A 56,807-nucleotide genomic window follows, 5' to 3' on the forward strand; every position below is an offset into this window, starting at 1 on the left:
AGGCGCGCCCCGGCCTTTTTGATGTGCAAGCGGCGCATTGGCTAAATGAGGTGAACTCCGAGCCGCCTTGCCCAACGGCAGTCTTAAAAAAGAGGAGCAAATTCAATGATTTCAAAAAAACCATCCTGCGCTCTTCCCACTAAGACATCATGCTATGAATAAAGGAGCAATATTCATGTGTTGCATGAGTCCCGGGTTGGCCGAAGGCGTTTTGCTCTGCTTCACCCTTTCACGCACACCACCTGCTTGAGCGTGTGCAGCACGTCCACCAAATCGGCCTGGGCGGCCATTACGGCGTCTATGTCCTTGTAGGCCATTGGAATTTCGTCAATCACGCCCGCGTCCTTGCGGCATTCCACGCCTTCGGTCGCCCTGATTTGGTCGGCCTCCGTGAACAGTTTTTTCGCCTGGGTGCGGCTCATGGTGCGGCCTGCGCCGTGGCTGCAACTGTTGAAGCTGTCGGGGTGCCCCTTGCCGCGCACGATGTAGCTTTTGGCGCCCATGCTGCCGGGAATGATGCCCAGCCGCCCTTTTTCGGCGCTGACCGCGCCCTTGCGCGTGACAAAAACCTCCTGGCCAAAATGCGTTTCGCGCTGCACGTAGTTATGGTGGCAATTCACCGCCTCCACATGCGTTTCAAATGGCTTGGTAATGACTTTTCGCATGGCATTGATCACGCGCGTCATCATCACTTCGCGGTTGGCGGCGGCAAATTTTTGCGCCCAGCCCACGGCTTTCACATATTCACCAAAATACCGCGCGCCTTCTTCAAAATAGGCCAGGTTTTCATCCGGCAGATTTTGCTGGTGCAATCGCGCATCTTGTTTCGCCAATTCAATGAAATGCGTGCCTATGGCATTGCCCACGCCGCGCGAGCCGGAATGCAGCATGATCCACACGGCCTGATTTTCATCCAGGCAAATTTCAATGAAATGGTTGCCCGTGCCCAGCGTGCCCAGGTGTTTGTAATTGTTCGTCTTTTCCAGGCGCGGGTGTAATTCGCACAATTGCCTGAATTCATCGGCCAAACGGGTCCAGGCCGCGTCTGTTTCAGCGGGCGGCGTTTCCCAGCCGCCTTTGTCGCGGCCATATTTCTTGGGCGTCATGCCGTGCGGCACCGCTTTTTCAATGGCGCTGCGCAGCGGCCCCAGATCGTCGGGCAAATCGCTGGCCGTCAGCGTGGTTTTGCAGGCCATCATGCCGCAGCCAATATCCACGCCCACCGCCGCCGGAATAATGGCTTTGATGGTTGGAATCACCGTGCCAATCGTGGCGCCTATGCCCAGATGCACATCCGGCATCACCGCCACGTGTTTGAATACCACGGGCAGGCTGGCGATATTTTTTAATTGCTGGCGCGCATCTTCTTCCACCGGCACGCCCTGGGTCCACATTTTGATGGGCGCAGCGCCGCCGATTTGCATTTGCAGGTAATGCCCGTTTTCGTTATTCACCTCAATGATTTCGGGCGGCATTTCTTCTGCGGCTTTTTCATTTCTGGCCCGCGCGGCCTCCAGGCGGCGTTCCAGCCGCTTTTGCGCCGCTTCTTCGGGCGCAGCGGCGTTTTGCCCATTTTTATTTATTGTTATCCCCCCACATTTCTTTGTTCGCACAATGAACTTTTCCCGCTTACTCTATTAATACTGTAAAAATGCCATACGCGCAAATAAACGGTAGAACTCAGAGCCCCATCGTATAAACATATATTATTGCCACATATATACCCCATTCACGCAACCAAAATATATCGTTAACTTTCGCAGCACTATCTTCAATTGCAATACCATACCGATCATGATCCCCCATAAATCAGGCAAGCCTGAATCAGAGTTTCGGCAACCGTGCCTCAGCTTGTTTCGCCATACAATTGGATTATTTTATCTGCCGTAGTGTGGAATGCCATCACTCTATATTCGATCTAAAAAACATCAACATACAATGGAAGCAAGTTATTGCATTTAAGCCAGAAGTATAAATTGTCATCAAATAATGGTTTATTTTGATCCGTTATATTTTGCACCTTCCTTCTTGACATGAGAAGATCTGCGACATCCCTTGGACTCATTTTCATTTCTTTTTGAAATATTAAACAAAAGAACTCATTAACAATCCCGATGGCTTTTTTCGCATCTCCAAAATGGATATGAGACACAGCTTTAGGTAAACCTATCTCATTATTTTCTCGAGGCATATGAGTGCAATCACTAGATATGCGCTCACATTTTATTTCACTCCTTTTGTTATGCACCATCTTATTTCTATACATCATAAGATGCGCAATATCACATTGCTCTAGATCAATGGCCTTGATATTTTTCTCGCTCAGGAATATTTGAAGCTTTTTCTTCCACGATAATCTTTCCTTTTCCTTATATTCGTCGTCATTATCATATAATGATTCAATACAGCAGTTAATACACGATTCCGTATATAGACAAATAAATACGATCGACGCTCTTGCCATTAACATCGAATCTTTTTCTGCGCAACTTGCCCTAAAGTCGGAAGACATTTTTGCGAATGATAATGCATCTTCCAAATAAATGGTCGCTGCTCTTTCGTAACACTTTTCTTTCATCTTATTCTCCAGGTTGTTGAATCGATATAGCTGTTATTATATCGGCTTTCTAGAAATATATTGAGACGCGCGCCACTGCCGCCGCAATTGGGCGCGGCGCTGTTTTTCCTGTTTGAAGGCTTGAACGTCAAAGGTGCGGGCGGCTTTGCGGGCCAGGCCGTCTTGCGTGCGCTGGCGCTGTTCGGCCAGCTTTTGGCGGCGGGCGATGCGGCAGGGCAGGCAGCGCGTGGCGGTGCTGTAGATGCTGCCCTGGCAGTCTTCGTACCACCACTTTTGCTGGCGGGCTGTCCATATTTCTTCCTTGCCGCAGTCCATGCAGCGGAAGGGAACGGGTTCATAAAACTGCTTGCAAGCCGCGCCGTAGCTGTTGTTGGGGACCAGGCGGCTGACGTCCGCTGCCAGCCTTTGTGTGCAGGGCTGCTTGCGCGCGGCTTTTTGTTCGGTGCGCAGTTGCTTGCGGCTTGGGGTGTTTTTCATGATGGCCAAGATGAGGGGAAGACGGGGCGGCGCGGGGCCGCCCCTGGGAGATCAATTCAATTCGCGCCTTCACCGGCCGCAAAACCCATGAAGACGCACGGCGGCAGCCCTCCATGCGATGGCAGCCGTTTCAGTCCTGCCGGAGCTTGACCAGCCCGCTGAGCACTTGATCCAGCCCGCCGACGACGGAGATTTTGTCGATGCGTTCAGCCACGCGCTCCAGCGTTTCCAGCTCTTTCATGCGCAGGGCGACGGGGTTGCCTTCCATGACCTTGGCAGTGTTGAGCAGCGAGCGGGTGGCAGCGGTTTCCTCGCGGCGGCGGATGACGTTGGCCTGGGCGGCCTTTTCGGCTTCCACCACCTGGGCGAGGATGGTTCGCATGTCGCCCGGCAGGATGATGTCTTTCACGCCCACGCTCTCCAGCGCGATGCCGCTGCCAGCCAGGCGCGGCTGCACCTGGGCGAGCACGGTGGCGTCAATGGCGGCCTTGTCTTCCAGCAGGGCGTCCAGCGTGCGCTGGCCGACGGCGGCGCGCAAGGCAAATTGCAGTTCGCGGTACACGTGATCGGCGGGCTTGGGGTGCTGGCCGAAGGCGGTTTGCGCGTCGGTGTAGCGCCAGACGGCGGTGAGGTTCAGGCGCAGCGTGACTTTGTCGCGGGTGAGGATGTCTTGCCCGGCGACTTCGGCGGTTTGCGCGCGCAAGTCCACCACGTCCACACGCACGGCGTGCCCGTGCTGCCACCAGCCATGCACGCCGGGCGGCAGGGTTTCGCGGATTTGCCCGTCCACCCACAGCAAGCCGGTGTGAAACTGCGGCACTTCGGCCATGAGCGGCGCGTAGCGGTTCATGCCCGCAGCGCGGGCGGCGCGTATGCGGGCCAGCAAGTCGGCGGGCACGCGCAAATCGGGCGGCACAGGCAGCACTTGCGCTTGCACTTCGTGCAGGCCCTTCCAGTACAGACGCCGCGTGGCGGGCGGGATGATGGCGGTCAGCACGCCATCTTCAATGAGCAGGGCCACTTCGTCCTCGCCCGTTTGCACGCGCACAAAGTGCTCGGCCACCACTTGCGGCTCGCGCGCCATCAGGTAGTCGCTCAAAGAGTGCGTGAAGGCGCTTTCTTCCAGATTGAAGGCTTGGGTGCGCAGCTCGTCGCCCCAGGCCGCGATGCGGTGCTTGCCTGGCATGAGCATGCGGTCAAAGTCGCCATTGCGCAGGAGCATGGCGCGTTCGTTTTTCTTGACCCGTATGGTTTTGAAGCCCCAGGTTTTCATGTTTTTTCTCCTATGGCGATTCGCGCAAGTCATTCACGCCGAACCGGTTTGTTTCAAAGAGGTTCAAAAAAGATTGCCGAACCCTGCCCCGGCAGCGGGCCGGCGCGTGAGCCGGGCGCAGACGGGCGGCGTGCGATGCGGGCGGCGCCCAGAGAGCCTGCTTTGAGGCCAAGGCCCTGCCAAGGCGGCCTTTTCTCTGGCGCGGCCCGCCGCTGGCCGCCCGCTGCGGCCCCGGTGCGCGCGCTGGCGCGGGGCCGCCGGGGCAGGGGCGGCGCGGCTGGCAGGCCGGGCAGGCTTGACGCCAGCCGTGGCCTTGAGGCCGCGCCGCACTCGGCGGGAGGGGCCTTGCGGCCCCGGTACTTGAGCATTCCTTGCGAAATGCGGTTTTGTTTGGCGGGACTCGAACCCGCTACCGATGCATTAACAGTGCATTGCTCTACCGAATGAGCCACAAACAATTTGCCTGGCAGGACTTGAACCTGCGACTTCACCTTAGAAAAAAGTGCGCTCTATCCATACTGAGCTACCAGCAAAACCCGAACACCATCACCAGCGGCATACGGCGCGCCTACAGGCCGCTTTGCGCTGCAAGGCGCTTCGCGAACCGGGCGCCGCACCGGGCCGCAGGGCTTGTGGCCCGATGCGGCTCCTGCAAGCTGGCGGCAGCCATTCAGGTGCTTTCTTCAGTGCAGGCGGCATGCCAGCGCCGCTTGCAGGCGGCTGGAAAAGCATGCAATCCATTGAAATAGAAAGAGAAAATTTTTTCTGAAGGCGTCTGGCCGCGCCTTTCAGGCCCGGCGGCAGGCGGGTTGATTCGATATTCAAAGCTAGACTTTGAGATATGAATATCAAACCTGTATCGGCCATTGGCTTTCTCGGCACGCAGCTCGATAGCGGCATGGGCGCGGGCCGCTGGCAAAAGTGGCGGCCCTCCGTGGCGCTGTGCCAGCAGCCTGGTCAGCCCGTGGCGCGGCTGGAGCTGATTTACACCGGCGAGCGCCACCGCCGGCTGGCCGAATGCGTGCAGGGCGACATCGCCTCCTTTTCGCCCGCCACCGACGTGCGCCTGACCCTGCTGCCCATTGCCGACCCCTGGGACTTTGGCCAGGTCTACGGCGCGCTCTATGACTGGGCGCACGGCTACGCCTGGGCGCCGGACGAGTGGCAGTACTGGGTGCACATCACCACCGGCACGCACGTGGCGCAAATCTGTTTGTTCCTGCTGGCCGAATCGCGCCACCTGCCCGGCGTGCTGGCGCAAACCTCGCCGCCGCGCCGCTGGGGCACGGGCGAGCCGGGCCAGCTCTCGCTCATTGACCTGGACCTTTCGCGCTACGACGCCATCGCCCGGCGCTTTGAGGCCGCGCAGCGCGACGCCGTGGCCTTTCTCAAAAGCGGCATCGCCACGCGCAACGCGCGCTTTAACGCGCTGATCGACGAAATCGAGCGCGTGGCCGTGCGCTCTGCCGCGCCCATCTTGCTGACCGGCCCCACAGGCGCGGGCAAATCCTTTCTGGCGCGGCGCATGGCCCAGCTCAAGCGCGAGCGCAAGCTCATCAGCGGCCAGTTCGTGGAAGTCAATTGCGCCACGCTGCACGGCGACGGGGCCATGTCCGCCCTGTTCGGCCACAAAAAAGGCGCCTTCACCGGCGCGGCCAGCGACCGCGCGGGCCTGCTCAAAAGCGCCGATGGCGGCGTGCTGTTTCTGGACGAAATCGGCGAGCTGGGGCCGGACGAGCAAGCCATGCTGCTCAAGGCCATCGAAGAAAAGCGCTTCTACCCGCTGGGCAGCGACCGCGAAGTGGGCAGCAACTTCCAGCTCATAGCCGGCACCTGCCGCGACCTGCGGCGCGAAGTGGCCGCCGGGCGCTTTCGCGAAGACCTGTTTTCGCGCATCAACCTCTGGACTTACGACCTGCCGGGCCTGGCCGCGCGGCCCGAAGACATCGAACCCAACATCGACCACCTGCTGGCCCTGCACGCCAGCGAGCAAGGCCGCATGGCGCGCTTTCACCCCGAAGCGCGCAGCGCCTTTTTGCGCTTTGCCCAAAGCGAAGAAGCCGCCTGGCGCGGCAACTTCCGCGACCTGTCCTCCAGCATCACCCGCCTGGCCACCCTGGCCGAAGGCGACCGCATCACGCAAGCGCAAGTAGAAGCCGAAACCGCCCGCCTGCGCTGGCTCTGGGCGCGGCAGGAGCCGGAAAGCGGCTCCGAAAGCGGCCCCGAAAGCAACCCCGAAAGCGCGCCAGCGGCCGCCGACTGGCCCGCCCGCCTGCTGGGGCCGGAAAAAGCCGCCGCGCTCGACCTCTTTGACCGCCTGCAACTGGCCGCCGTGCTGCCCGTTTGCGCCCAAAGCGCGAGCCTGTCCGAAGCGGGCCGGCGGCTTTTTGCCCAATCGCGCCAGCAGCGCAAGGCCGTCAATGACTCCGACCGCCTGCGCAAATACCTGCTGCGCTTTGGCCTGAGCTGGGAGCAAATCAGGCAAGGCATGGCCGGCGGCGTCAAACCCTGACAAGCGCCGCCGGACCGGAGCCGCCAGCGCCAAAACCGGCCTTGGCATTCGCATGCGGCTTTCCTCATGAAACGCTTTGCCGCCTTGCCCTCACAGCTTTCTCCCCCTTCTTTTTGCCCCTCTATTGATAGCATGGGGTCCTAGTGGAACGGGCGTTATGGCGCATTTGGGCTCCGCTAAATTTGCTTCCTTTTTTGATGCAAAACGGCTGCATGGCGGCAAAGAGAAAACGTGCGCTCTGGCCGGAAGGGCGCGGACGCCTGTCAGGTGCATCCATGACAATTGGCGCAATGACCACTTACGTTTTGACCCTCTCCTGCCCGGACCGCATGGGCATCGTGCATGCCGTCTCCGGCTTTTTGCTGGAAAACGGCGGCAACATCGAAGAAGCGGCGCAGTTCAACGATCAGGCCACGGGCCTGTTTTTCATGCGTGTGCAGTTTGTGGTGACGGACGAAAACCCCGAAGCCAAAAGCCAGGCCCTGCGTGCGGCGCTGGACGCGCTGGCGGCGCAGTTCGACATGCGCTGGCAGCTGCACGATGCAGCGCAGCCCATGCGCTGTGCCATCTTTGTCAGCCGCGAGGGGCATTGCCTCAACGATTTGCTGTTTCGATGGAAAAGCGGGCTGCTGCCGCTGGACATTCGCGCCATCGTCAGCAACCACCGCGATTTCTATCAGCTGGCGGCCAGCTACAACGTGCCTTTTCATCACATTCCCGTCACCCGCGAAACCAAGGCGCAGGCCGAGGCCAGGCAGTACGAAATCATCCAGGCCGAATCGGCGGAGCTGGTGGTGCTGGCGCGCTACATGCAAGTGCTCTCTGATGACCTGTGCCGCAAGCTGGCCGGGCGCGCCATCAACATTCACCACAGCTTTTTGCCCAGCTTCAAGGGCGCGCGGCCCTACTACCAGGCGCACGAGCGGGGCGTGAAACTCATCGGCGCCACGGCGCACTACGTGACTGCCGCTTTGGACGAAGGCCCCATCATCGAGCAGGATGTGGCCCGCGCCGACCACACGCACACCGTGGAGTCGCTCACCGCCGTGGGCCGCGATACCGAAAGCCAGGTGCTGGCCCGTGCCGTGAAGTGGCACGCCGAGCGGCGCGTGCTGCTCAACGGGCACAAAACCGTGGTCTTCCGCTGACGACCTGCGCAGCAGCCCGCTTCGTTTAAAACCTGTTCAAAAGTCGTGCGGCAAGCCTTGGGTGTTCGCATTCTTCACGCCCTGCGCATGAATGACCAAGAGCTTGCTTGAGGTGCCGCGCGCCGAGCTGATTTTTTAAGGTCTGCTCCAGCAGGCCGGCGCCTTGCACATTGAGCTCGGGCTGGATTTGGAAGCAAGCGTGCACGGTGCGCCATTTGGGAAAACCGCCAGGGACTTCCGAAACACCAGAATGGCTCCTTTAACAGGAGCAAATTCAAGCCGCCCAAAAACACGCTTCGCGCTTTCTGCACTAGGACATCATGCTATTGATAAAGTAGCGAAAAATTCTGGCCCGCCAAATGCATTGCTGCGCTACATTTTGGCGGCGGCGCCCTGGCGCGGCGCGGGCTGGGCGGCGTCTTGAAATTGCCTGGCGCGCCGCCAATTCCAGACACCTCTTTTGAACAAGGATTCCCTGCTTCATGACCACACTGACCCTGCTGCCCCCCCAACCGGTGGACATGCCGCTGATGCCCCTGCGCGACGTGGTGGTGTTTCCGCACATGGTCATCCCGCTGTTCGTGGGGCGGCCCAAGAGCATCAAGGCGCTGGAAGCGGCCGTGGGCGGAGAGCGCCGCATCGCCCTGGTGGCGCAGCGCACTTCCGGCAAGGATGAGCCGGCCATGACCGACCTGTACGCCACCGGCTGCATTTGCACTGTGCTGCAAATGCTCAAGCTGCCCGACGGCACGGTGAAAGTGCTGGTGCAGGGCCAGCAGCGCGCGGCGCTGGAGCGCGTGGAAGACGGCGAGTTTTTCACGGCCACCGTATTGCCCATGCCGCCGGAAGCGGCCGCGCCCGCCGACCCTACCGAGGCCGAGGCGCTGCGCCGCGCTGTCACGCAGCAGTTCGAGCAATACGCCAAGCTCAAGAAGATTCAGCCCGACATCCTCAATTCCATCTCCGGCATTGCCGAAGCCGAGCGCCTGGCCGACACCATCGCCGCGCACATGCCGCTGCAACTGCCCGTCAAGCAGAAGATGCTGGAAGTGGCCGACGTGCAAAAACGCTTGCAGGCGCTGCTGGAAGAAATCCAGCGCGAGGTGGACATTCTCAACGTGGACAAGCGCATTCGCGGCCGCGTCAAGCGCCAGATGGAGAAAAACCAGCGCGATTTCTATTTGAACGAGCAGGTCAAGGCCATTCAAAAAGAGCTGGGCGAAGGCGAAGACGGCGCGGACATTGAAGAAATCGAAAAGCGCATCAAGGCCGCCCGCATGCCCAAAGAGGCGCTGAAAAAGGCGGAAAACGAGCTGAAAAAGCTGCGCCTGATGTCGCCCATGTCTGCCGAAGCCAGCGTGGTGCGCAACTACGTGGACGTGCTGGCGGGCCTGCCCTGGTCGAAAAAAACGCGCATCAAACATGACCTGGCCCACGCCGAAGAAGTGCTCAACGCCGACCACTTCGGGCTGGACAAAGTCAAGGAACGCATCCTGGAGCACCTGGCCGTGCAGCAGCGCGTGGACAAAGTCAAGGCCCCCATCCTCTGCCTGGTGGGGCCGCCCGGCGTGGGCAAAACCTCGCTGGGCCAGTCCATCGCGCGCGCCACGGGCCGCAAATACGTGCGCATGGCGCTGGGCGGCATGCGCGACGAAGCCGAAATCCGGGGCCACCGCCGCACCTACATCGGCGCCATGCCCGGCAAAGTGCTGCAAAGCCTGAACAAGGCCGGCACGCGCAACCCGCTGTTTTTGCTGGATGAAATCGACAAAATGGGCATGGATTTCCGGGGCGACCCGGCCAGCGCCCTGCTCGAAGTGCTGGACCCCGAGCAAAACCACGCCTTCAGCGACCACTACGTGGAAGTGGACTTCGATTTGTCAGACGTGATGTTCGTGGCCACCAGCAACTCCATGAACATTCCGCCCGCGCTGCTGGACCGCATGGAAGTCATTCGCCTGTCGGGCTACACCGAAGACGAAAAAACCAGCATCGCCATGCGCTACCTGCTGCCCAAGCAGATGAAGACCAACGGCGTCAAAGAGGCGGAGCTGAGCGTCTCCGAAGACGCCGTGCGCGACATCGTGCGCTACTACACGCGCGAAGCGGGCGTGCGCTCGCTGGAGCGCGAAATCTCGCGCATCTGCCGCAAAGTCGTCAAGGGCCTGCAACTGGGGCAGCTGAAGCCGAAAGTGAAAGTCACGGCCAAAAACCTGGGCGACTTTCTGGGCGTGCGCAAGTTCACCTATGGCCGCGCCGAGCAGAACAACCAGATCGGCCAGGTCGTGGGCCTGGCGTGGACGGAAGTGGGCGGCGACTTGCTCACCATTGAAGCCGCCGCCATGCCCGGCAAAGGCAACATCCTGCGCACCGGCATGCTGGGCGATGTGATGAAAGAGTCCGTCGAAGCCGCCCGCACCGTCGTGCGCGCCCGCGCGCGCCGCCTGGGCATTGCCGACGACGCCTTTGAAAAGCTGGACATCCACCTGCACGTGCCCGACGGCGCCACGCCCAAGGACGGCCCCAGCGCCGGCGCGGCCATGACCACGGCCTTCGTCTCGGCGCTGACCGGCATTGCCGTGCGCGCCGACGTGGCCATGACGGGCGAAATCACCCTGCGCGGCGAAGTCACCGCCATCGGCGGCCTGAAGGAAAAGCTGCTGGCCGCGCTGCGCGGCGGCATCCGCAAGGTGCTCATCCCCGAAGAAAACGTGAAGGATTTGCAGGAAATTCCGGAAAACGTGAAAAACGGCCTGGAAATCATCCCCGTCCGCTGGATCGACCAGGTGCTCGAAACCGCCCTGGAACGCCTGCCCGCGCCGCTGCCCGACGCGCAGGCCGCTGCCGCCCCGCCGCTGCCTTCCGCCGCCGCCGTGGCGGCCGCTGCCAAAAAGCGCGCGCGCGGCGCGCGCGCGGACGCAACCCGGCACTGAGCCGCCTGTATCCCACCCGCAGCTCTGGAGCAATGAATGGAACAGCAGTCTGCGAAGCACTCAAAAACAGGAGCGGATTCAGGGGTCATCAAAACGGCTCCTGCGCTTTATGCACTAGGACATGACGCTACGGATAAAGGAGCGAAACAAGCCCGCCGCAGTCCATCTGTTTCCTGCCAGCGCCTTTTTTCGCCCCGCTTTTCTTGCCTCGCTTGGCCAGAGTTTGGCGCAGGCGTCTGCCATAGCCTTCACAGAAGCTCTAAAAAGCCCCGGCAAGAAACACGAAGCAAAGCGGTCATTTCGTAAAAACGCGTAAAAATCGCTTGATAGCCGTTCTTGTTTGTCGCTATAATCGCTGCGGTTCTCCAAGCCAGCGCGGGTGAACGTGACCACCGACTTCCCCCTGCGCGAACCTCTCTGCGCCGGACCTGCACTTTGTCAGTGCGGTCCGGCTTTTTTATGCTGCGCGGAACCTGCCCGGTATCTACCGCCAGGCCGCGCCCGCTTTCATTCAGAACCCGTGCGGAGCCTGACCGTGAGGGAGCGCGAGGCGGGGCGGGCGGCAAGGCGCTAATCGCAGATGGCTTGGCGGCCTCCATCAAGGATTCGCAAAACCCAAAAGCGCCCAAGGCCGCGCTTTTCGCACTGACAGATAAATTGCGAACAGGTTTTCAGGAGCGGTAATCCGCATTGATGCTTACATATTCGTGGCTCAGGTCGCACGTCCAGACGGTTTCGCTGGCCGCGCCGCGCCCCAGGTTCACGCGCACGGTGATTTCGGGCTGTTTCATCACGCGCTGGCCGTCTTCTTCGCGGTAGTCCGGATGCCGCCCGCCGCGAGTGGCCACATGCACGCTGTCCAGATACAGATCGATTTTTTCCGTGTCCAGATCGGCAATGCCCGCGTAGCCAATGGCCGCCAGAATGCGGCCCAGGTTCGGGTCGCTGGCGAAAAAGGCCGTTTTCACCAGCGGCGAGTGGGCGATGGCATAGGCCACCTGGCGGCACTCGGCGGCGTTTTGCCCGCCTTCCACCTGCACGGTGATGAACTTGGTCGCGCCTTCGCCGTCGCGCACGATGGCCTGCGCCAGCCAGCGCGCCACTTCCAGCAGGGCGGCAAACAGCGCCTGCCCTTCGGGCGACTGAAGCGACTGCACGGGCGCGTGCGCCGCCTTGTTCGTGGCGATGACGATGAAAGAGTCATTGGTCGAGGTGTCGCCATCGACCGTCACGCGGTTGAAGGAGCTTTCGGCCAGCGCCCGCGCCAGCTGAGGCATCAGGCCGGGGGCCACGCATGCGTCGGTTGCCACAAAGCCCAGCATCGTCGCCATGTTGGGGCGGATCATGCCCGCGCCCTTGCTGATGCCCGTGACGGTCACTGGCGCGCCGCCCACGCTGGCTTTCACGCTGCGCGCTTTGGGCACGGTGTCCGTGGTCATGATGCCTTCGGCGGCCTTGAGCCAATGGGCAGGCTGCGCATCGGCCAGCGCGGCGGGCAGGCCCGCTTGCAGGCGCTCCAGCGGCAGCGGCTCCAGGATCACGCCCGTTGAAAACGGCAGCACCTGCTGCGGCCGCACGCCCAGCTGCGCGGCCAGCGCGTCGCAGGTGCGGCGCGCCGCCGCCAGCCCCGCTGCCCCCGTGCCTGCATTGGCGCAGCCCGTGTTGATCACCAAAGCGCGGATGTCCGCCCCGGCTCCTGCCGCCAGGTGCTCGCGGCACACCTGCACGGGCGCGGCGCAAAAACGGTTTTGCGTGAACACGCCGCCCACGCTTGCGCCTTCATCGAGCAGCATCACGGTCAAGTCCTTGCGCCCGGCCTTGCGGATGCCCGCCTCGGCCACGCCGATGCGCACGCCGCTGACAGGATGCAGGCTGGCCGCGTCTGGCGGCGAAAGATGGACTGGCATGGCAAAAACTCCTTCGTTATCGGAAAACAGGGAAAAACGCGCGGCTTCCAGCCACGGCAGGCGGGCGGCGCGCTATGCAAATGATAGTTACAGGCCGGATCAGGCCAGCTGGCGCGCCAGCGCCATGGCTTCTTCCACGCGCTCGACGGCGTGAATGGTCAGGCCCTCGAAAGCCTTGTCTTTTCTTTTGGGCGCGTTGGCCTTGGGCACTACGGCCACGGAAAAGCCGAGCTTGGCCGCTTCCTTCAGGCGCTCCTGCCCGCGCGGGGCGGGGCGCACTTCGCCCGCCAGGCCCACTTCGCCAAAGGCCAGAAAGCCCTTGGGCAGCGCTTTGCCGCGCAGGCTGCTGGTGATGGCCAGCATCACCGCCAGATCGGCCGCCGGTTCGCTGATGCGCACGCCGCCCACGGCGTTCACGAACACGTCCTGATCGCCCGTGGCCACGCCCGCGTGCCGGTGCAGCACGGCCAGCAGCATGGCCAGGCGGTCGCGCTCCAGCCCGACGGAAAGCCGCCGGGGGCTGGGGCCGCCGCTGTCCACCAGCGCCTGCACTTCCACCAGCAAGGGGCGCGTGCCTTCCAGCGTGACGAGCACGCAGCTGCCGGGCACCGGGTCGGCGTGCTGGCTCAAGAAGATGGCGCTGGGGTTGCTCACGCCCTTCAGGCCCTTTTCCGTCATGGCGAACACGCCGATTTCATTGACGGCGCCAAAGCGGTTCTTGATGGCGCGTATCAGCCGGAAGCTGCTGTGCGTGTCGCCCTCGAAGTAAAGCACCGTGTCCACCATGTGCTCCAGCACGCGCGGGCCGGCCAGCTGCCCGTCCTTGGTCACGTGGCCCACCAGCACGATGGCGCAGCCTTGCGCCTTGGCCCAGCGCGTCAGGTGCGCGGCGCACTCGCGCACTTGCGCCACGCTGCCGGGGGCGCTGGTGAGCTGGTCGCTGTAAATCGTCTGAATCGAGTCAATCACCGCCACGGCGGGCTGCCGCGCGGCCAGCGTGGCCACGATTTTTTCAAGCTGGATTTCAGCCAGCACCGCCACTTGCGAGCCAGCCAGCCCCAGCCGGCGCGCGCGCAGCGCCACTTGCGCGCCGCTTTCTTCGCCCGTCACGTAAAGCGAAGGCACGCCCGCGCGCTGCAAGGCATCCAGCGCCTGGAGCAGCAGCGTGGATTTGCCGATGCCCGGATCGCCGCCCATGAGCACCACGCCGCCGGCGACGATGCCGCCGCCCAGCGCGCGATCCAGCTCGGCCTGGCCCGTGGGCGTGCGCGCCACGTCTTGCGCCTCAATGCTGGCCAGCGCCTGCACGTCTGACGCGGGGGCCAGCGCTGCGAAGGCCGCGCCCAGCCGGTTCTTGCCGCCGCCTGCGGGCGCTTGCGCCACGGTTTCCACCAGGCTGTTCCACGCCCCGCACGAGGGGCACTTGCCCAGCCAGCGCGCGCTGGCGGCCCCGCATTCGTTGCAGGCGTAGGTGGTCTTGCTGCGGCTCATGGGGCGGCGATGGTAGCGGCGCGGCAAGCGCCCCGCCGCCGTTTCAGGCGGCCGCCGTCCAGCCCGCCATGCGGAGCCAGAAGGGCCTGGGCGGGCCGCGCCTTTGAGCTGTTGAAAACGAGTGCTCCTGCCCGCCGGAGGATGACAAAAACAGGAGCAAAAGCAAGGCCCATGAAATGCCGCTCAGCGCCCTATTCACTAGGACCTCATGCTGCGAATAAAGGAGCAAAAATAAGGCCATCCGCCTGCCCTCTGTCTGCCGCGAAGCCGTGAACAGGCCCTCAGGTATTGGAGACGGTGATGGTCGGAAAGCGGCTGGAATAGTCCTTGGCCTGTTCGGCCACCTTCACGGCGATGCGGCGGGCAATGGCGCGGTAGGTGGCGGCCTCGGCGCTGTCGGGCGCGGCCACCACGGTGGGGCAGCCGCTGTCGGCCTGCTCGCGGATGGACAGCGACAGGGGCAGGCCGCCCAGGTAGTCCACCTTGTATTCCTCGGCCATGCGCTGGCCGCCGCCCGCGCCGAAGATGTGCTCTTCATGCCCGCACTGCGTGCAGCGGTGCACGGCCATGTTTTCCACCACGCCCAGAATGGGCACGCCCACTTTTTCAAACATGGCGATGCCCCGGCGCGCGTCCATCAGGGCGATGTCTTGCGGCGTGGTGACGATGACCGCGCCGGTGACGGGCGCGCGCTGGCTGATGGACAGCTGCACGTCGCCCGTGCCGGGGGGCATGTCCACGATGAGGTAGTCCACGTCGTGCCAGGCCGTCTGGCGCATGAGCTGGTCCAGCGCCTGCGTGACCATCGGGCCGCGCCAGATCATGGCCTGCCCCTGCTTGACCATCAGGCCGATGGAGTTCACCTGCACGCCGTGGCCGATGAGCGGCTGCATGACCTGGCCGTCGTGCTCGGGCGAGCCGTGCACGCCCATCATGGTGGGCTGGCTGGGGCCGTAGATGTCGGCGTCAAGCATGCCCACGCGCGCGCCTTCGGCGGCCAGCGCCAGCGCCAGATTGGCCGCCGTGGTGCTCTTGCCCACGCCGCCCTTGCCGGAAGCCACGGCGATCATGTTTTTCACGCCCGGCAGCAGCGGCACGCCGCGCTGCACGCTGTGGGCGATGATTTTGAAATCCACATTCGCCGTGGCCTGCTGCACGCCGGGCACGCTGCGGGCGGCGTCTTCCAGCATTTGGCGGATGGGGGCGATCTGGCTGCGCGCGGGGTAGCCCAGCGTCACGTCAAAGCTCACGCTGGCGCCTTGCGCGCGCAGGTTTTTCAGCAGCTTGGTGGAAACGAAATCCTTGCCCGTGTTCGGGTCGATCACGCCTTGCAGCGCGGCCATCAGGGCGGCCTGGTCCATGCTCATGGGAAGTGTCCTTGCGGGAGTTGTTTCAATGGGCGCGGCAGTCTATCCGTGAGGGGTGAAACCCTAGAATCAGTGGCTTTTCTTCAACTGTCTGCAAATACAGCCATGAACCCGCGCCGCATATTCGTCACCACCGCCTTGCCGTATGCCAATGGCACGTTTCACATCGGTCACATCATGGAATACATCCAGGCCGATATCTGGGTGCGCACGCAACGCATGCTGGGCCATCAGGTGGATTTCGTGGGCGCAGACGACGCGCACGGCGCGCCCATCATGATTGCCGCCGAAAAGGCCGGAAAAACCCCGCAGCAATTCGTGGCCGATATTGCAGCGGGCCGCAAACAGTATCTGGATGGCTTTCTCATCCGCTACGACAACTGGCACAGCACCGACAGCGCCGAAAACATTGAATTATCCCGGGCCATTTACAAGGATCTGAAAGCCGCCGGCTTGATTGAAGTGCGCGCCATCGAGCAGTTTTTCGACCCGCAAAAAGGCATGTTTCTGCCCGACCGGTATATCAAGGGCGAATGCCCCAAATGCCACGCGCCCGACCAGTATGGCGACAACTGCGAAGTCTGCGGCGCCGTTTATGCGCCCACCGACCTGGGCCATCCCTATTCGGCGCTCACCGGCGCAAAGCCCGAATTGCGCAGCAGCGAGCATTTCTTCTTCCGCCTCTCGGACGCGCGCTGCGTGCAATACCTGCAAGACTGGACGCAAAACGGCCGCCTCCAGCCCGAAGTGGCCAACAAGGCGCGCGAATGGTTTGCCGAAGACGAAAACGGCAAGCCCAAACTGGGCGACTGGGACGTCAGCCGCGACGCGCCCTATTTCGGCATTGAAATACCGGATGCGCCCGGAAAATACTTTTACGTGTGGCTGGACGCGCCCGTGGGTTATCTGGCCAGCCTGAAAAACCTGCTGGAAAAGCGCGGCGAAAGCTACGACGAATACATGAAAAACCCCGGCCTGGAGCAGGTGCATTTCATCGGGAAAGACATCATTACTTTCCACACCCTTTTCTGGCCCGCCATGCTGCATTTTTCAGGGCGCGAGGCGCCGGATAATGTATTCGTTCACGGCTTTCTCACCGTCAATAACGGCGAGAAAATGAGCAAAAGCCGTGGCACCGGGCTGGATCCGCTCAAATACCTGAACCTGGGCATGAATGCCGAATGGCTGCGCTATTACCTGGCGGCCAAGCTTTCGGCGCGCAATGAAGATATTGATTTCAATGCCGAAGATTTCATGCTGCGCGTCAATGCCGATTTGATTGGCAAATACATCAACATCGCCAGCCGCGCCGCCGGCTTCATCACCAAACGCTTTGACGGCCGGCTGGGCGAAGTCTCGGCAGATGGCGACGCCCTGCTGTGCCACCTGCAAGATGCGGCCCCGGCCATCACCGCGCTGCTGGCCGGGCGCGAATACGGCAAGGCCGTGCGCGAAATCATGGCCCTGGCCGACCGCGTGAACGAATACGTCGATCAGAACAAGCCCTGGGAGCTGGCCAAGCAGCCTGGCATGCAAGGCCGCCTGCACGACGTGTGCACCACCTGCATTCAGGCGTTTCGCCTGCTCACCATCTTGCTCGCGCCCGTGCTGCCGCGCCTGGCCGAAAGCGTGGGCCAGTGGCTGCATGCCCCCTTTGCCCGCTTTGCCGCCGCCCGCCAGCGCCTGCCCGCCGGCCACGCCATCGGCGAATACAGGCACCTCATGCAGCGCGTGGAAGCCGAGCAGCTCCAGGCGCTTTTCGCGCCCGCCGAACCGGCCCAAGAGCCGCCTGCCGAGTCCGCCCATGCGGCCAGCGCAGACGGCGGCGCGCCGGGCGGCGAGCCGGTGGCCGAAGTCATCACCATTGACGATTTCGCCAAAATCGACCTTCGCATTGCCCGCATCGTGGACTGCGAAGCCGTGCAAGGCAGCAAAAAGCTGTTGCGCCTGACGCTGGATGCGGGCGAAGGACGCACCCGCAACGTCTTCAGCGGCATCGCCAGCGCCTACAAGCCCGAAGACCTCAAGGGCAAGCTCACCGTCATGGTGGCCAACCTTGCGCCGCGCAAGATGAAATTCGGCGTGAGCGAAGGCATGGTGCTGGCCGCCAGCCACGCCGACGAAAAAGCCCATCCCGGCATCTACGTGCTCGAACCCTGGCCCGGCGCGCAGCCCGGCATGCGCGTGCGCTGAACGCGCCCTAGGCCCCTAAACGCACACCAGCCAGCATGTCCGGCCGGCTGCCGCCAGGGTGAACCACAGCCTGGCTACCCGGTGGGCGATCACTTCGTGGATGGAAACAACAAGGTGGTTTCCATTCCAGACCTTGCTCCGAGCATGTTGCGCGACGAGCAGAGCGGCTTTGACGCCGCCATCTACCGGAACACGACCAGGGGCAATATGTCGTTGCCTTCCTTGGCACGGGCCAATGTTCGGGCCGGAAGGGGCGGATATCAAAGCCAACGGCGGACAAGCCTTGGGGCTGACAACGGACCAATATCAACAAGCCATCGGTTGGCAAAGCGCGCTGTTGAAGCTTTCGGCAAAGGCAACGTGGTTTTCATGGGGCACTCCCTGGGCGGCGGCCTGGCTTCGGTTGCCATGTTGGCCACAGGCGTGCCGGGCGTGACCTTCAATGCGGCGGACCTAAGCGACAGCACCCTGCGCAGCCTGAAGCCGGGCAAGACGCCAACGCCATACGCGAGGAACTGGCTGGCAGCGGCCAGATCCGCCGCTATAACGTGGAAGGCGAGCTGCTGACGGGCTTGCAGTAGGGCGCAATGCTCGCGCCTGACGCCGTGGGGCATGAGCTGTGCCTTGCCGCGCCCAGAGGCGCTTGTTGCAACTTTGTGGAACTGCATGGCGGCAAGGGCGACGGCCAGGCTTATGTGGAAGCCCTACGCGAAGGCGCTTCGCTTTTGGGCAATGCGCGGCGCGGGCAAGGCCACGGGGCAGGAAGCCTCATTCAATCAAGCCGCCCTGCGGGTTGAGACAGCAGGCGAGCGCGCCAATGCGCTGATTGATGGCGCGAGCCATGAAGCCGCCGTGCTGACGGACAAGGCGGGCGGCGGCGTCAAACGGGCCGCCAGCGAGGCGGCGGATGACGTGAAGTGGACAAGCGACAAGCTGACGCAAGGCGTTCAGTGGCTGGCTGAAAAGACCAGGGCCGTTGGCGGCGCCATCAGCCAGGGCGCACAAAAGGCGCGCGACGCCATTGCCGAAGCGGGCCGGACGATTGCGGGCCTGTTCAACAGATAAGCTGCGCTTTCGGTCCGGTGAGAAAGACATCCGGCAGCGGGCGCTTTCCATCGCTTTCCGAGCCGCTGCTTCTCTGTTTTTTCCTTTCATCTTTCACATAACACATGATGCGCAAACGCAGGCTGCTTTTATCCGCGCTGGCCGTGCTGGCCGTCTCGGCCTGCGGTCAGCCAGACACGGACATGAGCAACGGAAAATTCGCAACGCCCAAAGACGCGGCGCTGTACCAGGCGGCGGCCAGGGGCGACTTGGCGCAGGCGCGCCAGCTGCTGGCCGAAGGCGCGAGCCTCAATAGCCGCAACGTCAGGGCCATGACGCCGCTGGACGTTGCGATGGTGGAAGGCAACCGCCGCGCCTTCGAGAGCCTGCTGGATCTGGGCACGGACCCCACATGGCTGGGGGATGCGAGAGACACCTCCATGCACTTTGCCGCCAAACTGTCCGACAGCTACTGGCTGAAAGCTCTGCTCAAGCGCGGGTTTTCCACCGAAGTGAAAAACCGGCTGGGCGAAACGCCCCTGTTTCCGGCCTTGGGTACCAGCACCCAGGCCAATGTGCAGCTGCTGCTGGATGCCGGGGCCAATGTGCATGCGCGCTCGAAGGATGGCCGGACGCTGCTGCATCAGGCTGCAATAATTGGCAGCTTTGACGACATTCCGCGCCTGCTGGACTTGGGCGTCGATCCGCGCGCGGTGAATGAGGCAGGCAATACGTTCCAGCGCTACTTCTTCATGGGTCCGCGCAATCCGGAAACAGAGAAAAACGTGCGCGCTTGGCTGAGCGCCCACGGCATTGCCGTGGAAGACTAAATGTGATTGCGGCGGGCCTGCGGGCCATGGTTTCAGACTCTTGCCTTTTGAATGGGGCCTGCCAGAGCGGCAGGCCTTTTTCTTGGGTGGTGCAGGTAGAGCCGTATTAAAAAGAGGAGCGCGAGACGCCATTTTCATTCGTCAAATTTGCTCCTGTTCTTAATTCACTCTGAATCGGTACCTTCGGCTTCAGAACCTGCCCGGCGCCTGGCCGTGAGGAGCGAAAGCGCGGGAATCGGGATGTACCGTAAGACGCAGACGGGCCTCGCAGCCCGGCAAGGATTCGCAAGGCCCGCGAGCGCCCGAGGCCACGCCCAAAGGCGTACTTCTCGCAACGCATCCAGGGGCAGCTTTTGAGCGAGTTTCAAAGTTCCAAAACCACCGGAAAGCGGGCCGCCAGCCCGCTTTTTCATGCCCCAATTGGCCGTAAGCCCTGATGGAACGGGCGCGAGCCGCTATCGAAGCAGGAGCAATCTGCAGCCTGCCAGCCGCTGCGAAAGGCTCGGGAGCGCGCAGGCGCGTGACGCCGCAGAATTGCCCCTTTTTCCGCCTTCCGGCCCGCCAAAAACCGTTTCATGTTCCGCTTTTTTGAAAACCGCCTTGATTTCTACCCCGCCGCCGAGCCGGCCTTGCCGCCCAGGCGGCTCGTGCCGTTCGTGTGGGCCTGCACGCAGGGCATGCGCGGCCTGATCGCGCTGCTGACCGTGCTGGCAGCCTTGCGCGCGGCGTTTGATGCGCTGCTGTTCGCACTGCTGGGCCGCGTGGTGGACTGGATCGGCCAGGCCGATCCGGCCCATTTCTGGGCCGGGCACGGCCCTGCGCTGGCGGCGCTGGCGGCGGTGCTGCTGGCATCCATTGCGCTGATTGCGCTGCACACGCTGGTGCAGCACCAGGCGCTGGCCATCGGCTTTCCGATGCGGCTGCGCTGGAACTTCCACCGCCTGATGCTGAGGCAGAGCCTGTCTTTCTATGCCGACGAATTCGCCGGCCGCGTGACCGCCAAAGTCATGCAAACGGCGCTGGCCGTGCGCGATGTGATGCTCACCGCCGTTGATGTCGTCATCGGCATGGGCGTTTACATGCTCACCCTCCTGGCTCTCACGGCGGGCATGGACTGGCGGCTGATGCTGCCTTTTGCCCTGTGGGCGCTGGCCTACGGGCTGGCGTGCGGGTATTTCGTGCCCCGGCTGGGCCGCGCCGGCAAGGAGCAGGCCGACGCCCGCAGCCTGATGACCGGGCGCGTGACCGACGCCTACACCAACATCGCCACCGTCAAGCTCTTTTCCCACAGCCAGCGCGAAGCGGCCTACGCCCGCGAAGCGATGCAGGCGTTCCAGATCACCGGCCAGGTGCAAATGCGCCTGATCAGCGCGTTTGAGATCGTCAATCACGCGCTCATCATGCTGCTGATGCTCTCGGCCGGCGGGCTGTCGCTGTGGCTGTGGTCGCGCGGCGAAACCGGCGCCGGCGCGGTGGCCGCCGTCATCGCCATGTCGCTGCGCCTGGCGGGCATCAGCCACTGGGTCATGTGGGAATTTGCCCGCCTGTTTGAAAACATCGGCACCGTGCAAGACGGCATCAGCACCCTGACGCAAACGCCCGCCGTGGCCGACGCGCCCCAGGCCCGCCCCCTGGCCGTCACGCGCGGCGACGTACGCTTTGAAAACGTGAGCTTCGCCTACGAAGCAGGCAGCGGCGGCGGCAAGCCCGTCATCAGCGGGCTGAACCTGCACATCCGCCCCGGCGAAAAAGTGGGGCTGGTGGGGCGCTCCGGCGCAGGCAAATCCACGCTGGTGAACCTGCTGCTGCGCTTTCACGACGTGCAAGGCGGGCGCATCCTCATCGACGGGCAAGACATCGCCCACGTCACGCAAGAAAGCCTGCGCGCGGCCATCGGCATGGTCACGCAAGACACCTCGCTGCTGCACCGCTCCATGCGCGACAACATCCTGTATGGCCGCCCCGACGCCAGCGAAGAACACATGCGCGCCGCCGCCCGTCGCGCCCAGGCCAGCGACTTCATCGAACAACTGGCCGACCTTCAAGGCCGCAGCGGCTATGACGCGCACGTGGGCGAGCGCGGCGTCAAACTCTCCGGCGGCCAGCGCCAGCGCGTGGCCATCGCGCGCGTCATGCTCAAAGACGCGCCCATCCTGCTGCTGGACGAAGCCACCAGCGCGCTCGACAGCGAAGTGGAAGCGGCCATCCAGCAAAGCCTGGAAATCCTCATGCAAGGCAAAACCGTGATTGCCATCGCTCACCGCCTGTCCACCATCGCCGCGCTGGACCGCCTCATCGTCATGGACGCCGGCCGCATCGTCGAGCAAGGCACCCACGCCCAGCTGCTGGCCCAGGGCGGCCTCTACGCGCGCCTGTGGGCACGGCAAAGCGGCGGCTTTCTGGGCGGCGAGCCGGATGCCGCTGGCTGAAAGCCGGTTCAGCATCTGGCCGTGAGGAGCGAAAGAGCGGGCTGGGTTGCAAAGCCGCAGACCGCCCGGGGCCGCCGCCTTCACGCTAAAGCTTCAAGAGCAATGGTCACAAAGCGGGAGGCCATGAGCGGTACCGAATACGCCAAATTTGCTCTTTTATTAATAGCGCGATGTCCTAGTGAAAATTGCGCAAGGCGGCATTCAGACCCCCTTCGATTTGCTTCTTTTTTTGATGCTCTCCGGCGGGCGCGCCAGCTTTTTGGGTTGGCTTGCGAGGCATGGATGCCCGAAATTACGGCGAAAGCGCCAAACCTAGAATCCGGCCGCATGACGTTTACCCAGATGCTCGCAGCGGCCAGCCAGGCCAGGCAGTCCCTTTTGTGCGTGGGGCTGGACCCGGACCCCGCCCGCTTTCCGGCCGGCATGACGCCTGCGGCGGAAAGCTTTTTTGACTTCTGCGCGGCCATTGTGGACGCCACGGCGGACGTGGCCGCCGCTTTCAAGCCGCAAATCGCCTACTTCGCTGCACACGGCGCAGAGCGCCAGCTTCAGCGCCTGATTGCGCACGTGCGCCAGGCCGCGCCGGGCGTGCCCGTCATTCTGGATGCCAAGCGCGGCGACATTGGCGCCACGGCCCGGCAATACGCGCGCGAAGCCTTCGAGCGCTACGGCGCCGATGCCGTCACGCTCTCGCCCTTCATGGGCTTTGACTCCATCGAGCCGTATCTGGACTACGCGGACAAAGGGCTGTTTTTGCTGTGCCGCACCTCCAACCCCGGCGGAGACGACTTGCAAGCCCTGCCGCTGGCCCTGCCCGGCCAGCCGCGCCTGTTTGAGCACCTGGCACAACTGGCGCAAGGGCCGTGGAACGTGAACGGGCAGCTGGGCCTGGTGGTGGGCGCCACGCGCGCGCATGAAGTGGCGCGCGTGCGCGAAATGGCGCCTGCGCTGCCCCTGCTCATTCCGGGCGTGGGCGCACAAGGCGGCGACGCGGCCGCCACCGTGCGCGCCGGCTGGCGCCCCGGCGGGCCGGTGGTCATCAACAGCTCCCGCGCCATTCTTTACGCCAGCAGCGGCGCCAACTTTGCCGACGCTGCCCGCGCCGCCGCGCTGGCCACGCGCGCGCAACTGCAAGCGGCCCTGCCTGCGGGCGCGGTTTTGTGAAGGTTCATGAAAAAGATTGAGGGCAGCGCTTTTCAAAAGCATTTTCCCGAAAACGTTTTCTTATCTGCCCATTCCTGACCGGATGGATTTTTTGACAACCCGATTGAAATAACAGGAGACATGAATGAGCGCGCCTGAAAACCAAAAACCTTCACTCTGGGCCGTGGGCCTGATGCTGTTCGCCCTGTTTTTTGGCGCGGGCAACCTGATTTTTCCGGCTTTTCTGGGGCAGCAGGCTGGCAGCAATTGGCTTTCGGCCATGTCAGGCTTTTTGCTGACCGGCGCGGGGCTGCCGCTGCTGGGCGTGATTGCCATCGGCTATTCCGGCTCGCGCGATGTGCAGGATTTGGCCTCGCGCGTCACGCCCTGGTATGGCGTGGCTTTTGCCGCCGTGCTGTATTTGGCCATCGGCCCGCTTTTTGCCACGCCGCGCACGGCAACCGTCACGTTTGAAATCGGCGTCACGCCCTTTATCGGGCCAGAGCACAAAACCGTGGCGCTGGCGATATTCAGCGCCTTTTTCTTTGGCGTGACTTATTGGCTGTCCATTTCGCCCGGCAAGCTGGTAGACCGCATCGGCAAAGTGCTCACGCCCGCGCTGCTGGCCACCATTGCCGTGCTGGTGGGCTACGCGGCCTTCAACCCGATGGGCGAATTGCAGGCGGCGCAAGGCGGTTTTGCAGACAGGCCCTTCGTCACGGGCGTGCTCGAGGGCTATCAGACGATGGACGCGCTGGCCTCGCTGGTGTTCGCCATCATCGTGATTGACGCCGCGCGCGCCCTGGGCGTGCGCAACCGCGCGCAGCTGCTGGCCACCACCACTGTTGCGGGCGCCGTGGCCGCCGCCTGCCTAGCCGTGGTGTATCTGCTCATTGGCTACATGGGCGCAACCAGTGTGGCCGGGCTGGGCCTTCAGGAAAATGGCGCCGCCGTGCTTTCAAAAACCGCGCAGCATTATTTCGGCATGGGCGGCAATGTCTTGCTGAGCGCGATCGTGTTTCTGGCCTGCCTGAGCACTGCCGTGGGGCTGATTATTTCCTGCTCCGAATATTTCAACCGCCTGCTGCCGGCCATTTCCTACAAAACCTTTGTCGTGATTTTCACGCTGGTTTCGATGGCGTTTGCCAACAAAGGGCTTTCAGGAATTATCAGCATTTCCGTTCCAGTACTGATGCTGCTTTACCCGCTGACGGTGGTCATTATCTTGCTGGCTTTCCTGAACAACTGGTTTGGCGGCAGCCGGGTTGTTTATGTCTGCACCATTTTTGCCACTTTGGTCGTGGGTGTGCTGGACGCCTGGAAGGCGGCTTTCAGCTTCGCGCCGGAAACGGCCGCACTGATTAACAGCATTTTCCCGCTTTACGACATTGGCATGGGCTGGCTGCTGCCGGCCACGGCTGGTTTCGTGCTGGGTCTGGTTCTGAAGACGGCCATTGGCAAGAAAGACTGAGATTCTGTTCAGAGTCTGTCCGCAGGCGTGAAAAGCGCGGACCCGGATGGTTTGCGGCGTCGCAAGCGCCTCGCTGGGCCGCAAAAGGGGCATCACCAACTGCGGTTAGGCGGTTAGCGCCCTGCCGCCATCCCGATTCTTCTCTTTTGCCCTTGCGGCCAGATGCTGAACAGGCGCCAAGACGCGGACCGAACCTGGCGGCCAGCCACGCTACGTCAAAAATAGAAGCAAATTTATAGGGAGAAAAACGCTGTTTTGCGCAGTTTCTACTAGGACATCTCGCTATTAGAATAGGAGCAAATATCCTGTTTCGCTGCAGGCCCAGCCCTGCCGCAGCTGCGCAAGGCATGTTTCTGCATGGCGACGCCAGCATGGCAATTGCCTGACAAATATGCCGCGAATGTGTTGCGGATGGCCATAAGATGTCAAAATCGCGCCTGTGCTTCTTTCTGCAACCCGTTCTCATCGAAAAGGAGTCCGTCATGCCCGTATCTGATTTCGCTGCCTGGTGGATTGCCGCCGGTCTTCTGGTGGCCGCTGAAATGTTCACCGGCACGTTTTACCTACTCATGCTGGCCATTGGCATGACGGCAGGGGCTGTGGCCGCGCATCTGGGGCTGTCGCAAACGGCGCAAATGGCGGCGGCCGCCATCGTCAGCGCCGCAGCGGTGTTTGCCTGTTACTGGATACGCCAGCGGCGCGGGCGCGATCTTTCGCCGGGCGCAGACCCCAGCGTGAATTTCGATATTGGCGAAACAGTGGAAGTGCGCGCGTGGAAGGCCGATGGCACCGCCTACGTGCGCTACCGTGGCGCGCCGTGGACGGCCATTTGCCGCCCGGGCGCCGCGCCCGCACCGGGGCCGCACCGCGTGGCCGAAATCGTTGGCAGCCGCCTGCTGGTTGATCCCGTCTGATTCATCCGCTTTCTTCAACCCCAGCCAGAAAGGCCATCATGGAAATCGCCATTATCGCGCTCGTTGTCGTCGTCATCGCCGCCAAATTCACCATCAAAATCGTGCCGCAACAAAACGCCTGGATTGTCGAGCGCCTGGGCAAATACGAAGCCACGCTTTCGCCTGGTTTCAACGCCATCCTCCCCTTTGTTGACCGCGTGGCCTACAAGCACAGCCTCAAGGAAATTCCGCTGGATGTGCCCAGCCAGGTTTGCATCACGCGCGACAACACGCAGCTGCAAGTGGACGGCATCCTTTACTTTCAGGTGACAGACCCCATGCGCGCCAGCTATGGCTCCAGCAATTACGTCATGGCCATTTCGCAACTGGCGCAAACCACGCTGCGCAGCGTGATTGGCCGGCTGGAGCTGGACAAGACTTTTGAAGAGCGCGACATGATCAACGCCAAGGTGGTGGAAGCCGTGGATGAAGCCGCGCTCAATTGGGGCGTGAAGGTGCTGCGCTATGAAATCAAAGACCTGACGCCGCCCGCCGAAATCCTGCGCGCCATGCAGGCGCAAATCACCGCCGAGCGCGAAAAGCGCGCCGTCATTGCCACGTCTGAAGGCAAGCGGCAAGAGCAAATCAACCTGGCCGAAGGCCAGAAACAGGCTGCCATTGCCAAGTCAGAAGGCGAAAAGCAGGCGCAAATCAACAACGCGCAAGGCGAAGCGGCCGCCATTACCGAAGTGGCCAACGCCACGGCCGCTGCTCTCATGCGCGTGGCCGAAGCCATCCGCCAGCCGGGCGGCCAGGAAGCTGTGCAGCTCAAAGTGGCCGAAAAGGCCGTGGATGCTTATAGCCGCGTGGCCTTTGACGCCAAAACCACGCTCGTGGTACCCAGCAATATGACGGAGGTTTCGGCCCTCATCAGCTCCGCCATGAAAATGGTGCAGGCCAACAAGAGCTGAAAGCCGCTAGAATTCGCCGTTTTCCCCCATTCAGGAGAGATGGATGAGTGGTTTAAGTCGCACGCCTGGAAAGCGTGTGTAGGTCAATAGCCTACCGCGGGTTCGAATCCCGCTCTCTCCGCCATATACAACCCTAAGTGATTGATTCACTTAGGGTTTTTATTTAAGGGGTTGCATTCCCGCCCAAACACCCGCCCAAAGTCAACCCGGTAGGATGCATGTGTAGTGGAATGCCTGCAATTGATTGCAGCGGTGACGTTGCAGGCGCAATGACTCGATGTAAGGTGGCAGCATGAAGCACAAACGCCCCCTACTCCCTCTGCCGGACTACCAGCGCATTTATCAGGTCATCTACAGCGTTCTTGAGGCAAGCGAGGTTGCTCGCACGCATCGGGCCTGCATCCTGTTCACCATCGCTGGAACGATGATCCTTCGGGAGCATTACAAGCTGCCTGCCACGATCAGCGCCGGATTCATGGGGATGATGGTTGACTGGTTGACGAGAAAGCTCAACCGTCGCCATGTATGGCCGCATGGGTGACGGGCCAGAAAGTGACAGGCAAGCATTTCATGCGTGGGTCGACTGCCAAGATTGGCTGATTGACTTCATGGCTCCCATCATGGGCATAGCCTTCAAGGAAGACGGGCACCCGCTGGATTTGCCGCGCTGGATGCTTCAGAGGCCATTGGCTGAACGGAAGTCCGACATCAACGAGCTACAGCGGGTCGGAGACATTTACCTTGAGCATGATTCCGCGCTTGCCGAATCGCTGCTTGACGGCCAATCGGCGGGCTCAATCGACCTTGCGAACGTGTGTGCAGCGTGGTTCAGGCGCCCCCCAAAGGCTTTGAAGGAAATGATGATGGGCGACAGCCACGGTCAGCCGAAACGATTGGTTACCTACGCCCCCTCCATCACGGGCGTGTGGTGACGTTGACGAGTCATGCGCGCTTCGGCTACCTACATCAATCAACGAGGCAGCGCGGTGCGTGTTGACACTACTGACTGTCGTGTTACAGTCGGCTCACCCTGGCGGTAGGCGGCCTCGTCTACGTCCTTAATCTGAGTGTCACTAAGTGATATATCTGATGATGCTAGTAATATTCCGATATTCCTTCGCATCATATTGTTGGTTTGATTCCATGCGCTTTGCGCTAGGTTAGCCAGGGAATGATTAAGGAGATGATTATGATGAAAAAGATCAGACACCATCGCCTAGTCTGCGCTTGCATAAATCTGCTCGGCGGCATTTGCCGTCTTGCAGCTGCATTCGTAGACATGGCTTCTAACTATCATTTCTATGCATCCAAAATGGATTCACAAGTTCGAATTAAAGCCGGGCAAGTGGATTTACCATCCTTCGCATGAAGCAATAGCTATTGGGGCTCAGATAAAAAAGTCTGTGCGAGAGGCTTGGACACCCCCCGATAATTATTTTCATTTGCGCTCAGGAGGGCATGTCGAAGCTCTCAAGCTGCATTTGGATAGCGCCATATTTTGCCATCTCGACATTAAAGATTTTTTCGGCAGTGTCAATCGCTCCAGGATAACCCGCAGCCTGAAACCTTTCTTTGGTTATGCGCATGCGAGGGAAATGGCAAACGATAGCACTGTTCAACATCCCGTCGAAAAAGGCAGGTACATGCTGCCTTATGGATTTGTTCAGTCGCCTTTGTTAGCATCGCTAGCTTTTTACGATAGCGCTTTAGGGCGATGTCTGAGAGATATTGGCGGGCGGGGCCTTCGGGTAAGTATTTACGTTGACGATCTGGTTATTTCTGGCAACGATCTCAGCTTGATAAACGAGGCGATTTCAGATGTTCATTTGGCGGCAAAAAAGTCCCACTTTCAATTCAATGAACTAAAATCCCAAGGGCCTAGCGACAAAATTACAGCTTTTAACATTGACATTTCAAAGTCAAAAATAGAAATTCATGCTGAAAAATTGCATGAATTCCATGAAAACTTCCTTGCCACAGATAATTTTCATGTCAAAAGAGGGATCGGCAGCTACATCCGTTCCGTGAACTACGATCAGGCGATTGATTTTGAAATGTAATTTGCCGCCGATTTAAGGCGGACGCCTTTACGGTGCCACCCATCAATGGGCCATGCGTGATGCCTGGGGATGGCATCAATTGACAGAAGATGAGCGGGCTTTCGCCTGCATCCGCATCCGGCGTTCAACGTCCTTGAGCATGTCTGATGGCGTGATGTCGAGGGCGTCACATAGTCGGAACATCAGGCGCACGCTCGGACTGTTCCGGCCAAGCTCGATCAACGATACATAGTTGCGGTCAACGTCAGCCCGTAACGCCAAGTCGGTCTGAGTCCACTTCCTCTTTGTTCGCAGGCTGCGCAGTGCCTGCCCGAATGCCTGATCTGGTTCCAAGTTGCTTGCTCAAAATATTGAGCAAGGTTCGGCTGTCGAGGGGCGCAGTTTGCCGTATATATGCGGCAAAATTACATGCGTTCAGAAATGGAGGTTCAGACATGAACATGAAAATCTTCTTTGCCGCTGCTGCCATGGCCTGGGGTGTGGGCTCAGCCCATGCGGACGTGTACCGTTGCACGGGTGCCGATGGCAAAACGATCTATCAACAGAGCCCATGTACTACCGGCACACAGAAGACGGTGGACGACTCACACTCTCGTTTTGAAGCACAGCAGAGGCAAATTCGTGAAGCGCAGAAGCGGGAGGAGGTCGAGGAACTTGGGCAGCACGCGAAGCTACTGCGTGGATGCCTTGAGCACAAAGTGTGCGAGGCTGACACCTACCCTAGGCTCCTACGTGGCAAGCCGCGTAGCTTCGTCACAGATAACTTGGGCGATCCTGCATCTGTCCAGAACATTGGTGGGCGCGAGATTCACTACTTCAACGTCCCGACGACTGATGGACGCAAGCGCGCACGGCTTAAACTGAGCTATGAGAGGGCCACTGTACCGGACAACGCTCGGGGCATTGTGTATGGCGGCTTCATAGTTGAAAGCGTAAACGCTTATTAGGGTTTTTCCTCCGGTTGACGCACTTGAAGCCCTGGCCTTCCGCTGCCATGTGTATCATATAACTTCAACCTGCAACATCCAAGGAGGGAAGAGGCAATGGCGGATAAGTTTTCGTACTACGACTTGGGGCAGCTCCAGTCTGGGCAAATAGTCGAGGTCACGCTAAAAGGCAATGCTGCCAATGTGCGGTTGATGGATTCATCCAACTACAACAACTACAAGCGGGGTGCCAAACACACCTACTATGGCGGGTTGGCAGAGCGCTCCCCTGTCCGGCTTCAAGTGCCACGAACTACCCGCTGGTACGTCACGATTGACCTCCAGGGGATGGGGGGCTCTGTGAGCCACAGTGTTCGGGTATTGCCGAGTCCATTGCCAACGATTCGCGAAGCGCCACTTTCAAGTGTTCCGAGTTTGGTTCGCCCGGAACCTGCCCCGGTGTATGAGCGGTCTACGCAGAGCTACGATGTTTTTATCTCACACGCATCGGAGGATAAGGACGAGATCGCCCGCCCCATGGCAGCGGCTTTGCAAGCCCATGGGCTGAAAGTGTGGTACGACGAATTTACACTCCGTATCGGTGACAGCTTACGCCGCAAGATCGACGAGGGACTGGCAAATAGTCGCGTTGGTCTGGTGGTGTTATCGCCCTCATTCCTTGGCAAGGGCTGGACCAACCACGAACTTGACGGGATCGTGACCCGCTCTGTGACTGGTGAGCAAGTCTTGCTCCCCATCTGGCACAAAATCAGCAAGCAAGAAGTGATTTCTTACAGTCCTTCGCTGGCTGATAAGTTGGCTCGGAACACAGCCACGCACACTATCGATGAGATAGCAGCGGAAATCGCGGAGCTAATCAAAGGTAGCTAACTTGTTGCCTTGGGGGGGCTACATTGCCACCTGATCCGGCAACCAAGGTAGGCAAAGCCAGTTTTTAAAGGTCGGTTTGTAGAGGGCTTCAGTGCTGGAGAGTTGCCGCCATTGCAGGTCATCCAGCGGGGATAGCTTCACCTTGTGGACAAGGCCAGCAATGGCAGTGCCGAAGCCGGGGCAAGCGTTGTTGATGATGGCGTAAGGGTCAAGCCCCACGGGTAGGCTTTGGGTCTGCTTGCGAAGCCCCCATTGCAGAGCTACGGCTTCCCCCCATGCAATTGATTGCAGGATGCTTTCGGGCAGCGTGTGCAGGGCTTCGGGGTTCGCTTTGTGCGCTGCCTTTGCCCCCTCCCAAAGCTGCTGATCGGCCCACGTTGCAAGCTGGCTTGACCGCATTTGTGGCGCGTTCGCAGTGATAAGCCATGCCATGGCGGCGCGTGTAGCTGGGCTATGGCCATTGCAATCGCCTTTCATGCGTGCCTGCTGTGCCTTCAGTGCGTCCAAGTCTTCCCGGCGCATGGATGCGGGTAAGGATGGATGACGGGTAATGCAGGTGCCGGTGCTGGCTTCAATGGTGGTGCTTTGGCTGGCTTGCATGGGTCAATCCTTGTCCGAAGTGCTTCATGAATTCTTCATAGCTTGAAGCGGCATCCTGCGCTGGTGGCGTGGCCTTGTTGATCTCGAAAATCAAGCGGATGGCCTGTAGCTTGGTTGCTGGGGGTGCGGTCTCTAGCAGGCTTGCCAGCACTTCCGCTGCCCGCTGGTGAAGCCCTTGCAGGGCTGTTTGCACGCCTTCATGGGCGGGCTGTAACAGGGCCTGCACATGCCTTTGAAAGTCTTCTTTCTTTGCCCACGCGGTAAGCGTTTGAGGCGATACGCCCACGGCTTCCGCTGCCTGCCGCTGGGTCTTACCCGATGCAATGAGGGCGGCGGCTTCCTGCTGCTTGGGCGTTAGGTCTGCCATGTTCAAAATTCTTCAAGAAACTTCAACGCAGGGGGATTTCTGCCCCCCGCTGGTGTTGCCTGCAATTGATTGCAGGATGCCGGTTATCGACGGCCAAAGGCGACATCAAGGGCGCTACTGCCTACCGGCTGGCCTTCCCCCTTGCGGGTGGCGCTGTTCAATACGGACGCTGCCAGCTTGCCGCCAAGATTGCGCAAGCCCCATGCGTTACCGCTGCCCCCGCCTTGCACGTCGCTTTTTTTGGTCGGTGCTAGGCGTGCAAAGGCGCTACGCGATTCGTTGAAGGCGCGGGCTTTCTCTTCATCGCGTTGCTTGCTCAGGGCGCTATTGATTGCGGCCTGAAGGTCTTTGAACTCAACCACATTGCCGCGTTCAGCGCGTAGCGGTTCCTTTGGCGTGTTGAATGCTTGCCGGGTAGGTTTGCCCCCGCTGGCCTGTGCGTGTGTACTCTCGGGGTTCGTCCCTGCAATTGATTGCACGGGCTTTGCGGGGGCAATCTTAAGGGGTGGTGTGCCGATGTCACGGGCAACGCTTGCCCCCAGAATCTGCGCAAAATTGGGCGAATACGCCTTCTTCGCGGGGGCTTCGGTTTTATCGCCCTTCAAAACAGGGCTCAGGCTTGCCAAGTCGATCATTTGATTTTCCCCCTTGTCAGTTTTGAGGATGCGAAACGGAATGCGGTTTACGCCACGTTTGACCAGAGAAATGAAGCGCACATCAGCGTTTTTCAGTTCTTTTGCTGTAGCTTTGACTTTCATGATTAATCCTTGTGCAAAATATGTGCATGGAGATTATTTTAATTGATTATGCACTTTATATCAAATATCTGAAGTCGCCGCAATCAATTGCAAATTCATCATGCGCTATAAGCCAAGTTCTTTCAAAGCCGCATTCACTTCAGCATCTCCCGCAATACTTATCGGTTGCTTCGGCTTCATTGATGGCGGCGCTGATAATTCTGGCTTATGGTGAAATCCTACAGGCGTCATTTGAAATTGCTGATCGGGATCATCCGAGATATTCATGGAGTTCAGATAATCGGCCTTTTTATAGGTCATATCTCTGATTTTTTCTCTTACCTTGCGGATGAACCCTTGAACTATCTGAAGCTTATTTTCCAAGCTGTCTTTGTAGCCGCTGGCTTCACTGCCAAGGCGGGCAAGCGTCTTTGAAATATCAGCTTCAAGCTCCAAGGCAACTTTTTTCTGTATTTCCAGCGGAGACAATCTCAGGGCTTTGTGAACCTTGAATAGGCGCTCCCCATTCATAGACAGGATGTATGCCAGATACCGGGAGAGCATCCCCCAAAAAATCAGGAAGATATTTGAAGGGTTTGGCTTGTGCAGCTTCAAGCGCTCCCCATTTTTGAAGCATGGCTTCATGCAAAGCGTCTAAATTGGGGTGCTTTGCCTTGTTATTCTGGCGAAACTTGCGAACGCTCAATTCTGTTTTGACAATGCCCAATGACTTGAGTTTGTCAATTAGCTGGCGGTCGGAAATGTACTTGCCTTGCCATTTCACCTTGCAGCCGGATTCCGGCTTGTCTGCTGCCTTCTCTACTGCCTGCACCCCTTTATCTGCCCACTCCAAAAAACCAATGGTGTAAGACTGAAGATCATCTATGCGATGCACTGACGCTTGACGGCCCATAAGGGGGCATGGCCCCAAATGCCACGCGATAGCGGGCCATACTTCAAGCTCGGGAGAATGGGGGCCGCGATGGGCTGCGCGTGCAAATGACTTAGCACGGTCTTTGTGCCAGTTCCCCAGCTTTCGCAGTCCCAAATGCGGGTGATTCATGAAGTCTTTGGCAGTGGCTCCCGCCTTCAGTAGCTGCACCATCCGGTGCACGTTCTCCCTGTGGCTTGGAAGGGTCAGGTACAGGGCCACAAGCTGCTGTGAAGGGGGTACTTTCTCGGGCCAATCGTGGTATGGGAAGGCACCTGCCTTCAGGGTTTCGGGAGGGTTCTTCATGGCTTCTACGATTCGATTAGGTGTGTCCGTGCCACTCCCTTTTTGGGCCTGTTCTCGGGCATCAAAGAATCAGGTTTTTGTGGTAGCCGGTCGGGGGTTTCTTGTCGTTTGAATGCGGTTTACCGTTTCGATTGGTGCGTGCCACTTGGCACAAACTACGTGCCACTTTTCGGCATCGGTTCGATTGGTAGGTGTCACTTTCTCCATTTGCTCGGAAGTATCTGGGCGAACACAATATGGGTGGCGGTTCATTCCATGATGCCTTCTCAGAGGCGACTTATCCCGGTGCGTGGGGTAACGCATCGGGATTTTTTTCGTCCCTACTTTGTTGGAGCATCGGCCTGCTTCGCTGTCAATTCAGCATGCAATGCGTAGATGTCGGGTACTTCGTCCCAATCGTCACCATCTACGGTTTCTAGCGTGAACCGCTTGTATGCGGGTACGGGTTCCACGGCGCTTAATTGCCAGTCACGTACTACTAGGCCAGAGCCTGCTAAAAGCTCGTTGCATTCACGCACTAGCGTTTTGGGCTGGCGCTTGCCTGCCCGTGGGGCGTGATTAGCCATTGCTTACCTCCCCTGTGATAAAGGGGCGGATTTGGGTAGTCAACCAAAATGGCGTTGGTCTTACGCCGGTTCCAAAATGCCCCGCCGGTTCAGGGATTTTTCCTGCTATCCGCATTTTGTAGAATTGCGGTGCCGATATTTGAAACAGGCTGAGAAGGTGGCCTACTCGCAAGCGCTGGGGTTGTTCAAAATTAAGCCCATCAATAGGCAAGCGCTTTGCCTGCCCTAGGGTTTTCTTCTCTGGCTTTGTTTTTGCCGTGGTTTCTACTGCGGTTCCCGCTTCCGCTTTCTTCAAAATCTTCACTGCCATTTTCTGCCCTTCTACCGTTTCAGCAATTGATTGCAAGGGCATCAGGCACAAAAAAAGGAGTGCATGAAAAGCCCTTGCGGCTTTCCCATTGCACTCCATTGCGGGATGATTAAATTATATACGACTGATTATTCAGGTCAATAGTCAACCATTCACGGATTTTAGCGGGATTACGTTTTCTCCCTGCGCTTGCGGTAAATCGATGTAATCCGCCCAATCCTGCATTAGTTTTCTGCGCTTTTCAATTTGGGTGCCGTGCATGTAGGCGGCTTCCACTTTGTTTTCCAGCGTGTGGGCAAGTGAGAATTCCAGCATGTCACGGGGGTAGGCGGTTTGCTCCCCGCCCCATGTGCGGAAGGTTGACCGGAAACCATGGGGCACGGCTTCAAGCTGCATCCGGCGCATGACGGCGGTTAGGGTCATGTCGGAAAGCACCTTGCCCCGTGGGCTTGGGAAAACAAGGTCAGTGCCTGCCGTGGGTTCAATCGCTGCAATCACTTGCAGGGCCTGCTTTGACAGCGGCACGGTGTGCGGCTTGCCCGCCTTCATGCGTTCGCCGGGGATCGTCCATAGCCCTTTCTTCAGGTCGAATTCTGCCCATGTTGCCCCTCGTACTTCCCCGCTACGTGCGGCGCAAAGGATGGCGAATTCAAGGGCGCGGGCTCCCGTGCCTTCTTGCTGGCGTAGCGCCTTCATGAAGGGGTTCATTTCAGCGTAGGGGATGGCCTTGTGGTGTTCGGTTTTTTGAATCTTGTTCGGGGCCTTCAGGATCGCGTCTAGGTGGCCTTTCCAGCGGGCGGGGTTCAGGCCATCGCGGTAACCGTGGATGGATGCCCAATTCAGCACAGACTCAACCCGCCCCCGCAAGCGGCTTGCGGTTTCGGTCTTTGCATCCCATAGCGGGGCCTTGTCCTTGTCGGCTTGCGGCTGGTTCAGTACGTCTAGGACGTGGGCGAGTGCAACCGATTGCACGGACAATTTGCCGATGATCGGGAAGGCGTAGGTTTCCAGCGTGGCAAGCCATTGGGCTTGATGCTTCGCGTTCTTCCATTCGCCTTTGCGCTCGGCTACATAGGTTCTTGCGCACCATTCAAAGGTCTTCAAGGCGGCTTGCTGCGCCAGCAATGCGGCCTTTGCCGCCTGCTTTTCTGCCACCGGGTCAACCCCCTTAGCAATGGCTTCCCGCGTTTCTCTGGCCTTGTTGCGGGCTTCCGCAAGGGAGGTTGATGGATAGCCCCCTAGCCCTATCTCCCGGCGCTTGCTGCCCGTCCTGACCCCATGTCTTCCCGCCCGTGGGCGTGACTTCCAGAGTCAGGCCAGCCACCCCGCCCACGGCATGGCTACCGGGGGGCAAATTCTTTACTTCCAGTGCTGAAAGTTCCTTGGCTACCTTTGGCATGCCTGCCCCTTCCGTGCGTTGATCTTGGTTTGGGTGTGAATCCCTGTTTGGGAGTCGCACCAGCGGTTTGCAATTGATTGCAGCGGGGCCTATAGCCACCCGCCCAAACACCCGCCCAAAATTTTACGCTAGAGGGTAGATTTCTGTAAACGTCTGGATATATGTTTTTGGTATTTTCCCCTTTATTTTCAGCAACTTACCGCAACAATAGGAGATGACTAGAAACCTTCAAAAATTCGATTCCGGCGGACGCCCTCTCCGCCACTTGCCAAGCCCGGCCCATTTACGTTGGCCGGGCTTTTTTCTTGCCTGATGCAGACGCTTAGCCTGAGAGTTTGTCATCCAATCCTGCTCATGCCGCATGATCAGGAGCATGACATGCCGCTACGCTTTGACAGATACCCAATGAGAGCGCATTCAGGCCCTTTTGCCCGGCAGGGCTGGCCTGCGGGGGGCGCCTCCCGCAGTCAACCGTCGCCTGTTTGTCGATGCCGAGCTCTATTGCTGCTGCGCCGGGATGCCTCGGCGCAATCTGCCGGAGCGCTTTGGCGACTTTCGCGTCATTCATCTGCACCATTCGCGCCGGAGCCGATCGGACCCGTTCGAGTGTGCGGCAGCGCGTGTTCCAGGCCATGGTTCAGGATGCGGACAATGAATAGGCCATGATCGACTCGGCATTCGCGCGGGCGCGTCAGCACAGCGCAGGGGCGAAAAACAAGCCTGTCAGGCCATTGGGCGTAGCCGAGGAGCTTAGGCGCCAGGAATGACGCCACGGTGGAGGCCATGGACAACCCCACGACCTTTCCCTGACGCCCGGACAGGCGCACGTTCTGCAAGGAGCTGATGCGCTGCTGCCATGCATTCAGGGTCGTACGATCATTGCTGGCAAGGGCGATGGCCTGCATGAGCGAATCATTGAGCCACTGGTGGCTGCAGGCAAGCAGGCGCTTACTGCGCAGCGCGAACCGGAGGCAACGCCAATGGGATAGGGATCTATACAAGCAAGGCGTGCCATGTTATTGAGAACTTCTTTACCGAACTCCAGCAGTATCGAGAGCCATCGCCAAGCGCTACGACAAGACAGCATGCGCCTTCCTAGGGAGCATTTATCTGGCCGCAGCCATCCCTGAATGATTTGACGGCACGCCATAGAGGAAGAAAAAAGCTGACGTGGCGAAGCAGGGAACCAGAAGATGTGAACGAGAAAGGTATCATGCAAATTTGCCACCAGGCTCTTGCACAAGCAGCAATTTTGAAGCATAATTAGAAGCTTCACTCAAGGAGGGGTGGCCGAGTGGTTAATGGCAGCAGACTGTAAATCTGCCGGTTTACACCTACGCTGGTTCGAATCCAGCCCCCTCCACCATCTGTCACGCAGAAATGCGCAGCAGGAAGGTGCGGGAGTAGTTCAATGGTAGAACCTTAGCCTTCCAAGCTAATGACGCGGGTTCGATTCCCGTCTCCCGCTCCAAAAGCCGGCGCAAAGTATGGCGTTGCGAAGCATGTTTGCCCTTGTGGCTCAGTGGTAGAGCACTCCCTTGGTAAGGGAGAGGTCGCGGGTCCGATTCCCGCCAAGGGCACCAATTCCACCAAGTGTTGTCAAGTCAACTTTTTCGGAGCTGAAAAATGGCGAAAGAGAAATTCGAGCGGACGAAGCCGCACGTAAACGTAGGCACGATTGGTCACGTTGACCACGGCAAGACCACGCTGACGGCGGCGATCACGACCGTGCTGTCCAAGAAGTTTGGCGGCCAAGCCAAAGCTTATGACCAGATTGACGCTGCTCCCGAAGAAAAAGCGCGCGGCATCACCATCAACACGGCACACGTGGAATACGAAACGGCCACGCGCCACTACGCCCACGTGGACTGCCCTGGTCACGCCGACTACGTCAAAAACATGATCACCGGCGCAGCCCAGATGGACGGCGCCATCCTTGTTGTCTCTGCTGCCGACGGCCCTATGCCGCAAACGCGCGAACACATCCTGCTGTCCCGTCAGGTTGGTGTGCCCTACATCATCGTCTTCCTCAACAAAGCCGACATGGTTGACGACGCCGAGCTGCTCGAACTCGTGGAAATGGAAGTTCGCGAACTCCTTTCCAAATACGAATTCCCCGGCGACGACACCCCCATCATCAAAGGCTCCGCCAAACTCGCCCTGGAAGGCGATACAGGCGAGTTGGGCGAACAAGCCATCCTGAAGCTGGCGGATGCTCTGGACAGCTACATCCCCACGCCTGAGCGCGCGGTGGACGGCACCTTCCTCATGCCCGTAGAAGACGTCTTCTCCATCTCTGGTCGTGGCACCGTGGTCACGGGCCGCGTGGAACGCGGCGTCATCAAAGTTGGCGAAGAAATCGAAATCGTCGGCATTCGCCCCACACAGAAAACCACCTGCACCGGCGTCGAAATGTTCCGCAAACTGCTGGATCAAGGTCAAGCAGGCGACAACGTCGGCATTCTGCTGCGCGGCACTAAGCGCGAAGAAGTGGAGCGTGGCCAGGTTCTGGCTAAGCCGGGCACCATCACGCCGCACACGCACTTTACTGGCGAGGTCTATGTTCTCAGCAAGGAAGAAGGCGGCCGTCACACACCCTTCTTCAACAACTATCGTCCTCAGTTTTACTTCCGCACCACGGACGTCACAGGCTCTATTGAGCTGCCTGAAGGCAAGGAAATGGTCATGCCAGGCGACAACGTGAGCATCACGGTCAAGCTGATTGCGCCGATTGCCATGGAAGAAGGTCTGCGCTTTGCCATCCGCGAAGGCGGCCGCACGGTGGGCGCTGGCGTGGTGGCAAAAATTATCGAGTGATATTTGTTGCAGGGGTATAGCTCAACTGGCAGAGCGTCGGTCTCCAAAACCGAAGGTTGGGGGTTCGATTCCCTCTGCCCCTGCCAATCTTAGGCGATTAAGAGCCCACCTTCGTGGTGGGCTTGCGTGTCTGAAGAATACTCTTTCTGGCGCCTAGACGCGTCGTTTGTATGTCAAGCACTCAAGTCGAAACGGTTAGCTCTGGCGCAGACAAGATAAAGGCTGTCGCTGCTGTCTTGTTGATAGTGATAGGGCTGGCAGCCTATTATCTATTGGCTCCAAAAGGCGTAATGTTCCAATGGAGCGGCTTGGCTGGCTCCCTTGTCTTGGCTTTTGTCATCTTTTTGTGGTCGGAGTCTGGTCGGAGTCTGATTGGTTTTGGGCGGGATTCTTGGCGAGAGGTCAGAAAAGTTGTTTGGCCAACACGCAGGGAAGCGATACAGACAACCGTTTTCGTCTTTGTTTTCTCTGTGACGCTGGCTCTGTTTCTGTGGTTCACAGATAAGACCATTGAGTGGGTAATGTATGACTTGATCCTGGGTTGGAAAAAGTAATGACGAACATTCCAGAAAATGCTAATCCAGATCTAAAGTGGTACGTGGTTCATGCTTATTCCGGCATGGAAAAGGCTGTTGAGCGCAATATTGTTGAACGAGTGCAGCGCGCTGGCATGCAAGGTAAATTTGGACGCATTCTTGTTCCCACAGAAGAAGTGGTTGAGGTGAAGAATGGCGTCAAACGTACGACCGAGCGCAAATTCTTTCCGGGCTATGTGCTGGTTGAAATGGTCATGGATGATGATACTTGGCATTTAGTCAAGCACACGAGCAAGGTCACTGGATTTGTGGGTGGCGCACGTAATCGGCCTGCGCCCATTTCAGAAGACGACGTCATGAAAATCGTCAATCAAATGCAAGAGGGCTCTGATAGGCCCAAGCATAAGGTTGAATTTGATGTTGGAGAATACGTTCGTGTTAAAGAAGGGCCTTTTGCTGATTTCAATGGCACTGTCGAAGAGGTGAACTACGAAAAGAGCAAGTTGCGCGTATTGGTTACAATCTTTGGGCGCGCAACTCCTGTTGAGCTTGAGTTTGGTCAGGTGGAAAAGACCTGATTGTGTTTTGCGTTTTCGCACCCGGCGCAGTCATTAATAAAACGGGTCGTTTCGTTCGGGGAGTCTGCGCGGCAGACGTTGGTACCCGTTAGGAGAACCAAGCATGGCGAAAAAAATCGTCGGCTTTATTAAGTTACAAGTTCCGGCTGGCAAAGCCAATCCTTCACCGCCTATTGGTCCTGCTTTGGGGCAGCGCGGTCTCAATATCATGGAGTTCTGCAAGGCGTTTAATGCCCAGACCCAAGGTGTTGAACCGGGCTTGCCACTTCCAGTGGTCATTACGGCGTTTGCTGATAAAAGCTTTACTTTCATTATCAAAACGCCTCCGGCGACGACCTTGATTAAAAAGGCTATTAAGTTGGATAAGGGTTCCAGTAAGCCTCATACGGATAAGGTGGGTAAGATTACGCGTGCCCAGCTTGAGGAAATCGCCAAAACCAAGTTGAAAGACATGACAGCGGCTGATCTGGATGCGGCTGTTCGCACAATTGCGGGATCGGCTCGTTCCATGGGCGTGACGGTGGAGGGTGTGTAAATGGCCAAGCTGACCAAGAAACAAAAAGCCCTGCTGGGGAAGGTGGACTCTACCAAGCTGTATGCATTGACAGATGCATTGGCACTGGTAAAGGAATGTGCCATCGCGAAATTTGATGAATCCATTGATGTCGCTGTGCAGCTGGGCGTTGATGCCAAGAAATCGGATCAGGTTGTACGCGGTGCAGTCGTGCTGCCGAATGGCACGGGTAAGACCACGCGGGTAGCCGTGTTCGCGCAAGGCGCCAAAGCCGAAGAAGCTAAGGCGGCAGGTGCTGATGTTGTCGGCATGGATGATCTGGCGGCACGAGTCAAAACTGGCGATATGCCTTTTGATGTGGTGATTGCTGCGCCAGATGCTATGCGTGTAGTGGGCACGCTGGGTCAGATTCTCGGCCCTCGCGGTTTGATGCCGAACCCGAAGGTAGGCACCGTCACGCCTGATGTGGCAACGGCAGTCAAAAATGCTAAGGCAGGCCAGATTCAATTCCGCGTAGATAAGGCGGGGATTATTCATGGAACGATTGGCCGCCGTTCATTTGAAGCAGACAAGTTGGAAGGCAATCTGCTTGCGCTAATCGAGGCTCTGAACAAGGCCAAGCCTGCGACCAGTAAAGGGCAATATCTACGCAAGGTGGCGGTGTCAAGCACGATGGGTATTGGTGTTCGCGTGGACACTCAAAGCCTGGCTGCTCGCTAAGGATGGCATGAGTTTCAGTCGCGCAGATGATTTTGCGTGACTGAGTGGTGGGCCGCTACTTTAGCCTTAGTTAAAGGTTAATAGGCGGGTCATCCAAGACCGCTGGTGCAGGCCTTTTTCCTGCTTAATGAGTGCTTTTTTTGGGTGCAGCCAGCGTAGATGGCGATCCCGCTGCAAGGTTATGATTTGGATTATTTAGTTGTGTCCAGTCAATAACGAACAGTTGGTCGCTGCATGAAGAGTGCATTTGATGCGGCTTATATTTTGTGAGCTGCAAAAGATGCTATTAAAAGGAGTAGACCTTGAGTCTGAATCGCAGTGAGAAAGAAGCGGTCATTTCCGAAGTGACCAGCCTTGCCGCAAAAGCTCAAACGCTCGTGATGGCGGAATACCGTGGCGTTACGGTCGAAGGCATGAACAAACTGCGCTTCAGTGCACGCAGTGCAGGCGTAAATCTCAGTGTATTGAAAAATACGCTGGCTCGCCGTGCTGTAGCTGGAAGCGCATTTGAAGTGGCCGTCGACCAGATGACCGGACCGCTCATCTATGGCTTTTCCGAGGATGCCGTTGCCGCCGCCAAAGTGGTAGCTGATTTCGCCAAAACCAATGACAAACTTGTCATTCGCGGAGGCGTCTATGGAGGCAAGGCCCTGGATGCCGAGGGGGTGAAACAGCTGGCCAGCATTCCATCCAAGGAAGTGTTGCTGGCGCAGCTTTGCGGTTTGCTGATGTCGCCCATATCCCGTACTGCTGTTGTGCTGGGAGCCTTGGCTGCTCAAAAAGGCGAAGGCGAACCGGCGGCTGCCGAATAAAGCGAGCAGCTTTTCATATCAACCAACTTGTTTTAGGAAACCAAAATGGCATTTGATAAAGACGCATTTCTGACCGCACTGGATAGCATGACGGTCATGGAACTCAATGATTTGGTGAAAGCCATTGAAGAAAAATTCGGTGTGAGCGCGGCGGCGATGGCTGCGCCTGCTGCCGCGACTGGCGGCGCCGCTGGCGGTGCCGCTGCCGAAGAAAAGACCGAATTCAACCTGGTGCTGGCCGAGGCGGGTGGCAACAAGGTGGCCGTCATCAAGGCCGTGCGTGAAATTACGGGCTTGGGTCTTAAAGAAGCCAAGGACTTGGTGGATGGCGCTCCCAAGCCCATCAAGGAAGGCATGCCCAAGGCCGATGCCGAAGCCGCCAAGAAAAAGCTGGAAGAAGCTGGCGCCAAGGCCGAACTCAAGTGATCCACGCAGCTTCCGGCCCATGCAAAGCATGGCTTTCAAAGGGCCGGAAGCGAAATGGCAAGGCTGGTTTTGCGACCAGCCTTTTTGCGTTTCAGATTGCACTTGAAAGCTTCCGTGTTGAGCAGGAGCTTTCAAGTGTCTTCTGACTTCCGACTAAGAAGATCCTTGGTTCGGGCTGCGTGCAATGCGCAGCCGTCTGCCATTGGTTGGTAGAGGCCAGCCGCCAAGCTGCTGCTTGCGCAAACCAGCGTTCCGCGCTGATTTGTGAAGCGGCGTGAACAGTCGCCAGACATCCTGCCCCGATCACCGCCCGGAGATTTCATGGCCTACACATTCACAGAGCGCAAACGCATTCGCAAGAGCTTTGGCACACGCGAAAGCGTACTAAAAATTCCTTATTTGCTGCAAATGCAAAAAGACGCCTATACGGCTTTTTTGCAGGCAGATACGCCCCCGAAGAAGCGCACGCATGAAGGCCTGCAGGCGGCATTCGAATCGGCTTTTCCCATCATCTCGCACAACGGCTTTGTCGAGATGAAATTTATTGAGTACAACCTGGCCAAGCCCACGTTTGACGTGCGTGAATGCCAAACGCGTGGTCTGACCTACGCTTCCGCAGTGCGCGCGCGCGTGCAGCTCATTATTTACGACCGCGAGTCCTCGACCGCCCAGAACAAGGTAGTCAAGGAAGTCAAGGAGCAAGAGGTTTACATGGGCGAAGTGCCCCTGATGACCGACAAAGGCTCATTCATCGTCAATGGCACGGAACGCGTCATCGTTTCTCAGCTGCATCGCAGTCCCGGCGTATTTTTCGAACACGACAAGGGCAAAACGCACAGTTCCGGCAAGCTGCTGTTTTCCGCCCGCATCATCCCTTATCGCGGTTCCTGGCTGGACTTTGAGTTCGATCCGAAAGATATTCTGTTTTTCCGGGTAGACCGCCGCCGCAAAATGCCTGTGACGATCCTGCTCAAGGCCATAGGCATGAGTCCGGAGCAGATCCTGGCGTATTTCTTCGTCAACGACAATTTCCGCCTGATGGACAGTGGCGCACAAATGGAATTTGTGGCCAGCCGCTTCAAAGGCGAAGTGGCGCGGTTCGACATCACGGACAAGGCAGGCAAGGTCGTCGTTGCCAAGGACAAGCGCGTGACCGCCCGGCACGCGCGCGAGCTGGAGCAGTCTGGCACCACGCACATCAGCGTGCCGGAAGAATTCTTGCTGGGCCGCGTCCTGTCCAAGGATCTCGTGGATGGCGACACGGGCGAAGTCATTGCCAAGGCCAATGACGAGCTGACGGAAGCCTTGCTGGCCAAGCTGCGTGAAGCAGGCGTGCAGGACATCCAGTGCATTTACACCAACGAGCTGGATCAGGGCGCCTACATTTCGCAAACCCTGCGCACCGACGAAACGGCGGACGAGCTGGCCGCGCGCATTGCCATCTACCGCATGATGCGCCCCGGTGAGCCGCCAACTGAAGATGCGGTGCAGGCCCTGTTCCAGCGCCTCTTTTACAACCCCGACACCTACGACCTCTCCCGCGTGGGACGCATGAAGTTCAACGCCAAGGTCGGCCGCGAAGATTCCACCGGCCCCATGGTGCTGACCAATGAAGACATTCTGGATGTCGTGAAGATTCTGGTTGAGCTGCGCAATGGACGCGGCGAGGTGGACGATATCGATCACCTGGGCAACCGCCGCGTTCGCTGCGTGGGCGAACTGGCCGAAAACCAGTACCGCACGGGCTTGGCCCGTATCGAGAAGGCTGTGAAAGAGCGTCTCGGCCAGGCCGAGCAAGAGCCGCTGATGCCGCATGACCTCATCAACAGCAAGCCGATTTCGGCAGCGCTGAAAGAGTTCTTCGGCGCTTCGCAGCTGTCACAGTTCATGGACCAGACGAACCCGCTGGCCGAAATCACGCACAAGCGCCGTGTTTCAGCTCTGGGGCCGGGCGGCCTGACGCGCGAGCGAGCGGGCTTCGAAGTGCGCGACGTGCACGTGACCCACTATGGCCGCGTGTGCCCGATCGAAACGCCAGAAGGCCCGAACATCGGCCTCATCAATTCGCTGGCCCTGTACGCGCGCCTGAACGAATACGGCTTCATCGAAACGCCCTACCGCCGCGTGGTGGATGGCAAGGTCACGAACGACATCGACTACCTCTCCGCCATTGAGGAAGGCAAATACGTCATTGCCCAAGCCAATGCCGCGCTGGACGAAAAAGGCCGCCTGACCGATGAGCTGGTTTCCGCCCGAGAAAACGGCGATTCCGTGCTGGTGAACGCCGATCGCGTGCAGTACATGGACGTGTCGCCTGCGCAAATCGTTTCCGTGGCCGCTTCGCTGGTGCCCTTCCTGGAGCACGACGACGCCAACCGCGCCCTGATGGGCGCCAACATGTCGCGGCAGGCCGTGCCCGTGCTGCGGCCCGAAAAGCCGCTGGTGGGCACCGGCATCGAGCGTGTGGCCGCCGTGGACTCCGGCACCGTCGTCACGGCCCGCCGTGGCGGCGTGGTGGAGTACGTTGACGCCACCCGCATCGTCATCCGCGTGAACGATGCCGAAGCCGTGGCTGGCGAAGTGGGCGTGGACATCTACAACCTCATCAAGTACCAGCGCAGCAACCAGAACACCAACATCAGCCAGCGCCCCATCGTCAAGCGCGGCGACAAGCTGGCCAAGGGCGACGTGATCGCCGATGGCGCTTCCACCGACCTGGGCGAAATCGCCATCGGCCAGAACATGCTGATCGCCTTCATGCCCTGGAACGGCTACAACTACGAAGACTCGATCCTGATCTCCGAGAAAGTGGTGGCCGATGACCGCTACACCAGCATCCACATTGAAGAGCTGGTGGTCATGGCGCGCGACACCAAGCTGGGGCCGGAAGAAATCACGCGCGACATTCCCAACCTGAGCGAGCAGCAGCTGGGCCGCCTGGACGAGTCCGGCATCATCTACGTGGGCGCCGAAGTGCAGCCTGGCGACACGCTCGTTGGCAAGGTCACGCCCAAGGGCGAAACCACGCTCACGCCGGAAGAAAAACTGCTGCGCGCCATCTTCGGCGAGAAGGCCAGCGACGTGAAAGACACCTCACTGCGCGTTGATCAAGGCTCCAGCGGCACCGTGATTGACGTGCAGGTCTTCACCCGAGAAGGCATCCAGCGCGACAAGCGCGCCCAGCAGATCATCGATGACGAACTCAAGCGCTACCGGCTGGATTTGAACGATCAGCTCCGCATCGTGGAAGCCGACGCGTTCGACCGCATCGAGAAACTGCTGAACGGCAAGATCGCCAACGGCGGCCCCAACCACATCGCCAAAGGCGCCAAGATCGACAAGGACTACCTCAAGTCAGTGGATAAATACCACTGGTTCGACATCCGTCCGGCCGATGACGATGTGGCCGCGCAGCTGGAAAGCATCAAGGCTTCCATTGAGCAGCAGCGCCACGTGTTTGACTTGGCCTTTGAAGAAAAGCGCAAGAAGCTCACCCAGGGCGACGAGCTGCCTCCCGGCGTGCTCAAAATGGTCAAGGTCTATCTGGCCGTCAAGCGCCATTTGCAGCCGGGCGACAAGATGGCCGGCCGCCACGGCAACAAGGGCGTGGTCTCCAAGATCACGCCGGTGGAAGACATGCCCTACATGGCTGACGGCACGCCCGTGGACATCGTGCTCAACCCGCTGGGCGTGCCCTCGCGCATGAACATCGGGCAGGTGCTGGAGGTTCATTTGGGTTGGGCGGGCAAGGGCATCGGCCAGCGCATTGGCGACATGCTCAAGCGCGAAGCCAATCTGGCCGAAATCCGCGCTTTCCTGGAGCAGGTCTACAACACCACGGGCCACAAGGAAGAGATCCACAAACTCTCCGACAAGGACGTGCGCGCCATGGCGCAGGAGCTGACCTCCGGCATGCCCTTCGCCACCCCTGTGTTCGACGGCGCCACGGAGCAGGAAATCCTGGACATGCTCAAGATCGCCTACCCCGACGACATCGCCCAGGCCAAGGGCCTGACGCCCACGCGCACCCAGGCGCAGCTGTATGACGGCCGCACGGGCGACCCCTTCGAGCGCAAGACCACCGTGGGCTACATGCACTACCTCAAGCTCCACCACCTGGTGGACGACAAGATGCACGCCCGCTCCACCGGCCCCTACTCGCTGGTCACGCAGCAGCCGCTGGGCGGCAAGGCGCAGTTTGGCGGCCAGCGCTTTGGCGAGATGGAAGTGTGGGCGCTGGAAGCCTATGGCGCTTCCTACACCCTGCAAGAGATGCTCACCGTCAAGTCTGACGACGTGCAGGGCCGCACCAAGGTGTACGAGTCCATCGTCAAGGGCGAGCACGCCATCGACGCCGGCATGCCCGAGTCCTTCAACGTGCTGGTCAAGGAAATCCGCTCGCTGGGTCTGGATATCGAACTGGAGCGCACCTGAAGCCGCGCCCGGCCCTGCCCGCCGCCGCATCCATGAAACGCCTTTCCATGCGCCACTGGCCGCAGTTTTCAGAGCCAAATCGGCCGCAAGTCCTAGTGGAATGGGCGCGGGCAGCTATCAAATTTGAAGCAATTGGGGAAACAGTCACATGAAATCCTTGCTCGATCTGTTCAAGCAATTCACGCCGGATGAGCACTTTGACGCCATCCGCATCGGCCTGGCCTCGCCCGAAAAGATCCGCTCCTGGTCTTTTGGCGAAGTCAAGAAGCCCGAAACCATCAACTACCGCACCTTCAAGCCGGAGCGCGACGGCCTGTTTTGCGCCAAGATCTTCGGCCCCATCAAGGACTACGAATGCCTGTGCGGCAAGTACAAGCGCCTCAAGCATCGCGGCGTCATCTGCGAAAAGTGCGGCGTGGAAGTCACGCAGACCAAGGTGCGCCGCGAGCGCATGGGCCACATTGACCTGGCCGCGCCCTGCGCCCACATCTGGTTCCTCAAGTCCCTGCCCAGCCGCTTGGGCATGGTGCTGGACATGACGCTGCGCGACATCGAGCGCGTGCTGTATTTCGAAGCCTACGTCGTCACCGACCCCGGCATGACCCCGCTGAAGAAGTACAGCATCCTCACCGAAGACGACTACGACGCCAAGTACAAGGAATACGGCGACGAGTTCACCGCCCGCATGGGCGCCGAGGGCATCAAGGAACTGCTGGAAAACATTGATCTGGAAGCCGAAATCGAGAAGCTGCGCGGCGACCTCACCGGCTCCGAAGTCAAGATCAAGAAAAACACCAAGCGCCTGAAAGTGCTGGAGGCTTTCCGCAAATCCGGCATCAAGCCCGAATGGATGGTGCTGGAAGTGCTGCCCGTGCTCCCGCCCGACCTGCGCCCGCTGGTGCCGCTGGATGGCGGCCGCTTTGCCACGAGCGACCTGAACGACCTCTACCGCCGCGTCATCAACCGCAACAGCCGCCTGCGCCGCCTGCTGGAGCTGAAAGCGCCCGAAATCATCGCCCGCAACGAAAAGCGCATGCTGCAAGAAGCCGTGGACAGCCTGCTGGACAACGGCCGCCGTGGCAAGGCCATGACCGGCGCCAACAAGCGCGCCCTGAAGTCGCTGGCCGACATGATCAAGGGCAAGAGCGGACGCTTCCGCCAGAACCTGCTGGGCAAGCGCGTGGACTACTCCGGCCGCTCGGTCATTACCGTCGGCCCCACGCTCAAATTGCACCAGTGCGGCCTGCCCAAGCTGATGGCGCTCGAACTCTTCAAGCCCTTCATCTTCGCCCGGCTGGAGCAGATGGGCATCGCCACCACCATCAAGGCCGCCAAGAAGGAAGTGGAAGCCGGCACCCCCGTGGTGTGGGACATTCTGGAAGAAGTCATCACCGAGCACCCCGTGCTGCTCAACCGCGCGCCCACGCTGCACCGCCTGGGCATCCAGGCGTTCGAGCCGATCCTGATTGAAGGCAAGGCCATCCAGCTGCACCCGCTGGTGTGCGCCGCCTTCAACGCCGACTTTGACGGCGACCAGATGGCCGTTCACGTGCCCCTGAGCGTGGAAGCGCAGATGGAAGCGCGCACGCTCATGCTGGCCTCCAACAACGTGCTCTTCCCCGCTTCCGGCGAGCCTTCCATCGTGCCTTCACAAGACATGGTGCTGGGCCTGTACTACGCCACGCGCGAAAAAATCAACGGCAAGGGCGAAGGCCTGGTGTTCGCCGATATAGGCGAAGTGCAACGCGCGCTGGACGCGGGCGAAGTGGAGCTGACTTCCAAAGTCACCGTGCGCCTGACCGAATGGACCAAGAACAAGGCCACGGGCGACCTCGCCCCCTCCACCCGCCTGGTGGACACCACCGTGGGCCGCGCCCTGCTGTCGGAAATCCTGCCCAAGGGCCTGCCCTTCGCCCTGCTGAACAAGGCGCTGAAGAAAAAGGAAATCTCCCGCCTCATCAACGCCTCCTTCCGCAAATGCGGCCTCAAGGACACCGTCGTCATGGCCGACAAGCTCTTGCAAAACGGCTTCCGGCTGGCCACGCGCGCGGGCATCTCCATTGCCATTGAAGACATGCTCGTGCCCCCGCAAAAGCCCGAAATCATTGCCCGCGCCGAGGCCGAGGTGAAAGAAATTGCCGAGCAGTTCGACGCCGGCCTTGTCACCGCAGGCGAGCGCTACAACAAAGTGGTGGACATCTGGGGCAAGGCGGGCGACGAAATCTCCAAGGTCATGATGGGCCAGCTGGCCAAGCAGAAAGTGCAAGACCGCAACGGCCAGGAAGTCGATCAGGAGTCCTTCAATTCCATCTACATGATGGCCGACTCCGGCGCGCGCGGCTCCGCCGCCCAGATCCGCCAGCTGGCCGGCATGCGCGGCCTCATGGCCAAGCCGGACGGCTCCATCATCGAAACGCCCATCACCGCCAACTTCCGCGAGGGGTTGAACGTGTTGCAGTACTTCATCTCCACGCACGGCGCGCGCAAGGGCCTGGCCGACACGGCGCTGAAAACCGCCAACTCCGGCTACCTCACGCGCCGCCTGGTGGATGTGACGCAAGACCTTGTGGTCACCGAAGAAGACTGCGGCACGGCTGACGGCTCGCTCATGCGCGCCATCGTCGAAGGCGGCGAAGTCATCGAATCGCTGCGCGAGCGCATCCTGGGCCGCACCGCAGCCGAAGACCTCGTCAATCCTGAAACGCGTGAAGTCGTCGTCAAGGCCGGGCAAATGCTCGACGAAGACGCCATTGACGACCTCGAAGCCGCCGGCATCGACGAAGTGCGCGTGCGCACCGCCCTGACCTGCGCCACCCGCTTCGGCGTGTGCGCCAAGTGCTACGGGCGCGACCTGGGCCGCGGCGGCCTTGTGAACGTGGGCGAAGCCGTCGGCGTCATTGCCGCGCAGTCCATCGGCGAGCCGGGCACGCAGCTGACCATGCGCACCTTCCACATCGGCGGCGCGGCCTCGCGTGCGGCCGTGGCCTCCAGCGTCGAGGCGCACTCCAGCGGCGTCATCAGCTTCAACGCCGCCATGCGCTACGTCACCAACACCAAGGGCGAGCTGGTCGTCATCTCCCGCTCCGGCGAAATCATCGTCGTCGATGAATTCGGCCGCGAGCGCGAGCGCCACAAGGTGCCCTATGGCGCCACCCTCGCCGTCAAGGCCGACCAGCCCGTCAAGGCCGGCGCCATCCTCGCCAACTGGGACCCGCTCACGCGCCCCATCATCACCGAATACGCCGGCACGGTGAAGTTCGAAAACATGGAAGAAGGCGTGACCGTGGCCCGCTCGTCGGACGACATCACCGGCCTGTCCACCCTCACCGTCATCGACCCCAAGCGCGCCGGCTCCACCAAGATCGTGCGTCCGCTGGTCAAGCTCACCGACGCGCAAGGCCAGGAAGTCAAGATCCCCGGCACCGACCACCCCGTGGCCATCGGCTTTCAGGTCGGCGCGCTCATCCAGGTGCGCGACGGCCAGGAAGTCGGCCCTGGCGAAGTCCTCGCCCGCGTGCCGATGGAAGGCCAGAAAACCCGCGACATCACCGGCGGTCTGCCCCGCGTGGCTGAGCTGTTTGAAGCCCGCAGCCCCAAAGACAAGGGCGTGCTGGCCGAAATGACCGGCACCGTCTCCTTCGGCAAGGAAACCAAGGGCAAGATCCGCCTGCAAATCACCGACGCCGAAGGCAAGGTCTGGGAAGAACTCATCCCCAAGGAGAAAAACGTCCTCGTCCACGAAGGCCAGGTCGTCAACAAGGGCGAGAGCATCGTGGACGGCCCCGCCGACCCGCAGGACATCCTGCGCCTGCTGGGCATGGAAGAGCTGGCCCGCTACATCGTCGATGAAGTGCAGGACGTCTACCGCCTGCAAGGCGTGAAGATCAACGACAAGCACATCGAAGTCATCGTGCGCCAGATGCTGCGCCGCGTGGTCGTTGAAAACCCTGGCGACTCCGACTACATCACCGGCGAGCAGGTCGAACGCAGCGAAATCCTCAACACCAACGACGCCCTGCGCGCCGAAGGCAAAACGCCCGCCACCTATGCCAACATCCTGCTGGGCATCACCAAGGCCAGCCTGTCCACCGACAGCTTCATCAGTGCCGCCTCCTTCCAGGAAACCACGCGCGTGCTCACCGAAGCGGCCATCATGGGCAAGCGCGACGACCTGCGCGGCCTGAAGGAAAACGTCATCGTCGGCCGCCTCATCCCTGCCGGCACCGGCCTGGCCTACCACCAGGCCCGCAAGGCCAAAGAAGCCATGGACGAAGCCGAGCGCCGCGCCATCGCTGAAGCAGAAGCGCAAGCCGAGGCTGACCTGGCTGAAGTCAGCGAAGAAGCTGCCAGCGCCGCCGATGTGGACGCCATCGCCCAGGCTTTCAAAGCCCTGGCTGGCGTGGCTGACAGCGCCGAAGCCGCCGACGGCGACGCCCCCGCCGCCGAATAAAGCCCGCCCGGCTCCTTGCGGCCCAGCGCCCCGGCCCTCGCGCCCCAGCGAGCGCCGGGGCGTTTTTTTTCGCCTTTGGTCAGCCGCGCAAGGAGAGCGCCAGAGTTCGCGCGCAGCCTGGCGCGGGCAGGGGAGAAAGCTCTGGATTTGCTATTTTTACGATAGCTATAGGTCTTGGTAAATATTGCGCTGACGGGTATTTCAGCAGGCCTGAATTCGCTCCTGTTTTTGATGCCCCTGAACTGGCCGTTGTGGCTGGAGCGGGACCAGGGCCGCGCGGGCCTTATTGGCCGGGCTTGCTGAAATCCACCGTGGGTGCGGTGGAGATGGCTGCTTCGTTGGCGACGGTGAAGTTCTGCTTGGGTTCGTAGCCGAACACCATGCCCGTGAGGTTGGTGGGGAAGCTGCGGCGCAGCACGTTGTATTGCTGCACGGCCTGGATGTAGCGGTTGCGGGCGACGGTGATGCGGTTTTCGGTGCCTTCGAGCGTCACGCGCAGGTCGGCGAACGCCTGGTTGGCTTTCAGATCGGGGTAGCGCTCCACGGTGACCATCAGGCGGCTGAGGGCGCTGGAGAGTTCGCCTTGCGCGGCCTGGAATTGCTGGAGCTTTGTCGCGTCTTGCAGGGTTTCGGGCGTGACCTGGATGCTGGTGGCCTTGGCGCGCGCTTCAATCACCTTGGTGAGCGTTTCCTGCTCGAAGTTGGCTTCGCCTTTGACGGTGTTGACCATGTTTTGCACCAGGTCGGAGCGGCGCTGGTACTGATTGACAACTTCGCTCCAGGCAGATTGGGTTTCTTCGTCCAGACGCTGGTAGTCGTTGTAGCCGCAGCCTGCCAGCGCGAGCGCCAGGGCGCAGGCGGCGGCCAGGCGGGGCAGGGAGGGCAGACGTTGCAGGGAATGTTTCATGGCGATTCCTTGGAGAGTGAAAAGGGGGCAGCGGTTCAGCTGCACGGCAATGCGGATGGCCTGCTGCACATGCGCCTGCGCCTGCGTATGGGCAAAGGCGGCTGCGCCCAGACTGAACTGTTCCAGCGCGCAGGGGGCGGTCCGGCAGGCGGCAGGCCCATTTTCAGCGGTCTGGCGCCCGCCTCGCCGCGCGAGATGGCGATGAGCACGAAGGCGTCAATGACGTGAACGGCTGGCATGCAGATTCATATCAAAAAGAGGAGCAATTCAAGGAAGTTTAAAAGGCGTTTCGCGCAGTTTCTGCGGGGAGGTATTGCTATTGCCAAAGGAGCGAAATCACGCCTTCTTCCGCCTATGTGCCCGGCTGGCCGCCGCTGGCCTCGTGCGCGGCTTCGGCTTCGGCGCGGCGCTCGGCAATGAATTCGTCGGCCGCGCTGCGCCCTTCGGCGGGCGGCAGGTGGCTGTCAAAATAGGCGCGTAGCGCCGCGTAGCGTTGGCGTAACGCCGGGAAGCTGGCGTGAGCGCCAGGCGGCCATCACGCACTTCGGCGTGCAGGCGCGCGGCGGGAATGAGCACGCGCCCGTTGTCAGAAATGGCCAAGGCTGTCATGGCGGCGGATTCTGTCAGCAACCCTTCATCTGTCAAACCAAACATGCTTGCCAAACGCATCATTCCCTGTCTTGACGTGACTGCGGGCCGCGTGGTCAAGGGCGTGAACTTCACGGGCCTGCGCGATGCGGGCGATCCGGTGGAAGTGGCCGCGCGCTACAACGAGCAGGGCGCCGATGAGCTCACGTTTCTGGACATTACCGCCACCAGCGACGGGCGCGATCTGATTCTGCCCATCATCGAAGCTGTGGCCTCGCGCGTGTTCATTCCGCTCACCGTGGGCGGCGGCGTGCGTACCGTGCAAGACGTGCGCCGCCTGCTGAACGCGGGGGCGGACAAGGCCAGCTTCAATTCGGCGGCCATTGCCCGCCCCGAGGTGATTGGCGAGGCGTCGGCCAAATACGGCGCGCAGTGCATCGTGGTGGCCATTGACGCCAAGCGCCGCGCCGATGGCGCAGGCTGGGAGGTGTACAGCCACGGCGGCCGCCAGAACACGGGGCTGGATGCCGTGGCCTGGGCGCGGCGGATGGCCGATCTGGGCGCGGGCGAAATATTGCTCACCAGCATGGACCGCGACGGCACGCAAAGCGGCTTTGACCTGGCGCTGACGCGCGCGGTGGCCGAGGCCGTGCCGGTGCCCGTGATTGCCTCTGGCGGCGTGGGCACGCTGGATCACCTGGCCGACGGCGTGCAGCAAGGCCTGGCCGATGCCGTGCTGGCCGCCAGCATCTTCCACTACGGCCAGCACACCGTGGCCGAGGCCAAGGCGCGCATGGCAGAGCGCGGTATCACGGTCAGGCAGTGAATATCATGGCGAATGGCGGCCTGGCTGGGCCGCTTTATCACGTTTATTTCCACGAAAAGGAGAAAAAATGACAGCCACAACCAGCCTTGAAGACTTTCTGCGCAATGTGCAGCGGCGCGATCCGGACCAGCCGGAATTTCTGCAAGCCGTGCGCGAGGTGCTTACCAGCCTCTGGCCCTTCCTGGAGAAGAACCCGCAATACCGCGAATACGCCCTGCTGGAGCGCCTGTGCGAGCCGGACCGCGTGGTGCAGTTTCGCGTGAGCTGGACCGACGACCAGGGCCGCACGCAAGTCAATCGCGCCTTTCGCATCCAGCACAGCAAGGCCATTGGCCCCTACAAGGGCGGCATGCGCTTTCACCCCAGCGTGAATTTGTCGATTCTGAAATTCCTGGCTTTCGAGCAAAGCTTCAAAAACGCGCTCACCACGCTGCCCATGGGCGGCGGCAAGGGCGGCTCCGACTTTGACCCCAAAGGCAAGAGCGACGCCGAAGTCATGCGCTTTTGCCAGGCGCTGGTGCAGGAGCTGTTCCGCCACATCGGCCCTGACACCGACGTGCCCGCTGGCGACATTGGCGTGGGCGCGCGCGAAGTGGGCTACATGGCCGGCATGATGAAAAAGCTCAGCAACAGCGCCGCCTGCGTCTTCACCGGCAAAGGCATGAGCTTTGGCGGCAGCCTGATGCGCCCTGAAGCCACGGGCTACGGCGTGGCCTACTTCGCGCAGGAAATGCTCGCGCGCAAGAGCGAAGGCTTTGAAGGCAAGCGCGTGTCCATCAGCGGCAGCGGCAACGTGGCCCAGTACGCCGCCGAAAAGGCGCTGGAGATGGGCGCGAAAGTCATCACCCTGTCGGACTCGGGCGGCACGCTGGTGCATGAAGCGGGCCTGAGCCGCGAGCAAGTGCTGGCCGTGATGGAGCTGAAAAACGTGCAGCGCGGCCGCCTGGCCGACTTCGCGGCGCGGCATGGCCTCACTTTCCTGCCCGGCAGCCGCCCCTGGCACGTCAAAACCGACATCGCCCTGCCTTGCGCCACGCAAAACGAGCTGGACGGCGAAGACGCCAAAACGCTGGTCAAAAACGGCGTGCTCTGCGTTGCCGAAGGCGCCAACATGCCCAGCACGCTGGAAGCGGTGGATGTCTTTTTGGCCGCTGGCACGCTCTACGCGCCCGGCAAGGCCAGCAACGCGGGCGGCGTGGCCACCTCGGGCCTGGAAATGAGCCAGAACGCCATGCGGCTGGGCTGGACGGCGCAGGAAGTGGACGAGCGCCTGCACACCATCATGAAAGACATTCACCAAAACTGCGTGCGCTACGGCGAGCGCGCCCAGGGCGCGGTGAACTACGTGGAAGGCGCCAACATCGCCGGCTTCGTCAAGCTGGCCGATGCCATGCTCGCCCAGGGCGTGGTTTGAAAAAGGGTGGCCCAGCCACCCTTTTTCATTTGCGGCGCGCGCCTGGCGCCTTTTTGATCTTCTGGCCTTCCATCCGGCTCCTCTGGCCCGGCGCCATCAAAATCAGGAGCTAATTTAAAGGGGTAAAAATACCGCTTTGCGCACATTCCACTAGGACGTCATGCTCTAGATAAAGGAGCTAAAAAACCGCCGCAAGCGGGCTGAATTCGCCATCTGCGCCCCGGGCCAGGCGCTCCAGCAAGGCGGCTGGATGGGTATCGACATCAACCAGCGCCATCAAATCGGGAGACATGAAGCCTTGCGCCTGGCTGTGGCGCAGAAAAGACAGCAGGCCGTCGTAGAAGCCGTCATGGTTGAGCAGGCCGATGGGCTTGGCGTGATAGCCGAGCTGGCGCCACGTCCAGGCTTCAAAAAATTCCTCGAGAGTGCCAATGCCGCCGGGCAGGGCCAGAAAAGCGCTGGCGCGGGCGGCCATGAGGTGCTTGCGCTCGTGCATGGTCTGCACAACGTGCAGCTCGGTGCAGCCGCGATGGGCATGCTCGCGCTCAACCAGCGCCTGCGGAATAACGCCAATGACGCGGCCGCCCGCTTGCAGCGTGGCATCAGCCACAGCGCCCATGAGGCCGTTTTTGCCGCCGCCGTACACAAGCTGGCCGCCGTGCTGGCCGATCCAGCGGCCCGTTTGCGCGGCCAGGGCGGCAAAAGCAGGATCAGCGCCAGAGCGGGAGCCGCAATAAACGCAAATGGAAAAGGCGGGGTCTTTCATGAATGGACAGGCGTTGAGGGAAACCAGAATGAAAAGGAGGGCGCTGACAGCGCCAGGCGCAGCAAAAACCGGCATCAAGCCAGTCTGCACGCGCCCTCCCGCGCAACTTTTTCACGCAAAACGGGCGCAGATGGCGGCCAGCCAAATGCCGCCAGCCAGCAGCAGCGCCAGCAGCACGGCGGCGCTGCCCAGGTCTTTGGCCCGTTTGGAAAGCGGGTGCCGCTGCAAGCCGATGCGGTCAATGGCCGCCTCGATGCCGCTGTTAAGCAGCTCGGCCACCATGACGATGAGGCAAGAGCCAGCGAGCAAGGCGGTTTCCACCCAGTTGCGGCCCAGCCAGAAGGCGGCCGGAACGAGCACGAAGCTCAGCACCGCTTCCTGCCGGAAAGCCGGTTCATGCCAGGCGGCGCGCAGGCCCGCCAGCGAGTAACCGAAGGCATGCCACAGGCGCGCCAGACCGGTGCGTTTGGGCGGCAGGCCGCTGGAAATATCCGCAGCGCCCTGGGCCTGCGGCGTGGAAGGTGAGTCAGGCGGCGTCGGCATTGGCGGCAGGGGCGGGCGAAGCTGGCGTTTCCGGCGCGCGCGCATCCGTCAGGCGCGTGCCGGCGAGCACGTCGTGCCAGAACTGGCCTTCGGGCTGAAAGCGCGAGAGCAGCGCCCAGACGGCGATCCAGCCCAGGGTGAGCACGCCCACTTCAGCAGCGGGCAGATGAAAGGGGGCGCTTAGGGCCAGCGGGGGCAGAAACCACAGCCAGCACAGCAGGTAGCGCCAGGCAGCGCGCGCCTGCGTGAGGGGGAGGCCTTGCCGGTCGGTGATGCCGATGCGCCAGGTTTTCATGGCCAGCGTCTGCCCCTTGGACCAGAACCAGCAAAAGTAGATGCCGCACACCAGAAAGAGAAACGCCTGCATGGCGTGTCGGTGCTCAAGCGCGTGGCGCATCTGGGCGGCAATGCTGAAAACCAGGCCCGCCGCGACGACGACGCCAAACATCAGCACGCCCTCGTACAGCCAGCAGGCCATGCGGCGGCGCAGTGGGGGGGCAGGCATGAAAAAACGGATGGAGCGGGTGAAGCAAAAAAGCCTGGCGGCGCAACAGGCGCGCGCCGCAGGCGGTGAGCGGCCGATTATCTGGCGCTGTCAGGCGCGCCAATGGCCGGGGCTGGCTCACGCGCCAGCCGTTCGCGCTCTTGCCGGGGCAGATGCTGGTAGGCCTCCCAGCGGAGCTTTTTTTCGTCAGCGGGCACGCTGCGGGCTTCGTCAAAGCT

51 protein-coding genes, 7 tRNA genes and 1 pseudogene (1 of these 59 cut by a window edge) are annotated in these 56,807 nt (G+C 60.4%); 35 read left to right on the forward strand and 24 right to left on the reverse strand.

Features of this window, described 5'->3' with window-relative positions:
• Window positions 1-221: 221 nt before the first annotated feature.
• From C1720_RS05515 to C1720_RS05540, 6 genes are all read right to left on the reverse strand, one after another.
• Entirely contained in the window at window positions 222-1,424 is a 1,203-nt protein-coding gene (locus tag C1720_RS05515) for an RtcB family protein (protein ID WP_102284525.1), read from the reverse strand.
• A gap of 494 nt (window positions 1,425-1,918) precedes the next feature.
• Window positions 1,919-2,578 (reverse strand): hypothetical protein, encoded by a 660-nt coding sequence (locus C1720_RS12850; protein ID WP_146006880.1) that lies wholly within the window; start codon window positions 2,576-2,578, stop codon window positions 1,919-1,921.
• Window positions 2,579-2,614: 36 nt separating this feature from the next.
• The gene (locus tag C1720_RS05520; RefSeq protein ID WP_102284526.1) at window positions 2,615-3,055 is read right to left on the reverse strand and encodes a zinc-ribbon domain containing protein; all 441 of its coding nucleotides are present in this window, start codon (window positions 3,053-3,055) and stop codon (window positions 2,615-2,617) included.
• 130 nt (window positions 3,056-3,185) lie between these two features.
• Complete coding sequence (locus C1720_RS05525) at window positions 3,186-4,328, reverse strand: slipin family protein (RefSeq protein WP_102283501.1); 1,143 nt, start codon at window positions 4,326-4,328, stop codon at window positions 3,186-3,188.
• Window positions 4,329-4,713: 385 nt separating this feature from the next.
• Window positions 4,714-4,786, reverse strand: a tRNA-Asn gene (locus C1720_RS05535).
• Window positions 4,786-4,862: transfer RNA gene (locus tag C1720_RS05540), tRNA-Glu, on the reverse strand. The genes C1720_RS05535 and C1720_RS05540 overlap by 1 nt, the downstream gene beginning before the upstream one ends.
• A 307-nt stretch (window positions 4,863-5,169) precedes the next feature.
• Between C1720_RS05540 and rtcR the strand changes: the two genes are divergently transcribed.
• The 4 genes from rtcR to lon all read left to right on the forward strand — a co-directional run bounded on the left by rtcR (window position 5,170) and on the right by lon (window position 10,921).
• Window positions 5,170-6,840, forward strand: a complete 1,671-nt coding sequence (gene rtcR, locus C1720_RS05545) for an RNA repair transcriptional activator RtcR (RefSeq protein WP_102283503.1) — start codon at window positions 5,170-5,172, stop codon at window positions 6,838-6,840.
• A gap of 290 nt (window positions 6,841-7,130) precedes the next feature.
• On the forward strand, window positions 7,131-7,988 hold the full coding sequence (gene purU, locus C1720_RS05550; protein WP_102283504.1) for a formyltetrahydrofolate deformylase: 858 nt from the start codon (window positions 7,131-7,133) through the stop codon (window positions 7,986-7,988).
• Window positions 7,989-8,151: 163 nt separating this feature from the next.
• Window positions 8,152-8,412, forward strand: a complete 261-nt coding sequence (locus C1720_RS14710) for a hypothetical protein (protein WP_146006881.1) — start codon at window positions 8,152-8,154, stop codon at window positions 8,410-8,412.
• Window positions 8,413-8,470: 58 nt separating this feature from the next.
• Window positions 8,471-10,921: an endopeptidase La gene (gene lon, locus C1720_RS05555; protein WP_102283505.1), complete on the forward strand. Its 2,451-nt coding sequence runs from the start codon at window positions 8,471-8,473 to the stop codon at window positions 10,919-10,921.
• A gap of 671 nt (window positions 10,922-11,592) precedes the next feature.
• On the opposite strand, the gene argJ is transcribed toward lon, so the two are convergent.
• The 3 genes from argJ to apbC form a co-directional block, all read right to left on the reverse strand.
• Window positions 11,593-12,828, reverse strand: coding sequence for a bifunctional glutamate N-acetyltransferase/amino-acid acetyltransferase ArgJ (gene argJ, locus C1720_RS05560; RefSeq protein ID WP_102283506.1), 1,236 nt, complete (start codon window positions 12,826-12,828; stop codon window positions 11,593-11,595).
• Between the two features lie 99 nt (window positions 12,829-12,927).
• A complete protein-coding gene (gene radA / locus C1720_RS05565; protein ID WP_050716459.1) occupies window positions 12,928-14,319 on the reverse strand; it encodes a DNA repair protein RadA in 1,392 nt (463 codons plus the stop codon).
• Between the two features lie 281 nt (window positions 14,320-14,600).
• Window positions 14,601-15,686 (reverse strand): iron-sulfur cluster carrier protein ApbC, encoded by a 1,086-nt coding sequence (gene apbC, locus C1720_RS05575; protein WP_050715209.1) that lies wholly within the window; start codon window positions 15,684-15,686, stop codon window positions 14,601-14,603.
• Window positions 15,687-15,791: 105 nt separating this feature from the next.
• Here apbC and metG point away from each other — a divergent pair, with 105 nt between their 5' ends.
• From metG to C1720_RS05640, 13 genes are all read left to right on the forward strand, one after another.
• The gene (gene metG / locus C1720_RS05580; protein WP_102283508.1) at window positions 15,792-17,879 is read left to right on the forward strand and encodes a methionine--tRNA ligase; all 2,088 of its coding nucleotides are present in this window, start codon (window positions 15,792-15,794) and stop codon (window positions 17,877-17,879) included.
• An 81-nt stretch (window positions 17,880-17,960) separates the two neighbouring features.
• A complete protein-coding gene (locus C1720_RS12860) occupies window positions 17,961-18,446 on the forward strand; it encodes a Tle-like phospholipase domain-containing protein (RefSeq protein ID WP_146006882.1) in 486 nt (161 codons plus the stop codon).
• A gap of 126 nt (window positions 18,447-18,572) precedes the next feature.
• On the forward strand, window positions 18,573-18,944 hold the full coding sequence (locus C1720_RS05590) for a hypothetical protein (RefSeq protein WP_146006883.1): 372 nt from the start codon (window positions 18,573-18,575) through the stop codon (window positions 18,942-18,944).
• A gap of 107 nt (window positions 18,945-19,051) precedes the next feature.
• Complete coding sequence (locus C1720_RS05595; RefSeq protein WP_158241645.1) at window positions 19,052-19,753, forward strand: ankyrin repeat domain-containing protein; 702 nt, start codon at window positions 19,052-19,054, stop codon at window positions 19,751-19,753.
• 575 nt (window positions 19,754-20,328) lie between these two features.
• Complete coding sequence (locus C1720_RS05600) at window positions 20,329-22,182, forward strand: ABC transporter ATP-binding protein (RefSeq protein WP_102283512.1); 1,854 nt, start codon at window positions 20,329-20,331, stop codon at window positions 22,180-22,182.
• A gap of 327 nt (window positions 22,183-22,509) precedes the next feature.
• Entirely contained in the window at window positions 22,510-23,346 is an 837-nt protein-coding gene (pyrF, locus tag C1720_RS05605; protein WP_102284527.1) for an orotidine-5'-phosphate decarboxylase, read from the forward strand.
• Window positions 23,347-23,470: 124 nt separating this feature from the next.
• On the forward strand, window positions 23,471-24,796 hold the full coding sequence (brnQ, locus tag C1720_RS05610; RefSeq protein ID WP_102283513.1) for a branched-chain amino acid transport system II carrier protein: 1,326 nt from the start codon (window positions 23,471-23,473) through the stop codon (window positions 24,794-24,796).
• A 482-nt stretch (window positions 24,797-25,278) separates the two neighbouring features.
• The gene (locus C1720_RS05615; RefSeq protein WP_102284528.1) at window positions 25,279-25,710 is read left to right on the forward strand and encodes an NfeD family protein; all 432 of its coding nucleotides are present in this window, start codon (window positions 25,279-25,281) and stop codon (window positions 25,708-25,710) included.
• Window positions 25,711-25,748: 38 nt separating this feature from the next.
• Window positions 25,749-26,660: an SPFH domain-containing protein gene (locus tag C1720_RS05620; RefSeq protein WP_102283514.1), complete on the forward strand. Its 912-nt coding sequence runs from the start codon at window positions 25,749-25,751 to the stop codon at window positions 26,658-26,660.
• Between the two features lie 33 nt (window positions 26,661-26,693).
• A tRNA-Ser gene (locus C1720_RS05625) sits at window positions 26,694-26,784 on the forward strand.
• Between the two features lie 168 nt (window positions 26,785-26,952).
• Window positions 26,953-27,201, forward strand: coding sequence for a DUF2026 family protein (locus tag C1720_RS14410; RefSeq protein WP_102283515.1), 249 nt, complete (start codon window positions 26,953-26,955; stop codon window positions 27,199-27,201).
• On the forward strand, window positions 27,182-27,592 hold the full coding sequence (locus tag C1720_RS14415; RefSeq protein ID WP_146006884.1) for a DUF2026 family protein: 411 nt from the start codon (window positions 27,182-27,184) through the stop codon (window positions 27,590-27,592). Before C1720_RS14410 ends, C1720_RS14415 begins: the two co-directional genes overlap by 20 nt.
• A gap of 369 nt (window positions 27,593-27,961) precedes the next feature.
• The gene (locus tag C1720_RS05640) at window positions 27,962-28,720 is read left to right on the forward strand and encodes a reverse transcriptase domain-containing protein (protein WP_102283517.1); all 759 of its coding nucleotides are present in this window, start codon (window positions 27,962-27,964) and stop codon (window positions 28,718-28,720) included.
• Window positions 28,721-28,795: 75 nt separating this feature from the next.
• On the opposite strand, the gene C1720_RS05645 is transcribed toward C1720_RS05640, so the two are convergent.
• Window positions 28,796-29,053, reverse strand: a complete 258-nt coding sequence (locus C1720_RS05645; protein WP_102283518.1) for a helix-turn-helix domain-containing protein — start codon at window positions 29,051-29,053, stop codon at window positions 28,796-28,798.
• A gap of 101 nt (window positions 29,054-29,154) precedes the next feature.
• Between C1720_RS05645 and C1720_RS14715 the strand changes: the two genes are divergently transcribed.
• Window positions 29,155-29,667 (forward strand): DUF4124 domain-containing protein, encoded by a 513-nt coding sequence (locus C1720_RS14715; protein WP_158241646.1) that lies wholly within the window; start codon window positions 29,155-29,157, stop codon window positions 29,665-29,667.
• A gap of 96 nt (window positions 29,668-29,763) precedes the next feature.
• The gene (locus C1720_RS05655; RefSeq protein WP_102283520.1) at window positions 29,764-30,537 is read left to right on the forward strand and encodes a DUF1883 domain-containing protein; all 774 of its coding nucleotides are present in this window, start codon (window positions 29,764-29,766) and stop codon (window positions 30,535-30,537) included.
• A gap of 18 nt (window positions 30,538-30,555) precedes the next feature.
• On the opposite strand, the gene C1720_RS05660 is transcribed toward C1720_RS05655, so the two are convergent.
• The 9 genes and pseudogenes from C1720_RS05660 to C1720_RS13655 form a co-directional block, all read right to left on the reverse strand.
• Entirely contained in the window at window positions 30,556-31,137 is a 582-nt protein-coding gene (locus C1720_RS05660; protein WP_146006885.1) for a hypothetical protein, read from the reverse strand.
• The gene (locus C1720_RS05665) at window positions 31,109-31,504 is read right to left on the reverse strand and encodes a helix-turn-helix domain-containing protein (RefSeq protein WP_102283522.1); all 396 of its coding nucleotides are present in this window, start codon (window positions 31,502-31,504) and stop codon (window positions 31,109-31,111) included. The genes C1720_RS05660 and C1720_RS05665 overlap by 29 nt, the downstream gene beginning before the upstream one ends.
• Before the next feature lie 83 nt (window positions 31,505-31,587).
• Window positions 31,588-32,262: a hypothetical protein gene (locus C1720_RS05670; RefSeq protein WP_102283523.1), complete on the reverse strand. Its 675-nt coding sequence runs from the start codon at window positions 32,260-32,262 to the stop codon at window positions 31,588-31,590.
• A 105-nt stretch (window positions 32,263-32,367) separates the two neighbouring features.
• Window positions 32,368-32,697, reverse strand: a complete 330-nt coding sequence (locus tag C1720_RS05675) for a hypothetical protein (protein ID WP_158241647.1) — start codon at window positions 32,695-32,697, stop codon at window positions 32,368-32,370.
• A complete protein-coding gene (locus C1720_RS12865; RefSeq protein ID WP_146006887.1) occupies window positions 32,687-33,478 on the reverse strand; it encodes a hypothetical protein in 792 nt (263 codons plus the stop codon). Before C1720_RS12865 ends, C1720_RS05675 begins: the two co-directional genes overlap by 11 nt.
• Window positions 33,479-34,036: 558 nt before the next feature.
• The gene (locus tag C1720_RS12870; protein WP_146006888.1) at window positions 34,037-34,396 is read right to left on the reverse strand and encodes a hypothetical protein; all 360 of its coding nucleotides are present in this window, start codon (window positions 34,394-34,396) and stop codon (window positions 34,037-34,039) included.
• Between the two features lie 102 nt (window positions 34,397-34,498).
• Window positions 34,499-35,509, reverse strand: a complete 1,011-nt coding sequence (locus tag C1720_RS05680; protein WP_369406059.1) for a tyrosine-type recombinase/integrase — start codon at window positions 35,507-35,509, stop codon at window positions 34,499-34,501.
• A 39-nt stretch (window positions 35,510-35,548) separates the two neighbouring features.
• A pseudogene (locus C1720_RS14570) lies at window positions 35,549-35,602 on the reverse strand (hypothetical protein); the annotation flags it as partial.
• A 711-nt stretch (window positions 35,603-36,313) separates the two neighbouring features.
• Window positions 36,314-36,658 (reverse strand): hypothetical protein, encoded by a 345-nt coding sequence (locus C1720_RS13655; RefSeq protein ID WP_158241648.1) that lies wholly within the window; start codon window positions 36,656-36,658, stop codon window positions 36,314-36,316.
• Window positions 36,659-37,033: 375 nt separating this feature from the next.
• On the opposite strand from C1720_RS13655, the gene C1720_RS05690 reads away from it, so the two are divergent.
• From C1720_RS05690 to rpoC, 13 genes are all read left to right on the forward strand, one after another.
• Window positions 37,034-37,119, forward strand: a tRNA-Tyr gene (locus C1720_RS05690).
• A gap of 31 nt (window positions 37,120-37,150) precedes the next feature.
• Window positions 37,151-37,224: transfer RNA gene (locus tag C1720_RS05695), tRNA-Gly, on the forward strand.
• Between the two features lie 37 nt (window positions 37,225-37,261).
• Window positions 37,262-37,336: transfer RNA gene (locus C1720_RS05700), tRNA-Thr, on the forward strand.
• 43 nt (window positions 37,337-37,379) lie between these two features.
• A complete protein-coding gene (gene tuf, locus C1720_RS05705; protein WP_050715131.1) occupies window positions 37,380-38,570 on the forward strand; it encodes an elongation factor Tu in 1,191 nt (396 codons plus the stop codon).
• A gap of 10 nt (window positions 38,571-38,580) precedes the next feature.
• Window positions 38,581-38,656 (forward strand) — tRNA-Trp (locus C1720_RS05710).
• 84 nt (window positions 38,657-38,740) lie between these two features.
• Window positions 38,741-39,124, forward strand: coding sequence for a preprotein translocase subunit SecE (gene secE, locus C1720_RS05715; protein ID WP_102283525.1), 384 nt, complete (start codon window positions 38,741-38,743; stop codon window positions 39,122-39,124).
• On the forward strand, window positions 39,124-39,684 hold the full coding sequence (gene nusG, locus C1720_RS05720; RefSeq protein ID WP_050715200.1) for a transcription termination/antitermination protein NusG: 561 nt from the start codon (window positions 39,124-39,126) through the stop codon (window positions 39,682-39,684). The genes secE and nusG overlap by 1 nt, the downstream gene beginning before the upstream one ends.
• Window positions 39,685-39,787: 103 nt before the next feature.
• Complete coding sequence (gene rplK, locus C1720_RS05725; protein WP_102283526.1) at window positions 39,788-40,219, forward strand: 50S ribosomal protein L11; 432 nt, start codon at window positions 39,788-39,790, stop codon at window positions 40,217-40,219.
• Window positions 40,220-40,918, forward strand: coding sequence for a 50S ribosomal protein L1 (rplA, locus tag C1720_RS05730; protein ID WP_102283527.1), 699 nt, complete (start codon window positions 40,220-40,222; stop codon window positions 40,916-40,918).
• A 302-nt stretch (window positions 40,919-41,220) separates the two neighbouring features.
• On the forward strand, window positions 41,221-41,730 hold the full coding sequence (gene rplJ / locus C1720_RS05735; protein WP_102283528.1) for a 50S ribosomal protein L10: 510 nt from the start codon (window positions 41,221-41,223) through the stop codon (window positions 41,728-41,730).
• 45 nt (window positions 41,731-41,775) lie between these two features.
• Complete coding sequence (rplL, locus tag C1720_RS05740; RefSeq protein ID WP_050715196.1) at window positions 41,776-42,156, forward strand: 50S ribosomal protein L7/L12; 381 nt, start codon at window positions 41,776-41,778, stop codon at window positions 42,154-42,156.
• A gap of 321 nt (window positions 42,157-42,477) precedes the next feature.
• Complete coding sequence (rpoB, locus tag C1720_RS05745; RefSeq protein WP_102283529.1) at window positions 42,478-46,590, forward strand: DNA-directed RNA polymerase subunit beta; 4,113 nt, start codon at window positions 42,478-42,480, stop codon at window positions 46,588-46,590.
• A gap of 148 nt (window positions 46,591-46,738) precedes the next feature.
• The gene (gene rpoC / locus C1720_RS05750) at window positions 46,739-51,040 is read left to right on the forward strand and encodes a DNA-directed RNA polymerase subunit beta' (RefSeq protein ID WP_439650741.1); all 4,302 of its coding nucleotides are present in this window, start codon (window positions 46,739-46,741) and stop codon (window positions 51,038-51,040) included.
• 283 nt (window positions 51,041-51,323) lie between these two features.
• Here rpoC and C1720_RS05755 read toward each other — a convergent pair whose 3' ends face one another.
• On the reverse strand, window positions 51,324-51,947 hold the full coding sequence (locus C1720_RS05755; RefSeq protein ID WP_199170959.1) for a LemA family protein: 624 nt from the start codon (window positions 51,945-51,947) through the stop codon (window positions 51,324-51,326).
• On the opposite strand from C1720_RS05755, the gene C1720_RS12875 reads away from it, so the two are divergent.
• From C1720_RS12875 to gdhA, 3 genes are all read left to right on the forward strand, one after another.
• Entirely contained in the window at window positions 51,939-52,175 is a 237-nt protein-coding gene (locus C1720_RS12875) for a hypothetical protein (protein ID WP_146006889.1), read from the forward strand. The two genes, C1720_RS05755 and C1720_RS12875, sit on opposite strands and share 9 nt — an antisense overlap.
• A gap of 424 nt (window positions 52,176-52,599) precedes the next feature.
• Complete coding sequence (gene hisF, locus C1720_RS05760; protein WP_050716455.1) at window positions 52,600-53,361, forward strand: imidazole glycerol phosphate synthase subunit HisF; 762 nt, start codon at window positions 52,600-52,602, stop codon at window positions 53,359-53,361.
• 67 nt (window positions 53,362-53,428) lie between these two features.
• On the forward strand, window positions 53,429-54,775 hold the full coding sequence (gdhA, locus tag C1720_RS05765; protein WP_102283530.1) for an NADP-specific glutamate dehydrogenase: 1,347 nt from the start codon (window positions 53,429-53,431) through the stop codon (window positions 54,773-54,775).
• A gap of 178 nt (window positions 54,776-54,953) precedes the next feature.
• Here the strand turns inward: gdhA and C1720_RS05770 are convergent, their stop codons facing one another.
• From C1720_RS05770 to C1720_RS05785, 4 genes are all read right to left on the reverse strand, one after another.
• Entirely contained in the window at window positions 54,954-55,541 is a 588-nt protein-coding gene (locus C1720_RS05770; protein ID WP_102283531.1) for an LOG family protein, read from the reverse strand.
• A 111-nt stretch (window positions 55,542-55,652) separates the two neighbouring features.
• Complete coding sequence (locus tag C1720_RS05775; RefSeq protein ID WP_102283532.1) at window positions 55,653-56,084, reverse strand: diacylglycerol kinase; 432 nt, start codon at window positions 56,082-56,084, stop codon at window positions 55,653-55,655.
• A complete protein-coding gene (locus tag C1720_RS05780; protein ID WP_102283533.1) occupies window positions 56,068-56,589 on the reverse strand; it encodes an RDD family protein in 522 nt (173 codons plus the stop codon). The genes C1720_RS05775 and C1720_RS05780 overlap by 17 nt, the downstream gene beginning before the upstream one ends.
• A gap of 77 nt (window positions 56,590-56,666) precedes the next feature.
• On the reverse strand, window positions 56,667-56,807 hold the end of the coding sequence (locus C1720_RS05785; protein WP_102283534.1) for a DUF3106 domain-containing protein. The gene runs 282 nt beyond the window's last position; only the last 141 of its 423 coding nucleotides appear in the window; its start codon lies beyond the right edge, outside the window; it ends in the stop codon at window positions 56,667-56,669.

The sequence above is a fragment of the Ottowia massiliensis genome (assembly GCF_900240305.1).
Lineage (GTDB): Bacteria > Pseudomonadota > Gammaproteobacteria > Burkholderiales > Burkholderiaceae_C > Ottowia > Ottowia massiliensis.

Bases quoted from the DNA above. Each gene is read 5' to 3' on its own strand.
- nusG (WP_050715200.1), top strand. From the start codon at position 39,124: ATGACGAACATTCCAGAAAATGCTAATCCAGATCTAAAGTGGTACGTG.
- rpoC (WP_439650741.1), top strand. From the start codon at position 46,739: ATGAAATCCTTGCTCGATCTGTTCAAGCAATTCACGCCGGATGAGCAC.
- C1720_RS12870 (WP_146006888.1), bottom strand. From the start codon at position 34,396: ATGCCCTTGCAATCAATTGCTGAAACGGTAGAAGGGCAGAAAATGGCA.
- C1720_RS05515 (WP_102284525.1), bottom strand. From the start codon at position 1,424: ATGCAAATCGGCGGCGCTGCGCCCATCAAAATGTGGACCCAGGGCGTG.
- secE (WP_102283525.1), top strand. From the start codon at position 38,741: ATGTCAAGCACTCAAGTCGAAACGGTTAGCTCTGGCGCAGACAAGATA.
- C1720_RS05525 (WP_102283501.1), bottom strand. From the start codon at position 4,328: ATGAAAACCTGGGGCTTCAAAACCATACGGGTCAAGAAAAACGAACGC.
- C1720_RS05520 (WP_102284526.1), bottom strand. From the start codon at position 3,055: ATGAAAAACACCCCAAGCCGCAAGCAACTGCGCACCGAACAAAAAGCC.
- C1720_RS05595 (WP_158241645.1), top strand. From the start codon at position 19,052: ATGCGCAAACGCAGGCTGCTTTTATCCGCGCTGGCCGTGCTGGCCGTC.
- apbC (WP_050715209.1), bottom strand. From the start codon at position 15,686: ATGAGCATGGACCAGGCCGCCCTGATGGCCGCGCTGCAAGGCGTGATC.
- C1720_RS05590 (WP_146006883.1), top strand. From the start codon at position 18,573: ATGTGGAAGCCCTACGCGAAGGCGCTTCGCTTTTGGGCAATGCGCGGC.
- C1720_RS12875 (WP_146006889.1), top strand. From the start codon at position 51,939: ATGTTTCATGGCGATTCCTTGGAGAGTGAAAAGGGGGCAGCGGTTCAG.
- rpoB (WP_102283529.1), top strand. From the start codon at position 42,478: ATGGCCTACACATTCACAGAGCGCAAACGCATTCGCAAGAGCTTTGGC.
- C1720_RS14715 (WP_158241646.1), top strand. From the start codon at position 29,155: ATGAACATGAAAATCTTCTTTGCCGCTGCTGCCATGGCCTGGGGTGTG.
- C1720_RS12850 (WP_146006880.1), bottom strand. From the start codon at position 2,578: ATGAAAGAAAAGTGTTACGAAAGAGCAGCGACCATTTATTTGGAAGAT.
- C1720_RS05660 (WP_146006885.1), bottom strand. From the start codon at position 31,137: ATGCAAGCCAGCCAAAGCACCACCATTGAAGCCAGCACCGGCACCTGC.
- C1720_RS14410 (WP_102283515.1), top strand. From the start codon at position 26,953: ATGAAGCACAAACGCCCCCTACTCCCTCTGCCGGACTACCAGCGCATT.
- C1720_RS05600 (WP_102283512.1), top strand. From the start codon at position 20,329: ATGTTCCGCTTTTTTGAAAACCGCCTTGATTTCTACCCCGCCGCCGAG.
- C1720_RS14415 (WP_146006884.1), top strand. From the start codon at position 27,182: ATGTATGGCCGCATGGGTGACGGGCCAGAAAGTGACAGGCAAGCATTT.
- pyrF (WP_102284527.1), top strand. From the start codon at position 22,510: ATGACGTTTACCCAGATGCTCGCAGCGGCCAGCCAGGCCAGGCAGTCC.
- rplK (WP_102283526.1), top strand. From the start codon at position 39,788: ATGGCGAAAAAAATCGTCGGCTTTATTAAGTTACAAGTTCCGGCTGGC.
- radA (WP_050716459.1), bottom strand. From the start codon at position 14,319: ATGAGCCGCAGCAAGACCACCTACGCCTGCAACGAATGCGGGGCCGCC.
- C1720_RS05755 (WP_199170959.1), bottom strand. From the start codon at position 51,947: ATGAAACATTCCCTGCAACGTCTGCCCTCCCTGCCCCGCCTGGCCGCC.
- rplL (WP_050715196.1), top strand. From the start codon at position 41,776: ATGGCATTTGATAAAGACGCATTTCTGACCGCACTGGATAGCATGACG.
- purU (WP_102283504.1), top strand. From the start codon at position 7,131: ATGACCACTTACGTTTTGACCCTCTCCTGCCCGGACCGCATGGGCATC.
- C1720_RS05620 (WP_102283514.1), top strand. From the start codon at position 25,749: ATGGAAATCGCCATTATCGCGCTCGTTGTCGTCGTCATCGCCGCCAAA.
- C1720_RS05655 (WP_102283520.1), top strand. From the start codon at position 29,764: ATGGCGGATAAGTTTTCGTACTACGACTTGGGGCAGCTCCAGTCTGGG.
- lon (WP_102283505.1), top strand. From the start codon at position 8,471: ATGACCACACTGACCCTGCTGCCCCCCCAACCGGTGGACATGCCGCTG.
- C1720_RS05670 (WP_102283523.1), bottom strand. From the start codon at position 32,262: ATGAAAGTCAAAGCTACAGCAAAAGAACTGAAAAACGCTGATGTGCGC.
- argJ (WP_102283506.1), bottom strand. From the start codon at position 12,828: ATGCCAGTCCATCTTTCGCCGCCAGACGCGGCCAGCCTGCATCCTGTC.
- C1720_RS05775 (WP_102283532.1), bottom strand. From the start codon at position 56,084: ATGCCGACGCCGCCTGACTCACCTTCCACGCCGCAGGCCCAGGGCGCT.
- C1720_RS13655 (WP_158241648.1), bottom strand. From the start codon at position 36,658: ATGCAGGCCATCGCCCTTGCCAGCAATGATCGTACGACCCTGAATGCA.
- hisF (WP_050716455.1), top strand. From the start codon at position 52,600: ATGCTTGCCAAACGCATCATTCCCTGTCTTGACGTGACTGCGGGCCGC.
- C1720_RS05780 (WP_102283533.1), bottom strand. From the start codon at position 56,589: ATGCCTGCCCCCCCACTGCGCCGCCGCATGGCCTGCTGGCTGTACGAG.
- C1720_RS12865 (WP_146006887.1), bottom strand. From the start codon at position 33,478: ATGAAGAACCCTCCCGAAACCCTGAAGGCAGGTGCCTTCCCATACCAC.
- gdhA (WP_102283530.1), top strand. From the start codon at position 53,429: ATGACAGCCACAACCAGCCTTGAAGACTTTCTGCGCAATGTGCAGCGG.
- tuf (WP_050715131.1), top strand. From the start codon at position 37,380: ATGGCGAAAGAGAAATTCGAGCGGACGAAGCCGCACGTAAACGTAGGC.
- metG (WP_102283508.1), top strand. From the start codon at position 15,792: ATGAACCCGCGCCGCATATTCGTCACCACCGCCTTGCCGTATGCCAAT.
- C1720_RS05615 (WP_102284528.1), top strand. From the start codon at position 25,279: ATGCCCGTATCTGATTTCGCTGCCTGGTGGATTGCCGCCGGTCTTCTG.
- C1720_RS05640 (WP_102283517.1), top strand. From the start codon at position 27,962: ATGCATCCAAAATGGATTCACAAGTTCGAATTAAAGCCGGGCAAGTGG.
- C1720_RS05770 (WP_102283531.1), bottom strand. From the start codon at position 55,541: ATGAAAGACCCCGCCTTTTCCATTTGCGTTTATTGCGGCTCCCGCTCT.
- rplA (WP_102283527.1), top strand. From the start codon at position 40,220: ATGGCCAAGCTGACCAAGAAACAAAAAGCCCTGCTGGGGAAGGTGGAC.
- C1720_RS05665 (WP_102283522.1), bottom strand. From the start codon at position 31,504: ATGGCAGACCTAACGCCCAAGCAGCAGGAAGCCGCCGCCCTCATTGCA.
- rtcR (WP_102283503.1), top strand. From the start codon at position 5,170: ATGAATATCAAACCTGTATCGGCCATTGGCTTTCTCGGCACGCAGCTC.
- brnQ (WP_102283513.1), top strand. From the start codon at position 23,471: ATGAGCGCGCCTGAAAACCAAAAACCTTCACTCTGGGCCGTGGGCCTG.